Raw genomic sequence first — 57,671 nt, 5'->3', positions numbered from 1 at the left:
AGAGTCAGCTCAATACCCTGCCGCCTGCTGCGGCCATGGCTGGCATCTACACGATGGTCGATAATTCGCGGGGAGTGTGGAAAGCCCCGGCTAATGTCAGCCTGAGCAGTGTCGTATCGCCTACGGTTAACATTACCCATGATGATCAGGAAGACCTTAACGTTACTACACAGGGCAAGTCTATCAATGCTATCCGGCCTTTTATTGGTGAAGGCACCTTAGTTTGGGGAGCACGGACATTGGACGGCAACAGCTTGGACTGGCGATATATCAACGTGCGCCGCACTATGATCATGCTGGAGGAATCTATCCGCCTGGCTTCTAAAGCCTATGTGTTTGACAACAACGATGCCAATACCTGGGTGACTATGCGGAGCATGATCACCAGTTTCCTAACAGGTATCTGGAAACGCGGAGGCCTTGCAGGTGCAAGTCCTGCAGATGCCTTCAGTGTCTATATTGGTTTAGGTGAAACTATGACTCCTCAGGATATCCTTGAAGGGATTTTAAGGATCACGGTTTTGGTAGCCTTGATTCGTCCGGCTGAGTTCATTGAAATCACCTTCCAGCAGCAGATGCAGAAGTCATAAGCAGTGGTAAAAAAGCATCGGATGCATCGTCATCCAGCACGGATATAAATTGTTCGGTATCAAATCATGATGCCGAACTCTCAATAAAAATGTGGAGGAATCAATTATGGCAGATGACGGATCCAAACAGTCCACTAGTGTGTGGCCGTTGCCAAAATTCTATTTTCAAGTCAAATGGGATGCCAACGAGATGTCTTTTCAGGAAGTTTCTGGTCTTGATATTGAAGCCCAGATTATTGAGTACCGGAGCGGAAACAGTAAGGATTTCTCGACTGTCAAAATGCCTGGAATCAAGAAGTCTGGCAATGTGACGATGAAGAAGGGTGTCTTCTCAAAAGACAACAAGTTCTGGGATTGGTTCAATCAAATTAAATTGAACACTATCAAGAGAATACCTATCACTATTAGCCTGCTTGATGAAGCAGGTGCACCCACAATGGTATGGACTCTCAAAAACGCTTGGCCCACCAAGATAACTGGCACCGACCTGAAGGCTGATGGTAATGAAGTGGCTGTGGAAAGCATAGAGATCGCCCACGAGGGGATTATTATTGCCAATGCATAATTAACCATTGCTGGTACATTCTGTACAGCCGGGCTTTTTACGTATAAAGCCCGGTTTAACTTAAAGATATAAGCAGAATACATGTCATCATCGCCCCAGGTTATAGACGAATATCCTCCTGTCGCGTTTTATTTCAGTGTAGTGTTTGGGGCAGACTTAGGAAACTTATTTGATAATTCCTTCCAGGAAGTATCTGGGCTTGATGCCGAGCTTGAGACTGAAGATATAGCTGAGGGGGGGGAAAATAGGTTTGTGCATCGCCTACCTAAGGCTATCAAACATCCCAGGTTAATTTTAAAACGAGGGCTAGTCTCGTTAAATTCCTTATTGAGTCTTTGGTGTAAAGAGGTACTTGAAGGTGATTTTTCAAGCTCATTTACTAGTAAAAATATTCAGATTTTTTTACTAGGTGAGCAAACCACTCCTCTGCGTGCCTGGTTAGTGGAGAATGCGCTGCCAGTTAAATGGGAGATTGAACCATTCAATTCCACCAAAAACGATGTTGCAGTAGAAAAAATAGAATTTAATTACAACATACTGACAAGAGTGATGTGAAATGTCTATAGAAGTACGACAGCTAATAGTTAAAACTATTATAGAAAAAAATCAAGTACAGGACAGAGCAGATACGAGCCGCGACGATACAGAGCAGCTTAAAACAGAATTGTTTAATCAGTGTAGAGGTTTGATCGCTGAAATTATCCGTAGGGAAAAGGAACGTTAAGACATGGCAAAACTGGAAAAGATGACTATCATGCCCTGCTCTGTAGATAACAGTGGCAACATAAGCAAGATAACAGGTGAGTCTTTGCAAGTTATGATTAATCCTTCATTAGTAACACATGATCATTCAATAAGATACAGCAAGAGCGATGCGATAGCAAGAATCGGCAACGACGAAAAATTTAACGGTATTAATGCTGAAAAACTTTCTTTCAATATAAGATTTGACGGTACAGGTGTTATTAGTAATTCTACAGGAAAAACTGTTAAAGAAGAAGTGAGTAAATTTAAAAATATTGTATATATATACAAAGGTGACGAGCATCAGACTAGGCCGGTTTGCATATGTTGGGGAAGTTTTTTGTTTTATGGCAGACTCGAATCTCTTTCGTTGCAATATACTTTATTTAAACCAAGCGGCGAACCGTTACGCGCTTCAACCTCACTTTCTTTCAAAGGGTATATGAGCAAGGAAGAGGAGGCTCTGCGGGCCAATAAATCTTCCCCTGACCTCACCCATCTTGTTGAAGTACAGGCTGGTGACACCTTGCCATTGCTTTGTCATCGCATTTACCGCAATCCTGCTTATTATCCTGAAGTAGCCAGGATCAATGGCCTAAATAGCCCGCAAGCACTTCACCCAGGGCTTAAACTTAAATTTCCTCCTTTGAGCTGAACGTATGCCTGTATCTCCCAATATAGAGGGCGGCGGCGTAGTTCGGCTGTCTGTGTTCAGCGGCGGAGCGGAAGTGCCAGGTACAGTGCCAATCCTCAGCGTGGAAACCCGCAAAGCGGTCAACAGGATTGCCTCTGCCCGCATAGTGATTATTGACGGAGATGCTGCCGACCAAGTTTTTCCGATCAGCAGCAACGGATTGTTTAACCCTGGCAAAGAAGTCAAAATTGATGTTGGCTATGAAGACGAGAATAAAGAAACAATTTTTCAAGGGATAGTTGTCAGTCATGCAGTCAGTATCGGCAGTGATTTCTCTCTATTGATTGTTGAATGTCGCGACAAAGCGGCTGCTATGACAATTGAACGCAAGAATGCCAATTATATCGACAAGAGCGATAGCAATATCATTAAGAGTTTAATTGGCAATCACAGCGGACTACAAGCTAAAGTCGATGACAGCGGGGCAATTCATTCTGAATTAGTGCAGTATTACTGCACGGACTGGGATTTCATGCTCACCCGCGCCGAGGCTGTGGGGATGCTGGTTTTTGTTGATGATGCCGCAGTGACCGTCAAGGTGCCAGACACAAGTACGGCACCTGCACTGAAAGTTGAGTACGGCTTGGATTTGATCGAGTTTTTTTCTGAAATGGATGTGGCAAGTCAACTTGCCGCGTTCAAGAGCATTGCCTGGGATCCTGCAACTCAAAAAATTGTAGAACAGCAAGTGAATCCGCAAGCATTCAACCAGCAGGGCGATCTCCAGTCCGCTGTCCTGTCGCAAACTTTATCATCACCTGTTTCCCGGCTGCAAAGTGGAACCGTTTTGCAACCGGATTTTCTCAAAAAATGGGCTGAAGGGAGTAGGCTAAAATCTGGCCTGTCCAGAATTCGTGGCCGGATGAAGTTTCAAGGCAGCGGCAAGGCCAAGGTGGGCAGTTTGATTGAGGTGAAAGGCGTGGGTGATCATTTCAATGGTCAAGTTTTTGTCAGCGCAGTGCGCCATGAGATTAGGGACGGCAACTGGCTGACTGAAACCGAATTCGGCATCTCACCAGACTGGTTTGCCGACCGCCGCGATCTTAGCACACCTCAGGCCTCAGGCCTGTTGCCTGCGGTAGAAGGGCTGCAAGTGGGTGTGGTGACGAAGTTGGATGGTGATCCCTTGGGCCATCATCGAATCCAGGTTAAAGTTCCGGTGATGCAGGCAACGACAGAAGGAGTTTGGGCTAGACTTGCCTCATCTTATGCTTCAAGCGGTTTTGGCAGCTTCATCGTGCCGGAAATCAACGATGAAGTCATTCTTGGTTACTTTAATAATGACCCATCCCATCCAGTGATCTTGGGCAGCCTGCACAGCAGCAAAAGAGCACCGTTTTACACCCTTGCGGCTCCCAACAACATCAAGGCGTTAGTCACTCGTGAAAAGCTGACTTTGGAATTTGACGAAGAAAAAAAAGTGATCACTGTCAAAACTCCAGGCGGCAACAAGATGGTTATCAGTGACCAAGACAAGGGCATTCTGCTGCAAGATCAGAACGGCAACAAGATTGAGATGAATGATTCTGGTATCACCATGAGTAGCCCAAGAGATATCTCGATCAGCGCAACCGGCAAGATTGACATCAAAGCGACCGGCCCGCTGTCTTTGACCTCATCAGCGGATTTAAAAGCCAAAGGGTTAAATGTCTCCCAGACGGCGGACATTGCTTTCACCGCTAAAGGCAATGCGACGGCGGAGCTGTCCGCTTCTGCGCAGACCACGGTCAAAGGCGGCATTGTCATGATTAACTGATGGATGGAAGGTAGTAATCATGCCGCCCGCCGCCAGAATTACCTCCATGCACACCTGCCCCATGCAGACTCCTGCTGTGCCATCACCTATTCCGCATGTAGGCGGGCCGATAGTTGGCCCAGGTGTTCCCACGGTACTGATTGGCAAACTGCCTGCCGCTGTGTTAGGTGACGCCTGCACTTGCGTTGGCCCGCCTGATGCTGTGGTCAAGGGTTCCGCTACTGTCCTCATCGGCGGTAGACCAGCAGCCAGAATGGGTGATACTACAGCGCACGGCGGCACGATCACAGTCGGCTTTCCTACAGTGATGATCGGAGGATAACGGTTGGATATCTTAGATAAGTCCTTTCTCGGCACTGGCTGGAGCTTTCCACCCCGCTTCAGCCCGCTTGACCGGAATGTGGAAATGGTTTCCGAGGACAAAGATATCAGAGAAAGCCTGCGGATTATTTTTTCCACCGCACCTGGCGAGCGGTTGATGCACCCAACTTTCGGCTGTAGTCTAAAAAAAATGGTTTTTGAGCATATCAATGAAACCATAAGGACACAGATTAAAGATTTAATCGAACGGGCGGTTCTTTTTTTTGAACCTCGAATCACTCTGCTGCGGGTAGAGGTTGATGAGACGGAGATCAACCAAGGCCGCCTGCTGATTCAGCTTGAATATCTTATCAGAACTACGAACAGTAGAAGCAATATGGTCTATCCTTTTTACTTTCAGGAAGGAACTGACATCAGAGATTAGACTTCTTGCAGCAGAGAGCAAACTGGTTTCTTCTGGTGCAATACTCGTTTTCTGCTCGTTTGCAAAGGAGTTCTCCTCGGCCAAAGAGGAGTTCTAGCGACTTGGCAAGAAGTTGTACTCGGCAAGAAAGGAGTTTGGCCGAGTACCAAAGGAGTTCTGGTAAGCCGCAAAGGAATCTGTCCGACTAGAAAAGGAGTTTGAGTCGGCCAAACTCCTTTCTTACTCACCCGGAAAGCAGTTTGGCCAAGCCGAACTTCTCTTCTGCCGAGGAGAACTCCTTTCTGGCCGAGCCAAATTCCTTGGCAAACGAGCTGGATTTTTCTCTTGCTGATTGGAACTTCGCTTTTACCTGCTTGCGCCTTACTGTAAATCCTTCTTGTTGCCTTATGCAGGAGATCTGATGAAGCAGTCAAACAATGGCAGCCAGCGTTTTTCTGGCAATATCCTCTATGGGTTGCCTGTACGTCCTGGCACAGAGCAGACAGACAGGCTGTCGCCAGCGTTCGACACAGATTATTTCCGCATCGAGGAACGAAGCATGGACATGCTGCTGGCTATGTCTGTGCAATTCGCTTCCAGGCTTCGTTTCTACAATGAGAAAAACAAAGAGCATGGCGATTGGTCGCCGCTGTTCAATGATGAGACGGCTCTCATGGCCAGCATCCTCAGTTTTGACTCAGCGGCGGACAAAGAGTCGTTCTTGCGGCTGGTTGAAACGGACTTGGAGCAGGCCTCCGCAAAGATTTTAAAAATTGCGGAACAGATGGAAGCTTGGCTGGCAAAGGTCAACACCTTGAAAGGCGGTGGCGGTGAGACGCTGGCTGATCATATCCGAGGTGCATCTGGGCCGTTACTGGATAAGCTCAATAATTTTTTTGCTTGTCTCCAGGCGCAAATATCTCGACCGGGATATCTCGATGCAGAGCAGTTAGCCCAAAGCTTTCCTCTGCTTTTGAGGGCTGCCGCCGCCCAACAAAGAAGGCCTGACAACGACATTCCGACTGTTCCAAGCAGCTTGCTTGAAAAAAGAATTGTACTTGCTGACGCGCACGCCTCATTTCAGCAGGCGGTTGCTTACCTCAAGCCGCTGTTGCTCCCTTTGTGGAACGAATCCCTGCAAAGCGGACGACATGAACCAGGCCTAGGGCTTTTTCTCGCTTTTCTGAAGCTTTACCAAAAGACCGCTGAACGGATTAATCTGTTCACTCAGCGGCATCTTGATTTCTACTATTGGGAGATTTTGAAAGCTCAGGCCCGCCCTCCGCAGCCTGACTCGGTACATATCGTTTGCCGGGCAGCAGCAGGCAATACGACCTTCATTCCCAAGGGAAGTCTGTTTTCCGCAGGTAGTGCAGGCCAGGAGCGGCTGTACGGAGCTGATAATGATCTTCAGGTGACGGACGCACGGGTGGCCTCGTTGCTGACACTCTCCTTTGAGCGCAACGTGCTAGCCTCTCCAGCCAGGGAGCTAGGCTGCTTTACCCGTTGTCGGGTGAATGATCTGTCTTCAGCCGCAGAGCCGTTGAACGGAGCGGAGTTGCCTTTGCTGCCTCTTTTCGGAGAAGACGGCAAGATAACGGCCAGTTACAGTAGCAAAGATGCCCAACTCGGGCTGGCAGTAGCATCCCCCGAGCTACTGTTCAGCAAAGGGCGCAGACAGATTGAGCTAACCCTTTGTTGCTGTGAGAAGGCTGAAACTGAGGAACTGCTGAAAAAAATAGAAGCATCAGGCAGCGAAGAAGATTTTTTTTCCGCTTTCGGTCAACTATTGAGTAGGCATTTGCTCCAGCCTAAACAGAAAATACCTGTCTCTGTCTGCCGACGTATTCTGAAAGCGGCCCGCTACTGCAATATTGGCCGCTCATCCCGCCGGGTCATTTTTACTCTCTGCAAAGAAAGCACCAAAGGCAATGCCCTGTTTTTCAGATTTTTTAGAAATGTCTTTTGGATTGATCTGACAGGAGAGCAGGGTTGGCTGCCAGTTGAGCGGTATGAGGTGTTTCCTTCTGTGGAACCCGGCGATTTCGGCTTGCGGATTGCCTTTACTTTGAATGCGGACCGAGGCTCGACAGTTGGCTGCCGACCAGAACTGCACGGATTTGGCTATGATACTGATTTGCCTTTAATCCGCCTGCGCCTGAATCATCAAGCCAATTTTTTTGCCTATTCACTTCTGCAACACTTTTCCCTACGAAAAGTCATTCTGAAGACAAAAGCGCAGGGAATATCTGACCTACTGCTCTGGAATCAGCACGGACAGCTTGATGCAACGGTGCCGTTTCAGCCTTTTGGCCCGCTGGTCGGTCAGCATTCCTATCTTATTTTCGGTAGCTATGAGGCGGCACGTAAGCAGCTAACCAGCCTGACTTTCAATCTGGTCTGGAGTGGCCTGCCTGATGATCAGGACGGCTTTGGACAGTACTATCGAGACTATGACGGGCAATTCAGCAACAAAGCGTTCAATGTTGATTTATCTTATCTGCGGAATGGCGACTGGTACCCCGAAAACAAGGCGCATCGGCGCATTTTTCCTTTGTTCTCCTGGCTTGATGCGGATGGCCGTTTGCTTGCAAGACATCAGATTGAATTGAAGAATCTGAAGGGATTCCAGCCGCTGGATGCCAGAGTGGATCAGGAGCAGTTTGCCCTCGGTCCAAAGATCGGCAATGGTTTTCTTAAATGGGAATTTGTCGGCCCGCCGACCGTGTTTGGTCATGCCCAGTATCCCAGTCTGCTAACCAAGGTGCTAACGGCAAACGCCCGACGCAGAAAAAGACCCAATCCTCTGCCCAATCCTCCGTACACCCCCTTACTCAGTCAACTGACTGTAGATTACACCTCCCACTGTGAGATTGACCTAAGCAAGCATCCTGACAAAGGTCAGGAAGAAACAATTTTCCATATTCATCCGTTCGGCATTGAAACCATCTATCCCTGTTTGATCAAGAAACAGCACGCTCTGCTGCCTGTCCATGATCATGCGGGGAATTTGTTTATTGGCTTACGCGGCCAGAACCTTAGTGGAATCCAGACACTCTATTTTCAGCTCCACGAGGACAGTGAACATTCTACGATAGGAACACCAAACCGGATCGACTGGTATTACGCCGCTGCTGACGGCTGGCATCAGTTCAAGGCATTGGAAATTCAGGCCGACACCACAAACAATCTTCTCGTTTCTGGGATCGTGACCCTGAATATCCCTGATGATATCAGCGCAGACAACAAGGAAATGGGCCAGAAGGGGTACTGGCTGCGGGCTTCTACCAACAATGATCCGCAGAGATTTTCTTCCTTGCGGGGAGTTTATGCCCATGCTTTGAGGGCCACATGTAGCGAGGCCGGGGACACAGTGAAGATTGGAGCCAATGCGGTCAAAGGGCTGTTTTCCGCTGTTCCTGGTCTCACTGAAGTCTTACAGCCAGAAGAATCCTTTCATGGCCGCCCCCTCGAAAGCCGAGCGGCTGTGATCACGAGAACCAGCGAAAGATTGCGTCACAAAGATCGGGCCGTGACTCCTTGGGATTACGAGAGGCTTGTTCTGGAGCATTTTTCGTCGATTCATTTGGTGAAGTGCTTCCCGCACATGCAAACCCGACCGAAACCGGCTTATACACCAGGTCGCGTGTTGATTGTGGTGGTGCCGGATATCAAGGAAAAGAAGAAAATTGCAGCCACTGATTTGCAGTTACGGGCAAATGCCTCCTTGCTGGCTGAAATTCACGCATTCCTTGCGCAGCGTTCCTCGCAGTTCATCCAGCTTGAAGTCCGCAATCCTGAGTATGAATATATCCAAGTACGCTGCGCAGTCACCCGCAAAAGTCACTCCGTAGGCAGCGGAATTCTCCTGGACAGAATTAACCAGGAGATTATTGATTATATCTCACCTTGGAATGAGAGCGGCTGGAAGGTTTCCTTTGGCTGGAGTCTCCGGCTTGACGATCTTCTTGCCTATCTGTCTGGCTTGGATGAGGTTGAATATGTAACCGATCTGTCGGTTCTCCACATCACGGCCAATCATCAGAATGAATTCTATCTGGCGGACAGCGGGCGTGATCAGACCGAGTATAAAGGCAGCGGCAATCTCATTCTGCCTCGCTATCCTTGGAGCATCGCAATGCCGATGTCAAAGCATTTCCTCCAGACGATAGATAGAGCTGATGATATCGCGGCGGAACCCACAGGGGTTGACGAGCTGGAGATTGGGGCAACTTTTATTATCAACGAGTGACTATTCTCGATGTGTTAAAGCAGAGAGGAAACACTACTCATGCAGCCACAGAGAGCCGTCAGACGTTCGTACCTTGGCTGTTTACCGATTGCATCGCTCCAAAGTCAATTGAAATTAACCTGTTTCCAATCGGGATCGACCTAAAGTCAATTGGAATTGGGGTAATTCCTGTTGACATTGAACCAGTTCCAACAGGAATTAAGGCGATTCCAATCGGAAACGGCCTAAAGTTAATTGGAATTGGGGCAATTCCTGTTAACATTGAACCAGTTCCAACAGGAATTAAGGCGATTCCAATCGGAAACGGCCTAAAGTTAATTGGAATTGGGGCAATTCCTGTTAACATTGAACCAATTCCAACAGGAATTAAGGCGATTCCAATTTGAAACAGCCTGATGCACACTGGAATTATGGTAATTCCAGTGTGCATCAGGCCAATTACGGTGTGCTCTTCGGCAAGAAAATCTACAGCGGAGCGTATCTCGACCGCAGCCAGACAAAAAAAAACAGAAAAGGAACCAACTAACTTTTTTATAGCAGAAACATCATAAAATGATCCTAAATAGTCGCTTTTGAGCGAGGTTAGGTAGGGTGAACCTTAACAACAAAGAGGACAGGCTCATTTTATGCTGCTTCTACTTATAATAACCGGCTCCAGGTGACTCTACTTTATTTTGAGACAGATTCATGGCAAAACAAAACAGAAAGACCCTGAAAAATTTTTTTGGGAAAGGCAAGCTGCCCACAGAGAGTCAGTTCGGCGATCTGATTGACTCCAGCCTCAACTTGTTTGATGACTGTTTTGAACACACGCCAGAAAACGGCTTTCATATTAGTACGTCTGATGGTAATGAACGCCTCTTCAGCTTTTTCAGCAGCGATAATCCGCAGCAGCCGCTTTGGAACATCAGCCTGGAAAAGCACCGCGACAGTCTTGTTTTTCAGAAGAATGCCGAATCTGGCTTGGCAGAGAATACGTTGTGCTTGGTGCAGGGGCGTGTGGGTATTGGCAAGGAGCAACCCGAAACAGAGCTGGATGTCAGCGGAGTGCTCTCTGCTGCTGGACGGCGTGGCACCTATAGAGTAGGTTTGGCTCCAGCAGATGGCAAATGGCATTCCATCACCGGTGATCTGTACGGCTGCCAGGCCTTTGAAGTGATAGCCGGAGTGGGTAAAATAAAAACTGGCAAATATGCTCTCCTTCATGCCATCGCCCTAAACACCCATCATCCGTGTGGCTTTTTTTTCAACTTTCTGAATTTGAAACGCCGCATTAAATGCACCCACGCCTATTACCGATCTATCCGCGACAAAATCAAGCTGCGTTGGCAGACAGGAAAAGACACCCACCATTATCAACTGCAAATCAGAAGCGGCAGGGATTACGGTGCGGAAATTGGCATTCAATATTCACTCACCAAACTCTGGTTTGACGAGGACATGAGTGAATCCATTCTGCGGGAGAAACAGCAAGCTCAAGGCGATGAACTTACGCGGTCATGAAACCAGATCAAGAAAAGGTGCTGCGAGAAGAAAGCGTCACCATCCCTAGGAAAAAGAAAGGTGAGGGCGATGAATACGAATTTTCCGGGCTGCGGCGGCTTGGTCTTGAATATGTACAGCAACTGTCAGGTAAAATCTGGACAGACTACAACCTCCATGATCCTGGAGTCACTATCCTGGAGCATCTTTGCTATGCCCTCACCGACCTTATCTACCGGGCCGATTATACTGTCCCTGACCTGCTAACTGACAGCCAGGGTGAGCTTCACTACGAGTCACTCGCCCTGCATCCACCAGAGGAAATATTTCCCTCGCGGGCCGTTACGCTTGACGACTACCGCCGGGTGCTGTTTGACGAGCTGCCAGATATCAGTAATATCTGGCTTGAACCTTTGGCGAGAGCGGAAAATCTTTATTGCGGCCTGTACCGGATTCTTGCCGCCCCTGTTCTGACCGACGGAGATTGCGATCTTGATCAGCAACAACTGATTGAGAAAATTGCCAAGATCTTTGCCCGACACCGCAATCTCTGTGAAGACATCGGTGAGATTGTGATCCTTCAGCCCGTGCCCTGTCACTTAGAGGCTAGAGTCAGAATCAGCAGTGCTGTTCTTCCTGAAGAGATACTGGCTGAAATTTATTACCGCTGCGGTTTGGCAACAGCAGACTGGCTTAAGCTGGAACCGTATCTGACCGAGAAAGACGACAGACCGGAGGACATCTTTAACGGGCCGCTGGCCAGCAGAGGAAGGGTACGCGGCCTCCGAGACTCAAGAAAGCGCGGTCTGCCTTCACGGGTGCAACTTTTTTCTCTGCTCAAGGAAATTGACGGAGTGGAGGAGATTGAGCGGCTTGCTTTGCACGAGGACAAAGCGGAATTGGCCAAGGTGATGCACAGCGGCAGACTGCCGTGTTATCAACTGAGGATACCAGATACCAAGGAGACTGTCCGGGTGCTGCTCACCAGAAACGGACGCACAGCAGCCTTTTCCTACAAACGGTTCAAGGCTCGCCATGACGAGCTGACGTTCAAATACCGGATTCAGCGGCAGCAGAAACAGAATGTTGTCCTGCACGAGGCACCTCGCGGTATGTATCGCAATCCAGGCGGCTATTTCTCCGTCCAGAATCTCTTCCCGGCCATCTACGGGATCAATCGATACGGCGTGCCGGAGCATTATCCTGACAAAGCAAAGGCGGAAGCTGCCCAGCTCAAAGCCTATCTCCTGCCCTTTGAGCAAATCATGGCTGACTGTCTAGCCCAGCTGGAAAACATCCCCCGCCTCTTCTCAGCGCATAAAGACCTGCGCTGTTCCTATTACCGGCAGAACTTAGACAGCAGCATGGTGTCTGGCATTGACAAGGTGCTGAAGCCGGATGCAGCAGCGTATCTTGCTGATCTGAATAGCCGGTTTGACAACTACCGTGACCGCAAGAACCGTCTGCTTGATTATCTGCTCGCTTTGTATGGCGAACGCTTTACTGGTACCTCCCTGCGCAGCTTCAATTTCTATCAGCAGCCGGATGAGTTTGAGGATCATCTCATTGACTGCAAGGCCAGGCTCCTGCGCCACATTGTCCAAGTAAGCCGTGACCGGAGCGGAGCTTTCAATTATTCCGAGCCAGCGTGGAATACAACTAACACTTCCGGCTTGCAGCACAAGGTCTCTTTACTGCTTGGCTGGGAACATGCGACCTGCCGTCCGCTCACTCAGTTTCTCTTTGGCCAGAAGTTGAAGATGGTAACAATGGCGGATGAGCATGACTGCCAGCGGCTGTGCAAGGAAGCCTGTTCCCGCTGCCAGGAGGATGAGCCTGCTGGGCTGGAGTCAGTGCCGCTGCTCGACAGCCCCGATGATGAGACACTCTCCAGCCTACGGGAGCAACTTAAAGGCTTTCACCTGCTGGCCAGCAACCTGGTCTGCCCATCGCTGCTAATGGAAGGTGCGCATCTCAAGCAGTACAGGCTGTGCATCTTGTCCTCAGGCAGTGTTTCGGTGCTGTTTCAGCCGGACAAGGAAAAGCCGAAAAAGTTTATGGGATCGTTTGCTGACCGGGAAAAGGCAGTAGTAGCGGTCAATGCCCTGCGCCGCTTCCTGATCCGTCTGAACCAGGAAAGCGAGGGGATGCACCTTGTCGAACATATTCTGCTCCGACCTGCGGACATTGCGGAAGCCACCCGCAGAGCTGAGAGCAGCACCAGCGATTTCTATTCCCACCGGATCAGCGTGGTATTGCCGAACTGGACAGCTCGCTGCGGCCAGGAGCATTTCCGGCAGCTGTTGGAGGAAACGGTGCGGCTGTGTTGTCCAGCGCAGGTGATGCCAACCTTTTGCTGGCTGACCTTTGCCCAGATGTGCGAGTTTGAATGGCTCTATGCAGCTTGGCTGAAGAAGAAGCAGACCCTCCAAAGCGGTGACAGCGCACTGGAGCAGGCTGCCGCCAAACTGACAGATTTCCTACTGGCGCATCAGCCGCAGGAAGAGGAGTTGTGGTGAACAAGTTGTTTACATTTAACCAACAAGGAGGAGATCATGAGAGCAAGTGCGAATAGAACACAGGACAATGAAAGCCGGGCAGTTGCGAACAATGTTTCTTGCAAGCGGGAAGAGCGTCAGTCTGTTCAGTTTGTGGATAACAGCCCGCATACGAAGAGAATCGCGCAGTTTCAGGCGATGATGGACAAGAGCATGAATCCTCACCAGGTGCAGTTGCGGAAATTCCGGGAGATGATCGACAACAGCCCGCAGAGGAAAAAAATAGTGCTGCCGGGAGTAACGCAGAAGAAGGGGCCGTTGGATGAGGACGAGTTGCAGTTTAAGAGCAAAGAGACTGTGCAGAAGAAAGGCCCGCTGGATGAGGAGGAATTACAGTTCAAGGCCAAGGACACGGCGCAATTAGCCGGGCCGCTGGATGAGGACGAGTTGCAATTCAAGAGCAAGGAGGCGGTGCAGAAGAAAGGACCGTTAGACGAGGAGGAGCTGCAATTTAAGAAAGATGAGACCGTGCAATGCAAGGGGCCGCTTGATGAGGACGAGTTGCAATTTAAGGCGGAAGAGCCGGTGCAGAAGCAGGAGAACCGGACTGGTTTGCCGGATGATTTGAAGGCGGGAGTGGAGAATCTTTCCGGGATGGCGATGGATGATGTGCGGGTGCATTACAATTCCGGCAAGCCTGCGCAGCTGAATGCTTATGCCTACACGCAGGGAACGGAGATACATGTGGGGCCGGGACAAGAGAAGCACCTGCCGCATGAAGCGTGGCATGTGGTGCAGCAGAAGCAGGGGCGGGTGCAGCCGACGATGCAGATGGCGGGCGGGGTGGCGGTGAATGATGATAAGGGGCTGGAGAGGGAGGCGGGTGTTATAGGCGGGAAGGCTTTGCAGTTTGAAGACAACCAGCCTGATATTGTGGCGCAAAAAAAGGTTTTGGGTGAAGCAGGTGATCTACAAGGCTTGACGAGGAGACAATTGACTATCTCTAATGTATCTCAGCGAATTATCCAGAAAGTGATATTCGACGAAGCTGTAGCTGGCAACTATTATATGGTAAAGGGTGTAAGAAGAAAATTAAACAGAAAAAGTAATGGCTGGCTATATTTTGAAGGCCTAGAGGCGGCTATTCATGGTGGTGATTACATACAAGAAGATGCTGCAACGGATGATAGTGAATGCTCTTCTGATGAAGAAGCAGATGATAGTGAATGCTCTTCTGATGAAGAAGCAGATGATAGTGAATGCTCTTCTGATGAAGAAGCAGATGATAGTGAATGCTCTTCTGATGAAGAAGCAGCTTCACAGGAAATGGAATGGTCTTCTGACGAAGGGGAGTATTCACAGGTTATCGCTAACAACGCAGAACAGCTAGCAAACCAAGGAAAGTCTGGTAAAAAAAAACAGGAGGAAAGAATCAAACAGATGGACCGGCTTAGGCATTGCCACGGTCGAAGAGCCGTCGAACATGCGACATGTGTTGCGGTTGGGTCCAAAACGGCGTCCCAATCCACATTTGCTTTTGGATATCTGCGCGGTGGTGCAATGGTTCCCGTAGGAACGGCTTCTAGCGCGCCAATGAATCACTTCTCAACACAACATGATGGGTTACCATTATTGAATACTCGTTCAGTGTATGGAGATGGAAGTCATGTTCATGCTGAAGCCGCACTAATACGGAGGGCAGTACATGAAAAGCTTAATATTAAGCATGTTTCAGTTAACAAAGATTTTTGTCCTATATGCGCTAACGTACTGAGATCCTTTAAAATTAACTTCACAGAACGTTACGTGAGAGAAGATATGCCGTCAACATGGACGAACCCATTTAATAAAGAAACCGAAAAAGTGTATTGGCAAAGAGCATCCAACGCAGCGAAAGAGATTGCAGATGGAACTGAATTAATCAATTGTGATTAGCCCTGTAGGGTGCCACGCACACCCTTTATGTTTCATGGCCCGCATGAATTGGCGCGGGGGCCGCGCCCTACGGGCTGCTTGCTTGGCTGTTCGGAACACGTGACGCGCCCCATGTCACGCTTTACTTGCCTCAGGGAAAGCGTGACATGCCTCAGATGAAGCGTGCTTTGCCGCAGGTCAAGCGTGAAACGCCACAAGTCACGCTTTACTTGCCTCGCGTCAAGCGTGCTTTGCCTCAGGGAAAGCGTGACCTGCCCCATGTCACGCATGACTTGCCTCAGGTGAAGCGTGCTTTGTCTCATGTCACGCTTTACTTGCCTCAGAGGAAGCGTACTTTGTCTCAGATCACGCTTTACTTGCCTCATGTCAAGCGTGACCTGCCTTGGGGAAAGCGTGACGCGCCCCATGTCAAGCATGACTTGCCTCAGGTGAAGCGTGCTTTGTCGCATGTTGAACGATGAACAGCGTATTGTCAGCAGGAAAAAAGTCTGGTTTACTCAGCTGCTGCCTGTTGATTGCACTCTCGCCCCATTTTTAAATTTGCGCAGAGGCCGCGCCCTGCTGAAATGAAACTGAGTCAAATCTCATTCAATGTGAAGGACTATGGATCGCTATATCAACCTGTTCACCGACTACGGCTTCAAAAAAGTCTTTGGCGAAGAACCGAATAAAGACCTGCTCATCGCCTTTCTCAACGAGCTGCTCGGCAAAAGAGACCGCGTCCGCGACCTGACCTACCTGAACAGCGAGCACCTCGGCAGAACCGCCCGTGAACGGAGCGCGGTCTTTGACCTCTACTGCACCAACGAGCAGGGCGAGAAGTTCATTGTTGAAATCCAGCGGGTGAATCAGAAATTCTTCAAAGACCGCAGCGTCTATTACTCCACCTTTGCTGTGCAGGAACAGGCGGCCAAGGGCAGAGATTGGAAATACGAGCTGAAGAGCGTCTATACCATTGGCATCTTGGATTTCTGCTTCGATGATGCCAATCAAGAAAAACTCCATCATCGGGTCAAACTGATGGAAGAGGAGACCAAACAAGTCTTCTACGACAAGCTGACCTTCATCTATCTGGAAATCCCGAAATTCAAAAAAGACCTGAGCGAGCTGACCTCGGATTATGACCGCTGGCTCTTTGCCTTTAAGAACCTCCACCGCCTCAAAGATCATCCTAAAGAGCTGGAAGCGGGCATCTTCAAACGGCTGATCGAAATCGCCGAGCTTGCCACATTCGACGAAGCAGAGCAGCAGGATTATCGTGAGAGCCTCAAGGCGTATTGGGATTTGAAAAGCGCGCTGTCCACCTCGTATGAAGAGGGGAAAGCAGCTGGGAAAGAAGAAGGGAAGGCCGAAGGAAAAAAAGAAATTGTCCGCAACGGGCTGAAGCAGGGGCTGGATATCCAGCTCATTGCCGCCTTGACAGGTTTGTCAGAAGATGAAATTGAACAGATAAAAGACGGCAGATAGATAGACCGGCAGGACAGCATCTCTCAGTGAATGACGGCACGTATTTCATGTCTGCACTCAGGCGTACCCTGCTTCTAAACCCCGCTGATGAACGAACGCCATCTGATCGATACCCAGATCTTCGAGATCCGTTTTCCCAGCCAAGAACAGGCAGAAGCCGAGCAAGACAACGGCCTGACTGACTTCATCAAAGATCGCCTACTCCACATCGTTGACCAAGTTTTCACCCGGCTTTGCCCTGCGCAAACCTCGATCCGCATTGATGCCTTGGAATTGGACTTGGGCATTCTGCCGCACAACGGCTGGCGGGCGGAAATGGAGCAGCGATTAGAGCGCGAGCTAAGCAAGGTGCTGCGCGAGAAGATTGCTGCCTTGCCTAAAGGCACAGATGGCCCAGAACGGCTGCTCACCCCAGCGCAGAATCGCCTGGCTGTGCTGCGCTGCTTTTTAGAACACGGCTGCTTGCCCGCGAATGTGGGCGCAGAAAGCGATGATGAGTTAGAAAATCATCTGCGGGCCGCGCTGGCAGAGGACAGCGGCCAGCTCCTTGCTCTGCTCGCTCGTCTCCGCCAACCTGCGCTGGTTGTACAGCGGCTGAAGCAGCAGTTTTCCGCTGATCTGGTCAGCAGGATCAGCCAATTGGCTGTTGCCAACCACCCAGACTTAGCCCGGCTTCTTGCCAAGCAGAGCAGCAACGCCGCACTCACTGACGAGGAGCAATACCGCGAGCTGCTGCTGCGGGCCTTTTATGAAAATCGACTTGAACCGCTGCGGCAGCAGTGGCAGGAACTGTTCCGGCAGCAGGCGAACGTGCTCCGTCGGGAGCTGTTTCGGCATGGTCGGCAGGCAGCAGTGCGCCGCCGCATCGCTTGGAGCTTCCCGGACAGCATGTTCGCAGACCTCATCCGCCTGCTTGAGCCGACAGAGAACGAGTTCATAGAGGAAATCGTCTTTCGCCCTGCTTTGCCAAAAGAGGTAGTCCTTCAGTCTAACGAGCAAGAAGATCAGGGCAGAAAACGGCTGCGGGAATTCACCCTGGCCTATCTGCTTACTGAGCGCGGCAGCCGCTTCAATAAAAAAGAATATCTCGCCTCGTTGATCAGCAGAATGGCTGCCCATGCTAACCTTGCGGCGGCGACCCTCATCCATTCCTTACTAGACATTCTCGCCACTCTCAAGAATAAGGGCAAGGTGCAGCAGGACATGCTTCTCTTGCTCCAGGAGATTAACAGGGAGAGTGGTGTATCTCATCAAGAACAGCAAAGATCTCGGCAAGAGGAGGAGAAAAGTAGATCAGCCCAGCTTGAGGAATTGCTGCGCCAGGCTTTTCATCAACACCTACCTGATGAACTGCGGCGGCAGTGGCCAGTTTTTTTCAAAGACTATCCTGAGCTGATCCGCCAAAGTCTGTTCCGGTATGGCCAAAGCAGCAGCGCAGTGCGGCACCGCATTGCCCAGCACTTTCCAGACAGGATGTTCGCTGACCTCATCCGCCTGCTTGAGCCAACTGAGCAGGAGTTTATCGAGGAGCTGGTTTTCAGCTCTTCACTGCCAGAAGCTGGAGCACCGCATTCTGGTGCGGAACAGGGCAAGGGACAGGAACATCTGCGTGAATTTACCTTGGCCTATTTGCTCACGGAGCGCGGCAGCCGCTTCAACAAGAAGGCGTATCTGGCCTCGCTGATCAGCAGCATGGCAGCGCATGACAACGTGGCTGCTGCGGAGATGGCGCATTCTTTGCAGACCATGCTGGCCGCTGTCAGCAGCAGAAGCAGGGTGCAGCAGGAGATGCTGCTCATGCTGACAGAGATGCAGGCGGACAAGCCTGTGCTGCGGCCTCAGCAGCCAGCAGCATCGCTGACGCTTATGCAACTACTGGCTTTGCTCAAAGAACGAAGGGTGAGTGAGGAGTTGATCCAGGCTGTGCAGTCCTATGCCGGACAGATCAGCGACCATAAGCGGTATTGCCAGCTGATTATGGCCTGCTTAGATGAAGACCGGCCTCTTGATTTCGAGGAGCTGCTGGCGCAATGCCAAGAGCAGCTACCATCTCCCGCAGGAAAAGATAATCCAGCTGTACCTAAGCCCTCCAGCATCTTGTCACTTGCAGAACTACTCGCCCTGCTGAAAGAACGGCAGGTGGGTGCAGAGTTCATCCAGGCCGTGCAGCATTATGCGAGGCAAGTTGGCAACCAAGAGCGGTATTGCCAGCTGATTATAGCCTGCTTAGACGAAGACCGGCCTATTGATTTTGAGGAGTTGCTGACGCAGTGCCAAGAGCAGCTCCCTTCTACGCTAGGAAAAGATAACCCAGCTGCGCTCAAGCCATCCAGCAGCATCTTGTCGCTTGCAGAGCTACTCGTCCTGCTGAAAGAACGGCAGGTTGGTGCAGAGTTCATCCAGGCCGTGCAGCATTATGCGAGGAAAGTTGGCAACCAAGAGCGATACTGCCAGCTAATTAAGGCCTGCTTAGACGAAGATCGGCCTATTGATTTTGAGGAGCTGCTGGCTCTCTGCCAACAGCAGCCAACAGAACAGGCTGCGCCAAAGAAGTTACCCGCAGTTTCATCGCTTGCACAACTACTAGATCTGCTGCGCAAGATGGCCTTGAGCAAGGAGTTGATCGAGGCAGTGGAATGCCATGCGCAACAGGCAGGTGATCTGAAATGCTATTGCGAGCTGATTGCTGCTTGCCTGAATGAAGACCAGCCTATTGATCTGGAGGAGATCGTTGCCCAAAGCCAGAAAGGTTCGCCTGCGGATAAACGACATTCTGTGCCCTCAGTAGTGCCAGAGATGAGCTTACCGATCAGCTTGACTCAGTTCCGCCTTTCTGCCGCAGAAGAGGAGCTGGCAGCCTTGCTACTGCGCCCAGCTTCATTAAGCGCAACTGAACTTGCTGCTCTAGCGCATCTGCTTGAAAAAATGCTAATGACCAGCTCGGCCAGATTGCGTTATCTCTTTGAGGCGGTAGTAGGAGCCAGTGAAGACTTGGCAGCTCGGATTGGGCAGGCTGTGAACACCAGCACCCTCACCCGACTCTTTGCTTTGCTGCGCCCAGCTGAATGCTCTCGTTGTCAAGTACAGGCAGATTTAATCACCCTTGCTTGCTGTGCTGCCCCCTTTGGCGTGACCAGCGAGACAGTGCAGCGGCTGAAGCAGCTGTTCATTAGTCGCTGGCTCTTTGCCCCAGGTCGTCGTTTACGAGAGCAAAACTTTGCCCTGGCCTTTGCTGAGTTTCTGCACGAACAACTCCAGAAGCAGGATCGGCTCGGTTTCCTTGAGCAGTTACAGAGGCAGATCGTCAAGGAGAAGCAAGGTAGCAAGAAACAGGCGCGGCAGGCAGTAGCCACGCTGCTGAACACGGCCATCATCCGGCTTAAAAGTAATGCAAACAGCTCGGCAGTGCAGACAGCCGCAGCCAGCAGAAAACTTGAGGATGTACAGGAGGAAGATTTTGATGAGGAGGTGCATGTGGAGAATGCTGGCTTGGTGATCGCAGCCCTGTATCTGCCGCGTCTGTTCGCCATGCTCGGCTTGCTGGAGAAATCCATCTTCTGTGACCGAGAAGCAGCAGAACGGGCTGTGCATCTGCTGCAATACATGGCTGAGGAGCGCACAGACCGGCCTGAATATCAACTCGTGCTGAACAAGATACTGTGCGGCGTGCAGACTGGCTTGCCCATTGTTCGGGAGATTGAGGCAAGTGAAGAAGAAAAGCAGGCGATTGACGGTTTGCTGGCCGCTGTCATTCAGCATTGGGGCGCATTGGGCAGCACCTCGGTGGCTGGTTTGCGGGAGGCTTTCTTGCAGCGTTCTGGCCACTTGCGTTTGAAGGACGATGCGTGGTATCTTGAAGTGGAGCAAAAGGCTTACGACATGCTGCTGGATCGGCTGCCGTGGAGTTTTTCCCTTATCAAGCTGCCGTGGATGCAGCGGCTTGTGCATGTGAAGTGGCGGTAAGATGTTCTGGCAGAGAGAATAGAACTTGTTGCACAATTTCAACAAACTGAAAAGGAGGAGATCATGAAGGCAAGTGCGAACAGAACACAGGATAATGAAAGCCGGGCAGTTGCGAACAATTTTTCTTGCAAGCGGGAAGAGCGTGAGGCTGTTCGGTTTGTGGATAACAGCTCGCATACGAAGAGCATTGCGCAGTTGCAGGCGATAGCGGATAGAAGTGTGAATCCTCACGATGTACAGATGCGGAAGCTATTGGCGATAATCAACAACAGCCCGCAGAGGAAAACACCAGTGCTGCCAGGAGTGACGCAGAAGAAGGGGCCTTTGGATGAAGACGAGCTGCAATTCAAGAAAGATGAGACCGTGCAGTGCAAGGGAAAGGGGTTTGGGGATGAGGAAGAATTGCAGTTCAAGGCGGAAGAGCCGGTGCAGAAGCAGGAGAACAAGACTGGTTTGCCGGATGATTTGAAGGCGGGTGTGGAGAACCTATCCGGGATGGCGATGGATGATGTGCGGGTGCATTACAATTCCAGCCAGCCTGCGCAGCTGAATGCCTATGCCTACACGCAGGGGCAGGCGATATATGTTGCGCCGGGACAGGAGAAGCACCTGCCGCATGAGGCGTGGCATGTGGTGCAGCAAAAGCAGGGGCGGGTGCAGCCGACGATGCAGATGGCGGAAGGGGTGGCGGTGAATGATGATAAAGGGTTGGAGAAGGAGGCGGATGTGATGGGGCGAAAGGCTTTTCAACCTGTAGCTCCACAACCAGAGGCAGTTCAACTCAGAGAATTGCAGGATGACATTCGCGACAGCTCAAGCAACAAAAAAAGTGGTCTGTCCCCTATAAATACTCAACTTAGAGTTATTCAGAGCATAGCGAACAACAATCCAGAGGCAAACCAAGTCACTCAAATGCAAGCTGAATTTAATAATAGATCCACTAATCAACAATATTCGATTCAACGTAAAGTATATATCGGCAAAGGCTCAACAGAACCAATTGAAGAAAATGGTAAGGTAGCGAATGAACTTCGAGCGGAAGCGGATAACAACATATATCCTGTATATATGAAAAATGCAATTTTAAATCCTGCGATATCAACATGGGAAATACCAGTCCGAGTAGCGAAACAAAGTGACGTATTACCATTCTTAAAAAATCAACCTACCTTCGATAGAGAACTGAGTAGCTCGTTTAAAAAGGGAGACAAATTATATGGGATGGAAAAAGCAAGGAAAGAGCATACTGATCCCAGAAGAGGAGAAGGAAGAGGAGAAGGACTATCTAATAAATTTGATCACCCAACAGTAGATAGTATGAACAAAGCACTTGGTGTTGGTTTTGGAAAGATTGATTTGTTAAAGGCGGCGGATAAGGAAACTGCTAACTACGCTAAAGGACTCATAAAGAGAAATCCTGATTTGAGTTCAAAAGAAAGTAATGTGAATTTCAAAGAAGCTTGCAAAAAAGCTATTGAATACATTACAAAAGATACTGATGGATTTATACATTTTGAACTCGACAAAGTTGACCTTGCAGCAGTTGTAACAAAAAAATTTGATAGTATAACTGGAGCCGAACTGAGAAAAATATTCAGAGAAGTCGTTAGAGCTGAATGGGCAGAAAAAAATGGTCAAAAAAGAGCAAGTAGATTAGATTTGAACAAAATCAAATTCTATATGAAAGGCAAAGAAGTGGCAGCTCCATGGGATCAAGAACCAGAGTTATGGGCAGCTTATCGAAATCATAGAATAAAAGTTAGAGATCGGCATTATAAAATAGATTAAAGCCCTGTAGGATGCGTTCGCGCACCATTTTGTTTCATGGCACGCATGTATTGGCGCGGGGGCCGTGCCCTACCCTGTAGGCGAGCAAGGCGCGGCTTGCCGCTACATACGGGCTGCTTGCTTGGCTGTTTGGAACACGTGACGCGCCCCATGTCACGCATGACATGCCTCAGGTGAAGCGTGCTTTGTCACAGGTCACGCTTGACTTGCCTCAGAGGAAGCGTACTTTGCCGCAGGACAAACATGAAATGCCTTAAGTCACGCTTGACTTGCCTCACGTCACGCATGACTTGCCTCATGTCAAGCGTGCTTTGCCTCAGGGAGAGCGTGAAACGCCTCAAGTCACGCTTTACTTGCCTCAAGGCAAGCGTGATTTGTCTCAGGGAAAGCGTGACCTGCCCCATGTCAAGCGTGACATGCCTCAGAGGAAGCTTACTTTGCCGCAGGTCAAACATGAAACGCCTCAAATCACGCTTTACTTGCCACACGTCAAGCGTGACATGCCTTGGGGAAAGCTTGCTTTGCCTCATGTCAAGCGTGACTTACCTCAGAGGAAGCTTACTTTGCCGCATGGTAAACAATGAATAGCGCATTGTACGCAGGAAAAAAGTCTGGTTTACTGAGCTGCTGCCTGTTCTTGACCTTCAAACCACAATAAACATGTCCGCTGCCCTTTTCGCCTCTGATTCATCATTCCTGCACTCCAACGCTGCTGCTTTGGCGCAGGAAATCGCCTGGTTTCATGGTGTCCTGACAGCCGCACTCGATCTGCACTTTACGCAGGAAGGGCCGCAAAGCCTGTGCATAAGCGATATTCCCCCACCTGACCTGAGCACGGACTGTTCCCCCTATGCCTGCACCATCAGGGAGCACGGTTTTGGTTTGGCCGAGCGGCTGGTATTGATACTTGCCCTGCTGCCGCATATCAGTCCGCATGTACTCGATGTCTTTTTCGCCAACAATAAAGAGTTTAACCGGGGTTATACCCAATTCGGCGGACTCAACGGCAAATCCCACAGCGGTTTTCTGCCTACAGCGGAAACTGCTGCCTTCCTGCTTGCGGGCAACGATTTAGCCTGCCGCTTTGAGCTGCTGCGGCTCTTTGATCGGGAGCACTGCTTCTTTAAACACAACATCCTAAGGGTGACGCAGGAAGCAGGTCATGAGCCATTCTTCAGTGGTGCGCTGGTAATCTCGGAAGAGTATTTACGCAAATTCACCACCGGTGGCATCCATAAGCCAGAATACAGCCTCAATTTCCCAGCCAAGCTGGTCAGCACCAAGCTCGATTGGTCTGATCTGGTGCTGGCCCAAGAAGTAATGGAAGAGGTGGAGAACATCAGGACGTGGATAGAGCATTCAGCGTTTCTCATGGATGACTGGGGCTTGGGCAAGTCGTTGAAACCAGGGTTTCGCAGTCTCTTTCATGGGCCACCAGGTACTGGCAAGACGCTTACTGCCAGCTTGATTGGTAAATCAGTGGGTGCAGATGTATATAAGATTGACCTGTCTATGGTGGTGTCTAAGTACATTGGGGAGACGGAAAAGAATCTCGCGCATGTCTTTGATCAGGCGGAGAACCGGAACTGGATCCTCTTCTTTGATGAGGCAGATGCCTTATTCGGCAAGCGCACCCAGACCAGTAGCTCCAATGACCGCTATGCTAATCAGGAGATATCCTATCTGCTCCAGCGGGTGGAGGACTTTCCTGGCACCGTGATTCTTGCTACGAATATCAAGGCGAATATTGATGAGGCCTTTGCCCGGCGTTTCCAGTCGGTAATCTACTTTCCTATACCTGAAGCAGATTTGCGGCTACGTTTATGGCAAAATGCACTAGGAGATAAATGTCAGCTGGCGGCGGATGTTCACCTGGATGAGCTGGCAGAGAAATACCAGCTTGCAGGTGGCGCAATTCTCAATGTAGTGCGTTATGGGGCAATCAAAGCTATGCAAAAGAAAAGCGGCGAGATTGCGGCCAGCGATCTACGGAAAGGCATAGCTCGTGAGTTGATGAAAGAAGGAAAAACCATGTAGGCTGTTTGAGAAGTTATCACTGAGAGAAACTCCATGAATCTACTGCATACCTTAAATCAGGACCTGCGGCTTTGCCTCCTCCTCGTGTTCAGCTGTCTTTTGCTTACTGCTTTACCCTGTCAAGCAGAGGAGCAGAACAGCAGCCCGCCATCTGTCACTATCTCTGGTAGTGGTATTGCGTTGGATTATCCAACTGCTGGGGTGCCAACCAAGCCGGAGGAGCCACTTTCTTCCTTGGCAGATGACTTTTTTGATGTGCGCACCCTGAAGATCATCTTTGCGGAGACAGACACCAAAGCCACTTACCAGCTCACCGATGCCTCGCTGGCCGCAATCAAAAAGATGTATCCCTTCATTCCTGACAAGCAGTATGAGCAGCTGGCAGAAATGAAGGACAATAAGTACCGCGAAGATGATCTAGCTTGGGGCAAGGTAGAAGCCTTGCTGGCTCAGCTGGAACTCCACCGCAGCGGGGTGCTCATTCAATACATTGTCCAAGATACACTGTTAGAGGAGATGAAAAAGGCTGAACTGCCTCCCTTTATTATTGAAGGGATCCAGGATCTCAATGGCACTCGGTATCTCAATCTTACCATGCTGGAAAGCGGCTTGCAGGAGCAGATCCGAGAGAAGATACTGGCCTACAAGTCTGACATTATGGCCACGGCAAACTTCCTCAACATGGTGTACTTCCTGTCCAGCAATTCCCTCTTGATTCTCAAGGGCAAAGGTGTGCCTGCCCCTTTAGTGGATAAACTGGCCGTGCTAGAGGGCAAATATTATATAACCCGCTATAAACTCGCAGGTGAGGTGCAGAAAATCCTTGCCCAGTTTGCCCAAGACCCGACGCAGGAGTGGGTCAAAAAAACTGTGGAACTCGCCAAGAAGCACAGTCATCTCTATCTGCTCAAAGCCAATGCCCTCAGCCAGATGCTGATGAATCAGCCCCCAGATGTGGTGCGTGCGGTCAGATGGGAGAACCGTAACGGCTACAGCTTTGCAGAACTGACAGCCATGCTCAAAGCCAATGCTGTCCTGCTCCAAAATTACTTCCGGCAGAATCAACGCATACTTGCTGAAGCAGATATCGAAAAGACAGTAACCTATCAGCCGAACGAACCCAATGCCGAGCAGATGCGCAAACGCGGGGTGAAGCAGGAGGTAGAAAAGGCAGTTGCGCGTTTATATGGCAATGAATACCCAACGCAGCTGGCCTATGTGCAAGCCTTAATAAAAAACAGATATCCACCACTGCCTATAGATGACGATAAGCAGAATGTGCCGATCAAATTTCCGGTACTGGTTGTGCCACCCTTCCGTCCTGCCAGACCACCCATTGTTCTTGATATAGCAAATCTCCCTCAGCCAATCAAAGTCCTGATGGCAGATAAGCTCAGGCTTTCTGAACCGAAAGACTACACTTTGGCCCCGATTAACCTCAAAACAGGCAACTGCGGTTGTGTTGCGGTGCCAGAGAACACTGTTTATGGCCTATATCCTTATTGGTCAGCAGCAGGCAAGCCTAGCCAGGTTGACTTCAGTGCTGTATCCAGATTAGGCTATTTCTATCTGCGCATTGATAAAGACAATCAGATAAAGAACCTGTGGCATTGGCAGAAAGACTATAGTGCCTTTGTCAATCAAGCCAGACAGCATAAGGTGAAGGTAGATCTGGTGATCTACAAGGAAGACTGGGGCTGCCTGACCGAACATGACAATTGTCCAGCTGGGAAAAAGGCAGAAGAACTCACTGAGATCATTCTTGCGCAACTGAGCACGAAATTAGATAACGATCTGCTCAATACCATCAAACCCTATGCCAGTTTTGGTGATGTACCTATGGCCACGATGGGTGATGGAATCATGCTCTACCTGACAGACCTGCCTGACAATTACCCGTGCTTCCTCTCGTTTGTCAAGTTGTTGCGAGAAAGGTTGCTTGACCTGCCAGTTGGTGCCTTGAGCAGCAAATTGGCGCAGCAGCAACCTCTTCCTGACAAACGACTGAGTCTGCTGATTCCTGACGAGTTTATCTTAAGAGCAGTGGATGACCCTGATTTCCAGGATTTCTTTGTTCAGGTAGCAAAAGAGCCAGGAAACTTCTTTGATGATATCGTGGTTGCCCTGGAAAAAAAACCGGCAGAAACAGAAAAGCAAATTCGCTTAGTAGTTGAGCAGAAGTTTCCTGACCAGCAAGCTGTGCTCAACCAGAAGATTATTCCCTTATTGACAGACAGCTGCGGGGAAAAGCTGGAAGTAGGCGAACTGTATCAGACTTTGCAATATGCCAAGAATAACTTTGCAGGCATTGGCCTCTTTCCGCTACCGTTTATAGAGAAAGGAGGGGATAAGGCGGCGAAAAAGGAGGAAATGAAAGCACCAGTCTGTGGTGGAGGTGATATGTACCGCTTGGTCAAACAGCAGTTTCAGGTCAAGCATGAAGATCAGGCAGATACGGTGGGGCAGCTGATGAACCACTACGCCCCTTGGCTTTGCCAGTGGGCCTGTCCAATTAGATGGTGGATTAGGATAGCCTGGGACATCCTACTGATCTTCTTTGCCGTGTATATTGTTCTTGCCTTCTTTTATCCGGCTCTGGAAGATATTTGCCGCGCCTACAAATGGCTCTTCTGGTTGTTGGCGGTAATTACAGGCATCTTGATTTATATTAGCTTTGCCTGCGATCCGATCTATATAAACAAGGCCACAGATTTTCTGATCTTGCTTCTTGTTGCTCTGGTAGTTATCATCCGCTTTGCAGTCGTGAGGAAGGATTATCCGTGATAAAATTCAGGCCAATTCAGACTCAATGCAGTGCCCAACCCTATCCCAATCTTTATCAGGAGGAGAGAAAAATGACCCAGTATGCTGACAAATCCAACGAGCCGGAAAGACGTAATTCAGTGCAGCAGCAAGAGCAGCAGAAGAGCCGGGCTGCTGCCAATGAATCAGTGCAGAAGCGCAGCAACAGTGAATCCACGTTTGAGCTTATTGACAACCGGCCTAAAGCGGTTGCGCAGCGGAAGTTGATTGAAATGGCGAACAACAGTCCACGGTCAAAGCGGCTAGCGGCAATGCAGGATATGGCCAACAACAGCCCGCGTGCGAACAAGCTGGTGCAGTTGTTTGGCAAGAAGGAGAGCGAGGTTGAGCCGGTACAGAAGAAAGGCCCACTTGATGAAGACGAGTTGCAGTTTAAGGCTAAGGAGCCGATGGAGAACAACACTGGTCTGCCGGATAACTTAAAGGCAGGGGTGGAGAATCTATCCGGTATGGCGATGGATGATGTGCGGGTGCATTACAATTCCGGCAAGCCCGCGCAGCTGAATGCCTATGCCTACACCCAGGGCACGGCAATACATGTTGCGCCAGGGCAAGAGAAGCACCTGCCGCATGAGGCGTGGCATGTGGTGCAGCAAAAGCAAGGACGTGTGCAGCCAACAATGCAAATGGCTGGTGGGGTGGCGGTGAATGATGATAAGGGGTTGGAGAAGGAGGCGGATGGGATGGGGAGAGAAGCACTACAAATGAAAACATCCGAACATTGCGGGAAACCCGTCGTTCAAGGTAAACGGGATGTTATTCAGATGATGACACTATATAGATATGGAACATCCGGTAGAAAAGAGACTTTTAAGCCAAAAAATCCCGTATTAAATGGTGTCGATTTTTCGATTTTTTGTGAATTATGTTTAAAAAAAGCTGAAGAGGATATGTCATCTATAGAATCAGATATTCCTAAAAAAGAATTAATCATTCTGTTCGCAGCCGAACTCCATGCTCAAAACAATCTTGGTAATAACAATTGCCTTAGTCCTTTCTTGTCCTTATGCAAGGATTATCAAGCCGCAGCGGAAAGCGGCACAATAAAAGAAATTGTCGAGAATTCCAGCAATATCTTTGTATTTAACATTCCAGATGAAAGGATTGTAAAAGTAGGTAATGGCATTTCTTACGGTGAGACCGAAGTACTTGTTTGGTTGCGTCAGGGAGAGAGTCTTGAAAATTATCTAACAAATACTTTAGGCAACAGCTACAACTATAACCGAAAGTTGAGTGATATATTCAATATGTAACTGAAATGGCATTCATGTATTGGCGCGGGGGCCGCGCCCTACCTTTAAAAACACCCTCGCTGGGACAGGCACCCCTTGGGCAAGCTCTTCCCAGCGAACCATGAACTCACGCAAAAAAGGAAGAAACAATGAAGGAACTGAAGACCTCGTACTGCGCTGCTGCCCTGTGCTGCTCTCTCCTTGTCTCTGGTTGTGGCCTCCTGGATGATGGCCGCATGGCTGCTTGGGAGAATGTGCGCATGAAGGAAGAGGAAACCAAGCAAAAGATCTTGGCTTTGCGGGAGAAAGAGCTAGCAGGCATCCCTGGTGAGGATGTGCCAACCCTGACTGTGACAACCAGGGACAGCAATGGGCAACCAGTACAGGTCTCGATGAATATGATTCCGCTGCTTAGGACTATCGTCTCGGCGATGTCCCGCGATGATGCTTATGGCATCAAGATGAATGATGCCTCGCGGCCTTTGGGCCAAACCAGTGAGTCGTTGAGTGCTACGGCCAAGGTGATCCAAGAAATTGGCAGTGCGCCGTTGTCCATAGTCTTCGCCACAGGCGCGGTCATGGCCAAAGGAATTGATTCTGCTGGAGAGCGGATGACAGCCAATGAGATCACCGTTAACTCCCACAACACCGCTTTGCCTGCCAGCACGGAAAAGACCACAACCACCACAACCACGACGACAAACAACACCAAAACCACTACGAACAACACCACGAAGCCAAGCAGCCCAGCCAAATAGCCTTTCAAAGTACGCCTTTTCACAGAGGTATTCGGCTCGCAAGCACTTCTTTTCGGCTTGGCCGCAAAGGAGTTGGGCTAACTTGCAGAGGAGTTCTGCCGAGTAAGCAAGGAGTCTGGCCAAGCAGAACTCCTTTGTTGCCGAGCCGCACTCCTTTGCGGCTCAAGCAAACTCCTTGCCTACCGACTCTGAATACTGCGCCAACTGCCTCTTGCCGAGCCGCAGGCTCTAGCCAGAGACCTTCTCTGCCCCTAAATCATATTTATTAGCATAGCCCCTGGGTGTGACCATCTTATCTTGCCAGACAAAGGTGCTGCTGTTGCCAATAATGACCGTGGTCTGCATCCCAATCTCTTCCTGCAACATCTGCTCCAGGTTAGTAAGACGAACGCTTTCATGGGCACGGCCTGCGCCAGAGACGATGCCGACCGGCGTTGCGGGTGCTCGGTGTTCGAGCATGATCTCTTGTGCCCGGACGATTTGCTGGATGCGCCTGCCTGACTTGGGGTTATAAAGGACGGTGACAAAATCCGCTGCGGCTGCGGCTTGGAGCCGCTTTTCAATCAGCGGCCAGGGTGTCATCAGGTCAGAAAGACTGATGGCGGCAAAGTCGTGCATCAGGGGTGCGCCGAGCACAGCTGCGCAGGCATTTAGGGCGGCAATACCTGGGATGATGTCGATGTGACAGGTGCTGTTGCTCTCTTTAACTAACTCATACACCAGCCCAGCCATCGCGTAAATGCCGGGATCCCCGCCGCAGATCAGGGCCACGTTTCTGCCGTTCTCAGCCAGAGCCAAGGCCCCGCGACAGCGGTCAACTTCCTGCATCATCGAGGAGGCAAGGATCTCTTGTTCTGGGCGAAGAAGATCGGTGATTAAGTCCAGGTAGGTGCGATAGCCTGCGATGACCTCAGCTTGGACAATCGCAAGGCGGGCACGCGGAGTAATCAGGTCAGCTGCACCAGGGCCAATGCCGACCACAACCAGGGTGCCGGTTCGGGATGTATGCGTCTTCATCAATGGATATAAGGCGTAGAGGCGAGGGGATAATCGCCTAGTTATGGAAGGGCGAATCTAAGACTCGCCTGAACAGGAAAAGCAGTTGATTTCCGCAATGGCAACAGTCACGTTGGGATATTTCGTCTTCCGTACCAGCAAGGGGCCATTGCCAGAACTGAGGATGGCTGCGGGTTCGGCTACGGCCTTTGCCCCGGTTGCGCGCAAGACTGCGGCTGAGGTAGAGATGCCCTCCACGCTATTCAGTTCTTCTGCGGTATGAAACAACAATTCAAGGGCACAACCCTGGTCTTGAGTCAGAGCCAGTAAGCCTGGTTCATCCTTTTTCAAATCAATAGTCGCCAACCGGGCCACTGCTTGGTACGCAAGACCATTCTCCAAACATGTTTGCCGCAGAGCTTCAGCAATCTCTTGCCTTGAAGTATTCCGATTGCAGCCGATACCAACAACCAGAGATTGCGGATGCAGCAGCACCTTCTGCGCAGGCCAATTTGTCCGGCAGCTAATCAGGAGATCGGCAGCTTCTGGATCTGTGGTGCGCTGGATATCTTTGGGTAGTTCTGGGAGTGGGTATTCACTGTACAAGCGTACTGAGCCACTGTTGACCAGCTTGGCCATGACCTGAGTTAAACGGTCGCGGTCAGCAACCACTAAGCCTAGATCACGCGCCCAGAGATCCAAGGCCGTGTGGCCCAGCACATCAGAGGCTGTGGTGATCACTGCTTGCCCACCCAGTAGGGCCGCAACTTGGCGAGCCAGAGCATTGCCACCACCCAGATGCCCAGACAGCAACGAGACCGCAAACTGCCCTTGTTCATCACAGACAACAACTGCCGGATCAGTGGTTTTGTCGCAGAGCAATGGCGCAAGAGCGCGGACAACTATCCCCGCCGCCATGATACAGAGCAGCTGCTCGTAGTCCTGCCAAACGTGGGCCAGGGTCTTGCTGATACCAGCCTGATTGCTAACCACTTCGCTCTCAGGCAGCAGAGCGGCAAGCCGGGTTGCTAGCTCCTTGCCACCTTTGGTCAGGGCAAGGATGGCAATGGCTTTACCTTGACTCACGATAGGTCAAGCCTGCTTCTGACAAAAGAAGACCTTTCTGAAGTTTGTCGCAAGAGGATGGGTGGAACGTAGAGGTGGGCAAAGCACGTGGCGTGCTTGCAGAGCAAGTGGAAAAAGCGTGGCATCAACCGTGGTGACAACAAAGCCTTGTGCCTCAACAAGCTGAGGAAAGTCATCGCCAAAGATCCGCAGATGATCCCATTGGCCAAAATGCCTGGTTCTCTCTTCAGGAGCAACGATAGAGGGGTCTTCGTAGGTGTGTGGCAAGTGATCTTTCTGCGGCACCGTGAGGATGGCAACTCCTTGCGGGGAGAGGATTCTCCTGATCTCAACAAGGGCTGCAATATAGTTGGGCACATGCTCAAGCACATCAAAGGCCAGAACCGTATCAAAGCTACCGTCCTGTATCTCTGGCATATTGGACATGTCCAGTTTGAACTCACAGTTCTTGCGCAGGAAGTCCGCTGTTTTATAGGAGGCAGTAAGCTGCTGAATCCGAGAGCGTATGCTCCATTCCGGGGCAAAATGGAGTATGCTCTTATTCCGAATCAGGGCAGCGAAAGACAGGGTCTGATTGTGCTGGAGCACAGCGAAGAAGAGCCGGTGCCGAGTGTTCGAGCCGCATACTGGACACATGATATATTTATGCCATGAATCGCTCAAAAAGACTCGTCCTTGCCAGCCACAAAGATTGCATTCCACCGTCTTGGGATACGCGAGCCAAAGCAAGCGCAAGCTGGCTTGGAGTCTTTTCAAGACATGGCGGGCATGTTCTCTCGCAGCACTGATCATTGTTGTCTCCTTGGTATTATGTCAGCGGACACAGGCCTCTCTGCATCCATGACTGAAGCCCGCATCGTAGAGCTTAGAGGCAGCAGCTGGTGTGTCTGCTAGGGCTGCGCCAACTAGAATCATGGCAGTCTTACGGATATCTGCCTCTCTGACCTGCTGGGCAATCTCAGCCAGCTTGCCTCGGACTATGCGCTGCTCTGGCCAGGAGGCCTTTTCCACCACCGCAGCAGCGGTATCTTCTGGGTAGCCACCACTGAGCAACTCGGCAACCACCTGCTCAATCATTGACACAGATAGGAAGATACAGAGTGAGGCCCTGATAGCCGCCAAGTTGCGCAGCGACTCCTGTTCAGGCACTGGCGTTCTGCCACCGATGCGGGTAAAGATGACGGTCTGCGTCAGCTCAGGCACTGTTAGTTCCACTTGCAGGGCCGCAGCCGCAGCAAAGGCCGAGCTGACCCCAGGCACCACCTCGCAGGGAATGCCCTCTTGGGCAAGCCGCTGGATCTGCTCGCGGATGGCCCCGTACAGCGAGGGATCACCAGTGTGCAGACGCACCACCTTCTTCCCAGCTTGCCAAGCAGTGATCAGCACAGTAAGTACCTCGTCTAAGGTCATGGCGGCAGAATCATGGATCTCTGCTTGCACGCCTTGCAGCAAGGCAGGATTAACCAAGCTGCCAGCATAGACGATGAGATCTGCCTCGTCTAAGAGACGGCGACCCTTGAGGGTGATCAACTCTGGATCACCTGGCCCAGCCCCAAGAAAGATAAGAGGATGCTTCATGGCTTAGTGACTGATCTGCTTCTTCCGCACGATCAGAGTAGAGAAGTAATGCAGCTCACGCCCGAGTGCTAGCCGGATATCGGTATAGATGTGCTGATCATCCAGGCCGCAGCGTTCCACCAGCACCGCCTTGTCTGTCAAGCCCAGCTCGTCCAGCAGGCTGATGAGCCGGGGCAGTTGCCGGAACATCTTCATCAAGACCACAGCATCAGCGGTAAGGAGGATATCGCGCAGTCGCTCATCATCAAAGGCAGCAGGCACCACCGTAACCACATCATCGCCCAGGCCCAATGGACTGATCACCTGGGCTGCACAGGCAGACATGGCCGTAATGCCTGGCACGACGGTCACTGGCAGGCTGGGCTGGAGTTCGCGCAGGGTATGCAGCAGGTAGAAGGCAGTGGAGTAAATAGCCGGATCACCCAGGGTTGGGAAGGCCACATCCTGGCCTTGCTCCAGGTGCGCAAGCACGGCCTGCGCTGCCTCTTGCCAGCCCTGCGCCACGTCAGGAGCAGGCTGCTGGCCTAGGCGGATCTTCTTCATAGGGAAGCAGAGTTCCAGTACAGTCTTCCCATCAGTAGCAACCATAGCCCGCGCAATCTGTAAGGCACTGCTCATGCCTTCCTCCTTGGCCTTAGGTACAGCCCAGACCCTGGCCTGCTCTAAGATTCGCACGGCCTTGCAGGTCATCAGTTCAGGATCTCCTGGCCCGATGCCGACTATATAGAGACGGCCCATCTGTGCTGCGGTCATTCTCATTCATTGCTCCTGCACATCGCGTCAATCATGGCGCAGTGATGGCAAACTCTCAATTCGGTTCCGCCCGTTATTCTTTGCCTCATACAACGCCTTATCAGCAAGGTCAATCAGATCATGGCAACTGCATTTGGCCGCAGCTTGAACAGAGGCAGCTGCACCGATAGACAGCGTTACGACCTTGGCGCAATCGGATGAACTGTGGGGAATAGCAAGCTGCTCCACAGCCTGCCTTGCCCGCTCTGCAACAGCCATTGCCGGGCTGAGATCAGTGCCGGGTAGCAGCATAACAAACTCCTCGCCACCGAAACGGGCGATCAAGTCACCAGGCCGGGTGGCTATCTTCTGGAGTGCCTCGGCAACAGCTCGCAGGCAGCTATCGCCCATCAGATGTCCGTAGGTGTCATTATAGCGTTTGAAGAAATCAATATCCGCAAGCAGCACGGAAAAGACGGTGCTCTTCCGCTGCCACTGCTGCCATTCCTCGCAGAGTCGCTGATTGAAGGCTCTGCGGTTATACACTTGCGTCAGCTCATCATGCCGTGCCTGGCGTGAGAGCACCGCGTTCAGCCGCTCCAGTTCTGCCTCTGTGTTATCCTGCCGAAGCGTCTGGCGGCGGGCAAAGCGGTTGACAACCAAGACACCGCTCGCGCCGAGCAACCACAGCAGGCCATAGGAACACATTAGCAGCCTGCTGGTGTGCCGTTCCAGGCTCAGGTATGGCTCCAAGGGAACGGAAATGCCGATACCACCCCGTACATTGCCTTTCTTCCAGACCTGCTGCTGGAAGTGGCAACTCAGGCAGCTGTCTTCCGCATAAACGACCTGCATGTAGCGGAGATACGGCTTGCCACCGATCTCAGCCACCTCAGAGACCTCTTGCTGCACTCCACCTGCAAACTGCTTGAGGACGGCGGTCTCCCACCCATCAGGAGCATTGTCCGGGTTGAGAGGGGTCAGACTGGTGATGCGGCCTCTAATCCCGTAGAGTGCCGAGAACTCGTTCATGGTCTGCCGCAGCATGTAGGTAGCGTTCATCAAGGTGAGCTGTTTCCCTGAAGCAGTCTGTATGTCCCGTTCTGACATATGCGCCAGGTACGGGTTAGGCGGCGTGTCCTTTGACACCGGGACATAGATGCCACCGCGCTTGGAGATCCAGTTCCGCAGGGACATGTCCTTATTGAAGTTGGCCCGAGCCTCTAGCCGCGCATAGTGCAGGGCATGATCTTCCTCATTAGCAATTGCCCACCAGAGCAGACAGCTCAAGGTACCGCTCCAGAAGAGCAGCACGGCCAGGGAGATGCGGTTAAGCAGTCTCAGCTTTGCGGCTGTCGCTGTCACTTCTTCCCAGTAATGATGGTGATTGGATTCAACCGCAGGCCAGAGGGCTGCCCGTCGTCGCCGTACTCTTTCTGCTCCCGCGTGACCGAGATGGTGCGGGCATCGGTCTCTAAGCCGTTGGATGCCATCAAGCGGGGAGCCTGCTCGGCTGTGTTCTGGAGCACAGCACTGACCACCAGCCTGCCGCCCTGGCTGAGACGATGGGCACACGGCGCAATGATCTCAGCCAGCAGGCCCCGGCTGCCGCCAATAAAGATCCGGTCGGGATTAGGCAGGCGCGCACAGACCTCTGGGGCAGAGCCGCAGACTAAGGTGATATTATAGAGGCCGTAGCGGACGATGTTCGCCCGAATGTTGTGCTGGCCCTCCTCCTTCTGCTCGATCACATAGATAGCCAGCTCCGGGCAAAGCCGGGCAGCCTCCACCGAGATCGAGCCAGAGCCGCCGCCGATATCCCAGAAGACCCCGTGCGGTGGCAAGCGCAAACGGTGTAGGATCACCGCACGCACCTCGTCCTTGGTGATCAGGCCCCGCGAATGCTTAATCTCCTCTTCCTGGAGACCAAAGACACAGGCTGGCTCGGTTGGTTCTTCTTCCTCTACAGCCTCCTGCTCCAGCAGCATCATGTTGAGCGGGGCAAACTGATGCTGGGTAGCTTCTGCCAAGCTGCCTGCCCAGAGCCGCTCCTCTGGCCAACCCAGGTTCTCAGCCACCCGGACGCGCAGTCGCGCCATGCGCTCAGTATCGCCATGCGCTTGCAGCAGGGCCAGCAGATCAGCAGCCAGCCGGTTCGGGCTATGGTGCTGGTCAGTGAAAATCATCACCCTGGGCTGCGCAAGAATCTTGCCAGCCAGCACCTCAGGTGCACGGCCATGTAAGCTGATCAAGGGCAGATCATCCCAGGGCAGTTTGAAGCGGGCGCAAGCCAGCTGGACTGCGGACAGGGCTGGGAAGACCTGGACTCGCTCGGCGCCAAAGCGCTCAATCAGGGTGCGGGCAATACCAAAGAAGAGCGGGTCGCCAGAAGCCAGCACGGCCACATCGCCGCTCTGCAAGGCCACGGCCAGCTCGAAAATCATGCCTTCCACCGGACTAATGGCAATCCGATGGATGTCCAACCCAGACAGCAGCTGGTGATGCCGCTGGGCAGCCACCACTGCGCCGCAGTGCTTGATGCGCTGCCGCTGCTTTGGCTCTAAGCGGCCTCCGCTAATGCCAATGAGCAGAATTTCAAACATGTTCAACAATCCTCAGAGGTCACTCACCAGCCTACCAGAACACGGCCCGGCTCGCGCTTGCCACAGCTGCTCCAGATGGCCCCGAACAGCTGAAGAGCAGCGCACTGCGGCGAACATCAGGAGCAGTACAGGGAATATGAGGGCACAGTATAGAAGAACAGCGCAGTTTTGTCATTAACTTCTCGCGCCAGCACCGGCTATCCAGCGTCGCTCGTAGTTCTCAGAGATCATCGGCGATGATCGGGGGAGAAGATCGCCGTACATCCTAAAGATCATCGAGCGTAGGTCCCTCAGACTATCGAGCGATGATCTCTGGGACTATCGCTCGTACATCCCAAGGATCATCGGCGTACATCCCAGGGATCTACGCCGATGATCGAAAGAGAAGACCGCCGATGATCTCTTGGCGGATCGACTGATGCAAGGAAATAGGATGGCACGGTTGGCTTGTCCACAAAACCGCTTGTTTTCTCAGAAGGATGGTGGCAAAGTTACGTTGCAATACGTCTCCGCCTGCTACCCAGGCACATCGTATCATTCTTGCATGGAGGACAGAATGAGAGCACTGATGAAGCATGTACTTTTCTTGATTGCGCTGCTGGTGGCTGTAGGCACGGCGCAGGCTGACTGGGAGCAGGTGGGAGAGGCGGACTTCTCAGCTGGTGAGGCCTTGGATATCAGCCTTGCCTTGGATAGTAGCGGTACACCCTATGTCGCCTATACGGACTGGGGAGACGGCTGCATGGCCCAGGCCAGCGTGATGCGGTTCAACGGGACAAACTGGGAGCAAGTGGGTGCACCATGCTTCTCGGCACCCTGGGCCTGGTATACCAGCCTTGCCATAGACAGCAGCGGCAGGCCCTATATTGCTTATACGAACGGTAGGGCTAATGTGATGCGGTTCAACGGCACTGCTTGGGAGCAGGTCGGAGAGGCGGACTTCTCAGCTGGTGAGGCCTGGCATCTTAGCCTTGCCTTAGATCGCAGTGGCAGGCCCTATGTTGCTTATAGTGATCGATGGGACGGCAAAGGCAAGGCTAGCGTAATGCGATTCAATGGCACAACCTGGGAGCAAGTGGGAAAAAAGGCCTTCTCTATATGCGAGTACTGGTACTGTGGTATCAGCCTTGCCTTAGATAGCAGCGACACACCATACATTGCCTATACTGCCAAGGCCAATCGCGGCAAGGCCAGCGTGATGCGGTTCAACGGCACTGCTTGGGAGTATGTAGGAAAGAAGGCACTCCCCGCCTGGTATACCACCCTTGCCCTAGATAGCAGCGACAGACCTTATGTTGTCTACTCTATGTATGGTGGCAAGTTCAGCGTAATGCGCTTCAACGGTACTGCCTGGAAGAATGTGGGAAAGAAGGGCTTCTCCATAGTAGGCGGTGCCCAGGAGAGCAGTCTTGTCCTAGATAGCAATGGTACGCCCTATTTCGCCTATATGGACTGGGGCAACGGTGGCAAGGCCAGCGTGATACGCTTCAATGGTACAAGCTGGGAGCAGGTGGGCAAAAGCCTCTCCGCAGTTACGGCCTGGTATAACAGCTTTGCCCTAGACAGCAGCGGCACGCCATACATCGCCTATATGAATGAAGCCAACGGCGGCAAGGCCAGCGTGATGCGATTTGTGGCCGATAATCCTGGCCCATGTCCATCCTGCCCGTATCCTGGGGAGATGTAGTTGTGCGCAGCACGAGCAGGCAGGCAAACAACGCACCCCTCTTTCACCAAACACCATAGGAACGCATGAAGCACGAGGAAGAGCTGACTGGCAAGCGGATCGTTGAAGGTCGCAAACTGGCAGATGAGGTAGCCCCAGAAGTCAGTTTGCGACCGCAGCGGCTCGCTGAATACATTGGCCAGGAGCAGGTGAAGAGCAGCCTGCGGGTCTTCATCGAGGCAGCCCGGCGGCGCAACGAGGCCCTGGATCATGTCCTCTTTCATGGCTTCCCTGGCCTGGGCAAGACGACCTTGGCCTACATCATCGCCAACGAGATGGGCGCAGGCATCAAGACCACCTCTGGCCCAGTGATTGAGCGGGCAGGTGATCTGGCCGCCATCCTTACCAGCCTGCAAGCTGGCGACGTGCTCTTCATTGACGAGATCCACCGCCTCAACCATACTATTGAGGAGATTCTCTATCCAGCCATGGAGGACTACCAGCTCGATCTGGTCATTGGTCAGGGGCCAGGTGCCCGCTCGGTGAAGATTGACCTGCCGCCCTTCACGCTCGTGGGCGCAACCACCCGCACCGGCCTGCTCACCCCGCCTCTGCGCGACCGCTTTGGTGTGCTGCTGCGCTTGGAGTTCTACGCACCTGAAGAGCTGGTGACGATAGTCACGCGCACAGCACGGCTCTTGGGTATTGGCATCAGCGAAGACGGTGCGCTGGAGATAGGTCGTCGCTCGCGGGGAACGCCGCGTATTGCCAACCGTCTGCTGCGCCGGGTGCGGGACTGCGCTGAGGTAGCAGGCAACGTGGTAATCAACGCAGAGGTGGCGGACAAGGCCTTGAACATGCTGGCGGTTGACCGCCATGGTCTAGACGAAATGGATCGCCGCATCCTTCTTACCCTGATTGACCGCTTCCAGGGTGGCCCGATTGGCCTGGAGACCCTGGCCACAGCGGTCTGCGAGGAGAAGAACACCCTCGAAGATGTCTATGAACCCTTCCTGATCCAGTCTGGCTTCCTGATGCGCACTCCGAGAGGGAGAATGGCCACAGCTGCTGCGTATCAGCACTTTGGCAGGGAGGAGCAGCAGCAGGCTTGAGCGGCTAAAAGCAGGTTCATCCGCAATGAACTGTTTAAGCCAGTGCGCGAGCAGGGTATAATGGCTGCCGACCAGAAGCAGGCAGCCAGAACCATCCAAAGGAGGACACAACCGATGAAGATAGAGCTAAACAAGGCAGAGCTGGAGCAGTTTGACGGTGATTTGCTGGTGTATTTCCTGAAAGAGACTGGGGGCAACGCAGTGCTCTGTCCCTGCAAGGTACTCCGGCGGAACATCAAATACGCCTGGAAGAGTGGCGACTTCTCTGGCAAGAAGGGCGAGACCTTCCTCTTCTATCCCTCTGCTGCCAGCAAAGATATCAAACATAACTTGGCAGCTGGCCGGGTACTGGCAGTTGGGCTGGGTAAGATCAGCGAGCAGGCGGATGCCCTGCGTGAACAGCTTCGCTTGGCAGCGGGGACAGCGGCGCAGCAGGCCGCAAGCCTGAAGGTGAAGAGCCTGCTGGCGGTTTTGCCGGAAAACACCGGCCTCTCTGATGCGGACGTGGCAGAGTGTATCAGCGAGGGCCTGCTGCTCGGCAGCTACCGCTTTGACCGTCATAAAAGTAAGAAGAAGGACGACGAGCCAGTCACCAAGATCGAGGCAATGGCTCTTCATGCTGCTGACCTTGATCAGGATGCAGTCAAGCAGGGACTGCACCGGGGCGAGCGGGCAGCCAAGGCGGTCTGCGCGGCCAGGGATATGGCCAACGAGCCGGGCAATGTCTGGACACCTAAACGCTTTGCCGAGTTCGGTGAGAAGCTGGCCAAAGAGCATGGCCTCGAATGCACGGTCATCAATAAGCCAGAGATGCGCAAGCTCGGCATGGGTGGCCTGCTCGGAGTGAGTCAAGGCTCGGCCCAACAGCCGAAACTGGTGGTTCTCCGCTATCAAGGCAGTGAAGAAAAGAAAGCTCCCACCCTGATGCTGGTTGGCAAGGGCCTGACCTTTGATTCTGGTGGCATTAGCCTGAAGTCACCGCTCCACATGGAGGAGATGAAGTACGACATGTGCGGCGGGGCCGCTGTCATCTGCGCTCTCCAGGCCATTGCTGAGGAGAAGCTGAAAGGCATCAACGTGGTGGCCTTGATTCCTGCTGCTGAGAACCTGCCGTCCGCTACTGCCCTGAAGCCTGGCGACATCATCACCCACTTTGGCGGCCTTACCTCGGAGATTGTCAACACGGACGCGGAAGGGCGACTGATTCTCGCGGATGCCCTGGCCTATGGCATCGCCACTTATAAGCCTACGGCTGTGGTTGATCTCGCCACCTTGACTGGTGCGGTGATCATCGGCCTGGGCCATCATCGCAGCGGCCTGCTTGCCACCCATGAGGAGCTGGCTAGCCAGCTTACTGCTGCTGCTGAACGCGCTGGCGAGCCGGTTTGGAGGCTACCACTGGGGCCAGAATACTCCAAGCAGATCAAATCAACGGTTGCAGACATCAAGAACAGCGGTGGTAAGGAGGCAGGCACGATCACTGCGGCAGCCTATTTGCAGGAGTTTGTCGGCGACACGCCTTGGGCGCATCTCGACATCGCAGGCACGGCCTGGAGCTTCACCGAGAAAAGCTACGTGCCCAAAGGACCGTCCGGGATTGGCGTGCGCACCCTGCTCAATCTGGTGCGTGCCTGGCAGCCTATCGCCACCAAGCAGCCTTGAATCTCAAATCACTCTGAACATACCGCAAGGAGAGCGCAATGCCAAAACGGAAGGGCATTACCGTCAGTCGCCAGATCATGGACAGCCAGCACAGCCACCCAGAAGCCACGGGCGAGCTGACCGGCCTGCTCAACGACCTGATTGTGGCGGCCAAGATCATCAGTGCAGAGGTTAACATGGCGGGTCTGGCCGGTATCCTGGGGCAGTCAGGCCAGATTAACGTCCAAGGCGAGCAGGTGCAGAAGTTAGACGACTTTGCTAATCTGACCATTAAGCGGCGGATGGAGCAGTGCGGCTATGTCTGCATCATGGCTTCGGAAGAGGATGAAGGCGCAATTCCCGTGCTGGACGGCTACGCGGGCAAATACACGGTGGCCTTTGATCCGCTGGATGGTTCGTCCAACATTGACGTGAATGTCAGCATTGGTACCATCTTTTCCATTCACCGCCGCAAGAGCGAGGGCGTGCAGGGACAGGTTGCTGACCTCCTCCAGACAGGCCGCGAGCAGGTGGCAGCAGGCTACATTATCTACGGCTCCAGCACCATGCTGGTTTATACGGTCGGCGAGGGTGTGCAAGGCTTCACCCTTGATCCCAGCGTGGGCGAGTTCTTCCTCTCGCATCCTGACATCAAGATCCCGCCGAAGGCCAAGTATTACAGCATCAATGAAGCCTATTCCCGCTACTGGCACGACAATACCCGCGCCTATATCGAGCAGCTGAAAGAGCTGGATGAGCGCGGCGAACGCTCCTACAGCCTGCGCTACATCGGCTCGCTGGTGGCGGACTTCCACCGCAACCTAATCAAAGGCGGGGTCTTTGTTTATCCCAGAGACCGAAAGAGTGGCAAAGGCAAGCTGCGCCTGCTTTACGAGGCTGCACCGCTGGCCTTGTTGGTTGAACAGGCAGGTGGCCGAGCGATTGACGATGAGGGCCGCAATATCCTTGATCTTCAGCCGCTGGACCTGCATCAGCGGGTGCCGCTGATCATCGGCTCCAAGGAAGAAGTGGATTTGGCGGCGCAGTATTTTAAAAAGCCCTCGGCCTAAGAGGAGTACGGCTCGTTGGCCAAGGAGTTTGGCTCGGTCAGCAAGGAGTTATAGTCGGCCAGAGAGGAGTTCTGCCGACTTGCAAAGGAGTGTTACTCGGTAAGAAAGAAGTTGGAGTCGGCAACAAAGGAGTTCGGCTTGGCCAAACTCCTTTCCTATCAAGCCGCAAAGGAGTCTTGCCGACCTGGAAAGGAGTTGTACTCGGCAGAAGAGGAATTTTGCCGAGTACCAAAGGAGTTTGGCCGACTATAACTCCTTTATAAACGAGTAAGAAAGCAGTCTCAAGAGCGAAGATTAGCCGCGCACACAGCTCCACAGGCTGCCTAGCCATTCATACATGACTTGCTGGGATAATTGCAGATTAAAGCACGAGGGCAACAGGTTACTGGAAGAGAGCCGCTGCTGGTCTTTTAAAATAAAATCAGTGGGTGCGGCGAGTGGCTTCAGGCCTGCATCTTGAAAGACCTGCATGGCCCGGCGCATGTGCGCTGCTGAAGTGACCAGGACAAACGGCGCATCCTTGAGCAAGGGTTTGAGGAAGCGCGCCTCTTCGACGGTATCGCGGGGCCGGTCTTCAATCACCAGTCTGCCGCCGTCAACGCCGAGCTGACGGGCTGTTCGGCCCACTACTACCGCATTGGCCAGGGAATCTTCCTGATTTACCCCGCCGCTGACCACCAGCCAAGACTCTGGCAGCTCGCGATGCAGGCGGATCCCCTCAAAGAGGCGGTAGAGCGAGGCTGTACCCAGCTGGCCGGTTTCTGGTACCCCTGGATCACTGATGTGTGAGCTACCCAAGACCACTACAAACTTGATCTGCTGCCGCTGTTGTTCAGAGATTTTCTCGACATGCAAAGGTGGATACTGTCGTTCGAGCGCGTACAGCCTGCTGCGGGCAGGCAGGCCGTAGCCAAAGAGGCAAAAGATGCCAAGGCTAGCCAGCAAGGCGATAATGGCCAGTCTCCGCAGCTTGAGCAGGACAAAGATTAGGCCGAGCAGGAGGAATAGCAGGCCCAAAGGCAGCGGCATAAGAAAGGGGGTCAAGAAGCGAGCCAGGGTGATCATGGGGAGTTAGAGTCTGCGGTAGCCTTCTCAGGTGCTACCCAGCCTTGGCCGCCACTGTGCCAAAGAAATTTCCGGCATACCCCCCTGATCAAGCTGGCTTCCTTCTTCTTAATCCGGGTGCGGCTGAGAAACTGGCGGATGTTGCGCATCCAGTAGCTGCGGTTGGTGTCACGGATAAAGCTGATCCTGGTTAGAGCTTGCTCGATATGCTCGTACATGCCCTCTAACTCATGGGAATTAGCGTAACCACTGCTGCTCGTCGTTTGGCCAGGGTTTCCTGCGGCCATAAACAGCTCATAGCAGCAGATAGCCACAGCCTGAGCCAAGTTGAGTGAGGAAAAATCGGCGGTAGGGATAGTCGAAGTGAACTGACAGAGGTCAAGGTCTTCGTTGGCCAGGCCACTGCTTTCTGGGCCAAACATCAAGGCCACTCGATTGCCTGCGGTAAGCAGTGGCACGAGCTGGCTCATCACTTCACGCGGTGGCTTGTCTTCTACGGTTCGGTATTTGCCTTGGCGAGCTGTAGTCGCGACCAGAAAATGATAGGGCGCAGCCGCTGTCCGGCTGTCCGGGACAAGCTGAAGCTGCTCAATCAGATGGGCGGCCTTGTGGGTAGCCATCTTCAGCATTCGCTCCTGATCAGGCGGCTCGTCAGCGACCACGGTCAGGTGTTCAATACCAAAGTTACAGGCAATGCGAGCTGCTGCGCCAATGTTCTCTGGATACTTAGGCCGCACCAAAATCAATCCACTACCGGGCAGCATCGCCACCAGTTGTTCAGACAAGATGTTGCTTGCTCCTTAGAGATTGGCCGGGTCGTCTAGCTCAAGACGATGCTTGCCATGCGGCTGCGTCTTCTGCTCGGAAGAGTGCGTGGCAACCGGAGTGCTGGAGGTGATCCGCTTAAAGAAGGGGATGATGCCCTTCTCGGCATTGCGCATCTCTTCTTCAGCTTCACGGAGCGTGATCTGCCAAACCGGGGCAAAGCCAGGCGACTTCTCAAACATTATCTCTGCGGCCTTTTGATAGACCTGGGCTTGGCGGAGTTCCTGCTTATTCGGCTTTTGGTTCAACACCTGAATCATGTTGCGGAGGTTATCGCGTTCTTGGCGAAGCAAGTTCATTTCCTCCTTGCGCCGCTCATTCTCTGCGGATTCAATCTCAAATTTAGTCTGGAGATGTTCCCGCAGCTTGCGCAGGTCCTTATGCAGTACCCGCACCTTGACCATTGACCGGATCCAGAAAGCCAGAGCAACCAGCAAACCAACCAGCAGCCCCCGCACAAAGAGATTGGCAAACAGTTCAGCAATCCAACTTGTTTCTTCCATGACAGACCTCGCAAATGTGAGTTGGGTAACAAGGGGCGGCAATGTTCTGCCTGTCCAAGGAGCAGAGTATGAGAAAGGAAGAACTGGCGGAGGGACAGGGATTCGAACCCTGGGCGGGGTTGCCCCCGCAACGGTTTTCGAGACCGTCCCGTTCAGCCGCTCCGGCATCCCTCCCGTTCCCTGCTATTTACCCAGAAAAAGCCTATCCGTCAAGCAGGACAAGCAGTTGACAAGCACTTAAAATACATTTACTCTTTTATGAAGCGCATTCAGGGTTTGCCAGATGCTCTTCTCTGCTTGCCCTTTCGAGAACAACCTCACCGCCGCCCTATATGAAAACACGCTGCCGTTCCACCGTTATTCTGCTCCTTGCCCTCTCTCTACTCCAGTTGCTCACCGGCTGCAGTTCCCTGTTCTGGAAGAAAAAGACTGCCATGCCAACAGTCTCCCTAGCCAACATGGAACTGCAAGGCATTAAGGGCTTGGAAACCATCTTCCGCCTACAGCTGCGGGTCTTTAATCCTGATGATGAGCCACTGGAGGTACGGGGCTTGACCTGCACCCTGAAAGTCAATGACAAATCCTTTGCTACGGGTATCAGTGATGAGCACGTCACCGTACCTGCCTCTGGCACCGCTACTGTACCTGTGCTGGTCTATGCGGGCATGTTTGAACTCGTAGGCCCTGTGATCGAACTGCTCCAGGATCATGTACAAGCAGGGGGCAAGAAGGAAGTCAAGCCGCTGGCCTATGAGATGACCGGCATGGTCCGCCTTGGGGAAACTGGTGAAGAAAGAATACCTTTCTCACTGAAAGGCAGTTTACCTCCTGAGAAGTAATCATCTTGCAAGGGCAGAGCCATCAGAATAGCTCTACCGACCTATCCAGAGTACCTTCCACAGAAGAGGAGAACGGAGTATGCGCGTGCTGCTGACTTTACCACCTGAGCTGGCTGCGAAGCTGGCTGCAATCTACCAGAAACTCAAAGAGGAGTACAACTGCATTGCTGGGCAAATCTCCCTCACCTGCCAAGACTGCCCTGACAACTGTTGCGATTCCTGGTTCTTTCATCATACCTATAGTGAATGGGCCTGGCTCTGGCAGGGACTCAACCAGCTCGACGAAGCGAGCCTGGCTCGGATTACCGCCCGCGCTGAAGACTATCTTCAACAGAGCGAGGAGCAGCTCGCTGCTGGCCAGACCCCTCGGATTATGTGCCCGCTCAATGAGGAAGGTCGGTGCTGCATCTACGAGCACCGGCTGCTCATCTGCCGAATGCACGGTATTCCTGTGGCCCTAACTCGCCCACAGGACAAGCAGGTACTTCGCTTTCCTGGTTGCTTTCGCTGTCAGAAGATCGTGAAGGAGAAATACTCGAAGCCGGACGAGGCCCCTTTCATGGACCGCACCCATCTCTTTAGCCAACTCGCTGCCCTGGAAGCAGAGTTTCTGGGTGGCAGCGGCCAGCTTTATCCTAAGATCAAAAAGACCATTGCCGAGCTGATCGTACAAGGGCCACCAGCCATCCACTTGTAGAAACGCTGTCCCAGCTGAATACCCATTCCTTACTCAGAGGGATTCTAATCCCTTTGGGTAAGGAATTAGAATAGGAGGGGCCAAGGTATTCTAATACCTCCCACCCTGCTGCTTCTATAGCAAGGGCGGCTCTATCGCCGATGCTCCTTTCCTCGCAAGACACTGCCTCTGCTCCTGTCCACCTCTTTCCCACCTTCTTCGGATTAAGGTAGCGGCCTGTCAGACTGCCGGTTACAATTATTTTTTTATATATACATAGACCTTGTTACTATTGGTTCTGTCAGTTTGTTGATAACTGACGCAACTGCCTTGTTTCGTAGGTTATCTGTTCTTGAATACGGTGTTGATAACTTGTTGAACACTAGGGTGGGCGCATTGCCCGGAACAAGTTATCAACAGGTTGTGAACAAGTTATCAACAGGTTTTCAACAACGCAGCATGGAAAAGCTCCTCAAGCAACTGATCGAGCAGGGCATCAGCGAACAGGTCTTTCCCGGAGCAGCAGCAGCAATAGCGTGCGGCACGGGTACGGCCCGCCGGACCTGGCTGGCCGTGGCAGGCTGGCAAGATCAACGCGATCAGTCTGCTGTAACCGAAGCAACCCTGTTCGATCTTGCTTCTCTTAGTAAGGCCCTGGCCACAGCTCTGCTCTGCTATCACTTCTTTGCCGAAGGCCACCTCCATCCTGACGACACCCTGGCCAAACTCTGGCCAGGCACGCTTCCACCCGATAAACAGCAGATCAGCCTGCGTCGTCTCTTGTCCCATTCTTCTGGCTTGGCAGCCTATCACCCGTGGTTTAAGGAACTTGCACCGGTACCCTGTCAGGACAACAAAGGCCAGCTCTTGCAACGGATTCTCGCTGACCCGTTGGCGTATCCGCCGCAAAGCCGTTGCTTGTATAGTGACTTTGGCTATATCATCCTGGGCCATTTACTGGAAGAGCTAACCGGCAACGATCTTGCCACCAATTTCCGCACCCACATTGCTGGGCCGCTGGGATTAGCGAACGAGCTGGTCTATCACCTTCGACCAGAGGATCGCGCGCGCTGTGCTGCCACTGAGGACTGTAGCTGGCGCGGCAGAATGCTGCGCGGCGAAGTCCATGATGAGCATTGCTGGTTGCTGGGTGGCGTGGCTGGTCATGCGGGCTTGTTTGGCACGATCACGGGCGTACTCCGCCTCTGTGGAGCCATCTTAGATGGCTGGCATAGTCCGAGTGCAGGCTGTAGTTGGGCGGCCTTTCTTCCCAACGGCTTACAACGCCAGCTGCATCAACAGACCTGGTGCCTTGGCTTTGATACACCGACCGCAGGTGCCTCAAGTAGTGGTCGATACTTCTCTATACTGAGCATCGGTCATTTGGGTTATACAGGCACCTCTTTCTGGATAGATAGAGTCAAGGAGGTGGTTGTCGTGTTGTTGACCAACCGGGTACATCCTAGTCGGGACAATGGCAAGATACGCCCGTTTAGGCCGTACTTCCATGACGCGGTGATGGAGAAGCTGCTGAGGGATGAACGCGACAAAAGGCGGGCGGGCAAAAGTCACATCTAGCTGACGTACCCGCCTTCCTGCTTTTCCTTCAACCTTTGCGTCGTAGGGGCAGGCCCCTGTGCCTGCCCTCCTTATTTCAGGGCGAACACAGGGGTTCGCCCCTACAAGATGGATAACCTGGCGCAGGGTAAGGGAATCATTTTATGATGCTCCAGCTGTAGCTGAAGTACCAGTCTTCCTGTTTTTCCAGGAAGAGCATCGAGAATGCTTTTATAAAAAGCATTCTCGATGCGTTGGTACGAGCACTCTAGTGCCTTTGGTACGAGCACTCTAGTGCCTTTGGTACGAGCACTCTAGTGCCTTTGGTACGAGCACTCTGGTGCCTTTGGTACGAGCACCCTGGTGCCTTTGGTACGAGCACCCTGGTGCCTTTGGTACGAGCACCCTCGATGTTTTTTCCTGAGCAGCATCAGCTCACAGGCCAGGCAAGGAGGAAGTTTACCTCTGCCTTTGCCCTTGACAGACCTGGCAGAAGATCGCATAGTTAAGGCAATGCAAACAGCTCTAACCTACACGGAGAAGCGCAATGAAACGAATTATCCTGTTCTTACTCACCAATATCGCAGTCATGTTGGTGCTGTCCGTCAGTGCCCGTATCTTGGGGATTGACAGGTATTTGACTGCTAACGGCCTTAACATGGGGATGCTGCTGGCTTTTGCCGCGTTGATCGGCTTTGGTGGCTCCTTTATCTCCTTGCTGATGTCCAAGATGATGGCTAAGTGGAGCACTGGTGCCAAGGTCATCGAGCAGCCTAGTAATCAAGAAGAAGCCTGGTTGATCGAGACTGTAGCCCGACTGGCCAACAAGGCAGGTTTGCCCATGCCTGAGGTAGCCATCTATGAAGGTGCGGCCAATGCCTTTGCCACTGGGCCGAGCAAGTCAAACTCCTTGGTGGCGGTCTCTACCGGCCTCCTTCAGAGCATGAACCGGCGGCAGGTAGAAGCTGTCCTGGCCCATGAGATGGCCCACGTTGCCAATGGGGATATGGTCACGCTGACCTTAGTGCAGGGCGTGGTTAATACCTTTGTGATCTTCCTTTCGCGTGCTGCTGCCTATGCGGTAGATAACTTCCTGCGCAGCGACGAGGAGGAGTCCAGCGGCCCAGGCCTAACCTATATGCTGATCAGCATAGTCTTTGAGCTGCTCTTTGGCGTGCTCGCCAGCATCGTTGTCCTGTACTTCTCGCGTCAGCGTGAGTATAAGGCAGATGCAGGTGCCGCCGAGCTGATGGGGGACAGACGACCTATGGTTGAAGCCTTACGCGCCTTGGGGGGAATGCAGGCAGGTGAATTGCCCAAAGAGATGGCAGCCAGCGGCATCTCTGGGAACTCGATGAAGGCGATCTTCAGCAGTCACCCGCCGCTGGCAGACAGGATTGCAGCCCTGGAGGCAGGACACTGAGGCTGCGCTTGTCCTTATGCTCTCTTGTTGAAGAAGAGGATGATGCCGGTGAGGGTCACTGTGAGGAGGCCAACAGCTAAGACCATGCCAACATAAGGAGCAAGTATCTCCCAGGTGTGCAGGCTGATAACTAAGTCCTTGATCTCCTTTTCGTAGAGTCCAGCCTTCCTGAACAGGAGCAGGCCGCCACTGCTGGCTGCAAACAGGAACAGGGGTGAAAAGATGATGGCACAGGTACGGTGAAACGTTCTAATCTTCATGTTCTCTCCTAAAAGATACCAGAGGGGCCAGCTTGCCCCGATCATGCCCAAGGCAGGCACAGAGACCTACCATGTCTGCTTGTATGTATCATGCGTGAATTCAGAAGTAAACAGGAAAGGCCAAGGCAGCAGCAATGAGCAGTGCTAGGCAGTATTTTACCTTTGCTGAACCACCCAACCTGATGCCAGTGGAGTGTGGTGCAGAGCTTGGCCCGATTACTTTGGCTTACGAGACCTATGGCACGCTGAGTCCCCAGCAGGATAATGTGGTGCTCGTGCTGCACGCCTTTTCCGGTGACTCCCATGTCGCCAGTCATGAGGACGGAGACAGTAAGGCCAGGGAACCTGGCTGGTGGGAGTTCATGGTCGGGCCAGGCAAGGGCATCGACACCCGCAAATACTTCATCCTCTGCATAAACGTCCTTGGCGGTTGCATGGGCAGCACTGGACCATCATCCCTTAACCCAGCTACTGGCTTGCCTTATGGCATGGACTTCCCGGTGGTCACAGTTAAGGATATGGTGCGGGCACAGAAGATGCTGCTCGATCACCTTGGCATTAGCAGGTTAGTGGCAGTGATTGGTGGCTCTATGGGCGGAATGCAGGCTCTCCAGTGGTGCGCCAGCTACCCAGAGATGGTAGCCTCAGCCGTGCTGCTCGCCACTACCATGCGCCATTCAGCCTTGTCCATTGCCTTTAATGAGATTGCTCGCCAGGCTATCATGGCTGATCCCAAGTGGCAGCAGGGTAGCTACTACGGTGGGGAAGGTCCGGAGCTGGGCTTGGCTGTAGCAAGGATGATCGGTCACGTTACCTATCTCTCAGACGAAGCTATGCGCCGTAAGTTCGGTAGGCGGCTGCAAGATGGCTGCGATCTTGCCTTTGACTTCAACGCCAACTTCCAAGTGGAGAGCTACCTGCACCATCAGGGCGAGAAGTTTGTTCGCCGCTTTGATGCCAACTCCCTGCTCTATATCACCAAGGCGGCTGACTACTTTGACTTCACCACCGTAGAGAGCGACACGCTGACCAACATGGCAGGTATTCGCTTCTTGGTGACTTCCTTCTCTTCTGACTGGCTGTATCCTACCTACCAAGCCAAAGAGCTGGTACGTCTCCTAAAGAAGAACAGTATCGACGTGAGCTTCTGTGAGATTAAGGCAGACAGTGGTCACGACGGCTTTCTTATCCCCAACAGCCGCCTGACCGGGTTGATTGCAGGCTTTCTCAAGAGGGTACAGCTATGAGTGAGATCGCTGAGATGCGCTTTGATCTGCAGGTGATCTCCTCTTGGATCAGTCCAGGCAGCCGCGTACTCGACTTAGGCTGTGGCAGGGGGGATCTGCTCTTCTACCTGCAACACCAGAAGCAGGTGCGCGGCGTAGGCATTGAGCTGGATGAGGATAATGCTGCCTTCTGTATTGCCCGTGGCTTGTCAGTACTGCACGGTGACTTAATCGAGGAGGTGGCTGACTACCCAGAGAACCACTTTGATTACATCGTGCTTAGTCAGACCCTCCAACAGGTCTATGCCCCAGAAAAGCTGTTGACCGTGCTGCTCTCAGTAGGTAGCCGAGTGATCGTCAGCTTCCCTAACTTCAGTCACTGGCGAGTGCGGCTGCAACTGCTTCTCACTGGCGCAGCTCCCCGCAACGAGCAGTTTCCCTATGAGTGGTACAACACGCCTAACATCCGCATCATTACGCTGAAAGACTTCCGCATCTTTGTCCGTAAGATTCATGGTACCATCCTTAAGAAGGTGGCAATCAGTAGCCATCACCACGAGACCCAGGGCAAGGTTGTCCGCAGTCTTCCCAACTGGCGCAGTACCTACGGCATATTTATGATCGCGGGCGGGACGCGGCCCTTGGTTGGCAGAGACCAGCGCAGCGAAGCAGCAGCAGATATCACGGTCTAGCCTCCACCGCCCTAATATCTCCCACCTCCTTAGGTAGCCAACGCAGACCACCTTTGAAGCCCCAGCAGCGAACCAGATATAACGTGCGTACCGCCTCTCTGCCAAACCAGGGGGAGTGACGGTACAGGACTATCTTTTGTTCCGGTGCTACCCGCTTGAAGACCTGCCGTAGGATGGCATCCATCCCCTTGTATTCATGCACACCAACCGCGTCCATACCAAGCAGCATCTGGTCATCAAACCAGAAGTCATAGACATTAGGCCGCGACCAGCGGTTGACCGACACGGTGCGTGGCTGGCCTTGCATATAGAACGCCAGCTCGCTGGCAACCTGGTAGCGCAGGCCAAAGACAAAGGTCTGCTCAGGCCGCTGCATGGTGCGGAGAGCCTGGTCAACCGTCTGAGCAAGCTCGTCCCAACCCTTAGTCTCCTGCGCGGTTCGATCCCATTGCACAGGCACCGGTAGTACCGGCGACCAGAGCTGGAGCATGACTCCAGCGGAGATCAGCATAGCAAGACCAACAGCGCAGTACCAGAGGCGCGAGCCTGCGCTGTTGGCTAGGCTATCCAAGGCGGCAATTAGAATCAGGGCAGTCAGATAAGCAGGCGCAGGCCAGTTGCCATAGATCCGTACATGCAGGGCCAGCAGGCAGAAGACAAGGAAGCCTGGTAGAGATAGCCAGAGCAGGAATCTAATCCGTTCTTCAGGGTGCTGCACTTGCTGCCAAGCAGTCAGCCAACGAGCCAGCAGCAAGAGGAAGATCAGGGGTGAAAGCAACCCTGCCTGGCTGCCGAAGAACTCAGGCAGATAGGCCAGGGTGAAGAACGCGCTGGTGGTATTGGCCCCACCTTGAAACAGGGTATGCCGGAACGTCACCCAGTTATGCTGGGCATTCCAGATGATGACTGGGGTGAAGAGCGATAGCCCAGCGAGCAGGCCCAGCCAAGGCTGCCAGGTCAGCAGCTTGCCCCGCTGTGTCTTGCTGAAGATCAGGCAGCAGAAGAGCGAGGGCAGAAAGAGCAGCATCGTGTATTTGGATAACAATCCAAGGCCGAAGCACAGCCCAGTGCGCAGCCAGTCACGTAACCGGTCGTGCTCCAGGGCAAGGCTAGCGTAATAGCAGGCCGCAGCCCAACAGGGCAAGAGCAGACCGTCTGGTGTGGCGATCAGGGCAGAACCGTTGAGGAGGAGGAGCGACTGGCTGACCAAGGCTACTTGTAAAGCAGTGCGCCAGGAGAACCAACGGGAGGCGAGCAGGCAGAGATAGACCGAGGCGACGCTGATGCCCAGCACGGTTGGCAGGCGGACAGCAAACTCGGTCTGGCCAAAGAGCTGAGTTGCTAGCCAGATCGTCCAGGCAATCATCGGCGGGTGGTCATAATACCCGATGTCGAGATAGCGGCTCCACTGCCAGTAATTGGCCTCGTCTGGCGTGAGCAGGAACTGGCCGCTGATCAGCAGCCGCAGCGCAAGGCCAAGCGCAAGAACCAGCCAGGTCAGGCGGTGAGAAGAAGGTTCAGTCATTGGTGCGTGCTGCATTCAGGTTGGTTCAATATGTTGCCCGGATGTGCTGCGATACATTGCCGCACCCTAGTGCGGCGGAGAGTCCCATTAGTATGCAACGCTCTGTTCCATTAGTATGGAACACTCTGCCCCATTACTATGGGACGATGCATTCCATTACTATGAGACGGATGGTTACACTAGGGTGCGGCGGATGGCCTCAGCAGGCTGTGACCAAAGGCTTGCGTGCGCTGCTAGTTCAAAGCCGACCCATCTTTTTCAGATGGACTTGCAATACTGAGATCGCTGCTGGGGTTATGCCGGAAATCCTCGACGCTTGCCCTAGGGACAGTGGCCTGATCCGGTTTAACTTCTCCACTACCTCATTGGATAAGCCGGACAAGCCCTTGTACTGGAGGTCATCGGGTAAGCGGGTGCGCTCCAGCTTGCGGAAGCGGTCAACCTGCTCTTGCTGACGCTTAATGTAGCCGGAGTATTTAACTTGTAGCTCGATTTCCTCGAGCACACTGCAATCATCTTCACTAAAAGGCAGTTCGGTACCGCTGGCGTGCACAAGCTGGTGCAGAGTAACCATGCTGATTTCAGGCCGCCGCAACAGCTCGGCCAAGGTCATGGTCTGATTGAGCGGGGTGCTGTGTACTGCGCTCAGGCAGTCGTTCACTGCGGCGGATGGCTTGAGGCGAAGCTGCTCTAACTGGGCCAGCCCATCCGCAATGGCCTGTTTGCGGGCAAGAAACTCTGGCTTTTCCTCTGAGGGAGCAAGGCCAATCGCAAAGCCTATGTCGCGGAGGCGCAAATCAGCGTTATCTTCACGCAAGAGCAAGCGGTATTCGGCCCTGGAAGTAAAGAGACGGTACGGCTCTTTGGTGCCAAGTGTGACCAGATCGTCGATCAGTACGCCAATATAGGCCTGAGAGCGGTCGAGGATCAGCGGCTCCTGACTACGTACGAGATGCACCGCATTAATGCCCGCCATCAGCCCCTGGGCTGCGGCCTCCTCATAGCCTGAGGTGCCGTTGATCTGCCCAGCATGGAAGAGGCCACTGACACGCTTGGTTTCCAGTGAGGGCTTCAGCTCCAGCGGGTCAACATAATCATACTCGATGGCGTAGCCGGGCCGAATGATTCGCGCCTGCTCAAGGCCTGATATGGACCGCACCAGAGCAACCTGGGCCTCGATGGGCAAACTGGTCGGTATGCCGTTGGGATAGACCTCAGAGGTCTCCACGCCTTCTGGTTCGAGGAAGATCTGGTGTCGTCCTTTTTCTGGGAAGCGCATCACCTTGTCTTCAATCGAAGGGCAATACCGGGCACCCACCCCTTCAATGATGCCAGCATAGAGCGGCGACTGGTTAATGAAGCTGCGGATGATAGCGTGTGTGCGCTCATTGGTGTAAGTGATGTGGCAGGGCAGTTGCGGTAAGGCTGGGGTCTGCTGCCTGCGGTGGTTGGCAAAGGAGAACAGCACAGGTGGGTCGTCGCTGTATTGTGGCTCTAAGCCGGAGTAGTCGATGGTTTTGCTGTCGAGGCGCGGCACCGTGCCGGTTTTCATCCTACCGACGTTGAAGCCCTGGTGGCGATACCATTGGGCCAGCTTGGTAGAAGGGCTATCGCCCATGCGTCCAGCTGGGAAGTTCTTCAGACCGATATGAATCAGCCCATTGAGAAACGTACCCGTAGCCACCACCACCGCCCGCACTGGAATAATCTCGTCTAACGAGGTGCGAATGCCCGTGACTCGGCCCTGCTCGGTGAGGATTTCATCAATCACCGCCTGGCGGATGACCAGATTCTGCTGACGTTCCAGCACAGTCTTCATGCGCTGCTGATAGAGCCGTCGATCTGCCTGTGCTCTGGATGAACGCACCGCTGGCCCCTTGCTGGTGTTCAGCCGCCGGAACTGGATACCAGTGGCATCGATGTTCTTCGCCATCTCGCCGCCCAGCGCGTCGATCTCGCGGACTAAATGGCCCTTGGCCAGCCCGCCAATGGCCGGATTACAGGACATGGCCCCGATGGTATCGGCGTTGATCACGCAGACTAAGGTTGTACAGCCCATGCGGGCGGCGGCAAGTGCGGCCTCACAGCCTGCATGGCCCGCGCCAATGACGGCAATGTCGAAATCAATCATAGTGTGTTAGAAAAAAAAGATACTGACAGGAGAGAACTCCTGTCAGCATATCTGAGGAAGCAGGTAGAAGAGTTTACTGACAAACACTAACTGTCTTGCCGTTTATTGCGACGTAATGACACGTTTTCTTGCGAAGGAGAACTTCGTAAACCTGCGTTAGGTTTGGATTATCTTGTAGAGCAGCATCAATATTTGTGCTGTTCACCGAAACTGAATCAGCAGAGCTTATGTTGCGCTTGTCGTTGTAAAACTCACTGATCCCAACACCAGAATAGCTAGTATTCTTTTCATGAAAATGAACTTTATAAGTTCCTGGGGAAGGTAAGCCTTGGACAGTGTACACACCATCCGCATCAGTTATCGCAAAGCCGCGCCAAGTTGGACTACTGCTGTTACAAACAGTAATGGTGCTGTCATCACATACATCAACCCATGCGCCTGCAATGGCTGCCCCTGTTTCTTTATACGTAACCTTGCCGGAAATAGTGCCACCAAGGGCAAGTTGCGCATTAGTGGGCGTATCAGCAAGAGCTACAACAGGCACAGGATTGGCTTCATTCTGAGCTAATTTGTCATCATACCATTCACTCGTGTATGGTGTATAAAATGCGCCAAAATAGACGGTATAATTTCCTGGTAGTAGACCTGTAATCTTATAGGTGCCATCACTTACAGTTGTCGCTACTCCTGCAACGCCAGTACTGTCATACGCATAGACAATAACATTTGCAATGTTGCTATTATCAACAGCACTTGTCACTACGCCAGAGATACTGCCGTTCTCAGCTGGAGTGAGAGCTATATCTTGTAACTGAACAATCTGCTCATTACTTACAGGTACACAATCGGCAGTTCCAAGAGGTATGTCTTTGTCATACCAATTATCAAGATAACCTGTATTAGCCAGATGCAAAGAAGCTATTTTGTAACTGCCTGGGGTTGGCACATTAATTGTATAATTACCATTGCTATCTGTAGAATCACCAGCTATCCAGCCATTGGTATAGCTCGGATTAGGCGAAGTACAGTCAAAAACATCCACCCAAAGGTTGGCAATACCTGTAGTAGGACTTGATGCCTCAACTACCCGCCCGGTGAAGCCGGTCGCTGATTGAGCTGTTACTGGAAAGAAACTTATAGAAAAGAAGAAAAGGAGAAAACACGCTACGGTATGTTTCGTTGTCATGATCGTTTTCCTTGAGCTTATCTTGGTTCTGCTGACATGCAGAAAGCATTTTTGAAAACTATTTTCTCCTTAAATTATAAGGTATTTCGCGGAAGAGAGGCAAGTGTTTATTTAGTAAGCCAACAATCAAGCTGAAGCGGAGAACGAACCGGTTTCTTCTGTTGTGGTGTTTTTCACGTAACTTTGAGTTAATATTCCTTTCTTGCTCGCTGGCAAAGGAGTTTAGCTTGGCAAGAAAGGAGGTTGGCCGACTTGGAGAGGAGTTTTACTCGGCAGCAGAGGAGTCCGGCTTAGTTACAAAGGAGTTTGGCTAAGCCGCAAAGGAGTTCTGCCGAGTAGGAAAGGAGTTTTAGTCGGCCAAACTCCTTTGTGGCTAACCAGGAAAGAAGTTCGGCCAAGCCGAACTCCTCTGCTGCCGAGTACAACTCCTTTGTTGCCGAGCCAAACTCCTTGGCAAACGAGCCGTACTCTTCCCTTGCTTATTTGAACATATCTTCTGCAAGTTGCGAAAGATGCCGCCGAATAGGAGGAGGAAGATCGGGAAAAAATGGTTCATTTTTCACTTCAACCTACTTGCTACTTACTGTAAACCCTTCTTGTTGATTATACAGGATATCTAATCGATATTCCGGCGAGATGAGGATTATCTCAACAGAGTGCAGAGGCAAGCCGTTCGACAGCCTGCACTGCTGTCTGGTCAGGTCGAAAAGCCAGTTCAAACATAGGGATAGTCTGAATTAACGATTCGCAGACAGCTAGCCCTTTATGAGTCCATTCTGGACTATACCAGGGAATAGACACCACTTGCAGCAAGCGACGGAGACCTACAGATGGAGAAAGGCGGGTAACTTTGGTCTCGTTGGCTTGGCTAAGAAAAACTAAGGCAGAAAGAGGGGCATGTTCATTGCAGGCAATGGTACCGCTTCCCAGCCACGGCGTTCCCCAAACCTGCCATGTTGTATTGACTGAGCGAATAATCAAACGATCTTCACTAAAAAGACGATTCTGTGGGGATAAAAGGAATAGGCGACTGAGAGTAGATTTGCCGGTTTGCGATGGGGCGGCAAAGGCTATTCCTTTACCATAAATTGAACCTCCAGCAGCGTGAATAATTAATCCTTGATGATTGATAAAACTGTGCTGAAGCAGGAAGATATTGGATGCTAGTTTGCATGGATCAAATTCTTCTTTTGCATCGTCGTGAATATAATAATTAAATTTGGAAAAATTAAAATCTACGGAAATTCCACAAGATGGCGCAAGAGTATCTTCTGTCGAGAAAAACAGTTGAACATAACCATCTTCTGTACGACAGAAGGCCATGCGTTGCTGAGTAAAAATTTTTCTGGTAAAGTCTCGACAAAGATGTTCTTCTCGACAAGGCGCAATATTAATATCTACATGCCCCATCTCATCGTGAGATGCGATAAATTTTTTATCAGCATCCGGTAAACTTCTATTAAAAATAGGATTATTTTCTGAAACGACAGAGAGTATTAATCCAGCCAGCGAAAAAAACAAGCTGTCCTTCTCAATAAATGGCAATAAATTATTGTTATCCCCTTGTTGGGGACAGATAGATGAATGTGAATTGATCAAGATCTAATTGGGAGTAGTGTAGTACATGGTGGTCCGATCCTACAGTTCCCTAGCACCTGATCAGCAAACAGACTAACAGACCCAAGCTGCGGTCTTTTGTAGGGCAATTTTTTAGAACCGCCTTTTTGTTCAGCTTCTAATGGCTTGGTAACGCTGTTGTCTTTGATTTTCATTTTTTCAATTTTGCTGCTTCCTATTCGCTACCGTTTTGACATGATAAGAGCCGGATCGCCGAGCAGGTTGTAGATGTCGAGGGTGTAGTGACTTTTCGCGCCCTCTGGGCTTTCTGCGTAATGCCGCTTGGCCTGGACCACTGCGTCGCCGAGCCGCTCTGTCGCTGGCTCTGCGAGGCTGGTGTAGAAGCCCTCGGTC

General features: G+C 52.3%; 51 protein-coding genes and 1 tRNA gene (1 of these 52 running past the window's edge). 34 read left to right on the top strand and 18 right to left on the bottom strand.

The genetic code is table 11. From position 1 onward, the window contains the following. The 22 genes from ACNKIB_RS08840 to ACNKIB_RS08735 all read left to right on the top strand — a co-directional run. A protein-coding gene (locus ACNKIB_RS08840) for a phage tail sheath family protein (protein WP_417910179.1) crosses the window boundary here: on the top strand, positions 1-590 show its final stretch. It extends 1,042 nt beyond the left edge of the window; 590 of the gene's 1,632 nt are visible here — the last part of the coding sequence; its start codon lies off the left edge, out of view; it ends in the stop codon at positions 588-590. Between the two features lie 106 nt (positions 591-696). Further along, a complete protein-coding gene (locus ACNKIB_RS08835; protein ID WP_417910178.1) occupies positions 697-1,155 on the top strand; it encodes a phage tail protein in 459 nt (152 codons plus the stop codon). 81 nt (positions 1,156-1,236) lie between these two features. Then, positions 1,237-1,710 (top strand): phage tail protein, encoded by a 474-nt coding sequence (locus ACNKIB_RS08830; RefSeq protein ID WP_417910177.1) that lies wholly within the window; start codon positions 1,237-1,239, stop codon positions 1,708-1,710. Between the two features lies 1 nt (position 1,711). Further along, positions 1,712-1,879 (top strand): DUF5908 family protein, encoded by a 168-nt coding sequence (locus tag ACNKIB_RS08825; protein WP_417910176.1) that lies wholly within the window; start codon positions 1,712-1,714, stop codon positions 1,877-1,879. Between the two features lie 3 nt (positions 1,880-1,882). Continuing rightward, a complete protein-coding gene (locus ACNKIB_RS08820) occupies positions 1,883-2,554 on the top strand; it encodes a CIS tube protein (RefSeq protein ID WP_417910175.1) in 672 nt (223 codons plus the stop codon). Positions 2,555-2,558: 4 nt separating this feature from the next. Beyond that, positions 2,559-4,349, top strand: coding sequence for a type VI secretion system tip protein VgrG (vgrG, locus tag ACNKIB_RS08815; protein ID WP_417910174.1), 1,791 nt, complete (start codon positions 2,559-2,561; stop codon positions 4,347-4,349). Between the two features lie 19 nt (positions 4,350-4,368). Next, complete coding sequence (locus ACNKIB_RS08810) at positions 4,369-4,671, top strand: PAAR domain-containing protein (RefSeq protein WP_417910173.1); 303 nt, start codon at positions 4,369-4,371, stop codon at positions 4,669-4,671. Between the two features lie 3 nt (positions 4,672-4,674). After that, positions 4,675-5,094, top strand: coding sequence for a GPW/gp25 family protein (locus ACNKIB_RS08805; protein WP_417910172.1), 420 nt, complete (start codon positions 4,675-4,677; stop codon positions 5,092-5,094). 400 nt (positions 5,095-5,494) lie between these two features. Next, positions 5,495-9,325, top strand: a complete 3,831-nt coding sequence (locus tag ACNKIB_RS08800) for a hypothetical protein (protein ID WP_417910171.1) — start codon at positions 5,495-5,497, stop codon at positions 9,323-9,325. After that, positions 9,322-9,711: a hypothetical protein gene (locus tag ACNKIB_RS08795; RefSeq protein WP_417910170.1), complete on the top strand. Its 390-nt coding sequence runs from the start codon at positions 9,322-9,324 to the stop codon at positions 9,709-9,711. The genes ACNKIB_RS08800 and ACNKIB_RS08795 overlap by 4 nt, the downstream gene beginning before the upstream one ends. Beyond that, positions 9,708-9,851 carry a hypothetical protein gene (locus ACNKIB_RS08790; RefSeq protein ID WP_417910169.1) on the top strand — a complete coding sequence of 48 codons (144 nt, stop codon included), beginning with the start codon at positions 9,708-9,710 and terminating at the stop codon, positions 9,849-9,851. The genes ACNKIB_RS08795 and ACNKIB_RS08790 overlap by 4 nt, the downstream gene beginning before the upstream one ends. A gap of 161 nt (positions 9,852-10,012) precedes the next feature. Further along, positions 10,013-10,828, top strand: coding sequence for a hypothetical protein (locus tag ACNKIB_RS08785; RefSeq protein WP_417910168.1), 816 nt, complete (start codon positions 10,013-10,015; stop codon positions 10,826-10,828). Beyond that, positions 10,825-13,326: a hypothetical protein gene (locus ACNKIB_RS08780; RefSeq protein ID WP_417910167.1), complete on the top strand. Its 2,502-nt coding sequence runs from the start codon at positions 10,825-10,827 to the stop codon at positions 13,324-13,326. The genes ACNKIB_RS08785 and ACNKIB_RS08780 overlap by 4 nt, the downstream gene beginning before the upstream one ends. A 36-nt stretch (positions 13,327-13,362) precedes the next feature. Beyond that, entirely contained in the window at positions 13,363-15,240 is a 1,878-nt protein-coding gene (locus tag ACNKIB_RS08775; RefSeq protein WP_417910166.1) for an eCIS core domain-containing protein, read from the top strand. A 146-nt stretch (positions 15,241-15,386) separates the two neighbouring features. Then, positions 15,387-15,701 carry a hypothetical protein gene (locus tag ACNKIB_RS08770; RefSeq protein ID WP_417910165.1) on the top strand — a complete coding sequence of 105 codons (315 nt, stop codon included), beginning with the start codon at positions 15,387-15,389 and terminating at the stop codon, positions 15,699-15,701. 142 nt (positions 15,702-15,843) lie between these two features. Continuing rightward, positions 15,844-16,707: an Rpn family recombination-promoting nuclease/putative transposase gene (locus ACNKIB_RS08765; RefSeq protein ID WP_417910164.1), complete on the top strand. Its 864-nt coding sequence runs from the start codon at positions 15,844-15,846 to the stop codon at positions 16,705-16,707. 87 nt (positions 16,708-16,794) lie between these two features. Further along, entirely contained in the window at positions 16,795-20,670 is a 3,876-nt protein-coding gene (locus ACNKIB_RS08760; protein WP_417910163.1) for a contractile injection system tape measure protein, read from the top strand. A gap of 63 nt (positions 20,671-20,733) precedes the next feature. Next, on the top strand, positions 20,734-22,458 hold the full coding sequence (locus ACNKIB_RS08755) for a DUF4157 domain-containing protein (protein WP_417910162.1): 1,725 nt from the start codon (positions 20,734-20,736) through the stop codon (positions 22,456-22,458). A 660-nt stretch (positions 22,459-23,118) separates the two neighbouring features. Then, complete coding sequence (locus tag ACNKIB_RS08750; protein WP_417910161.1) at positions 23,119-24,495, top strand: ATP-binding protein; 1,377 nt, start codon at positions 23,119-23,121, stop codon at positions 24,493-24,495. 33 nt (positions 24,496-24,528) lie between these two features. Continuing rightward, positions 24,529-27,279, top strand: coding sequence for a hypothetical protein (locus ACNKIB_RS08745; RefSeq protein WP_417910160.1), 2,751 nt, complete (start codon positions 24,529-24,531; stop codon positions 27,277-27,279). Between the two features lie 71 nt (positions 27,280-27,350). Further along, positions 27,351-28,571, top strand: coding sequence for a DUF4157 domain-containing protein (locus ACNKIB_RS08740; RefSeq protein WP_417910159.1), 1,221 nt, complete (start codon positions 27,351-27,353; stop codon positions 28,569-28,571). Between the two features lie 128 nt (positions 28,572-28,699). Next, the gene (locus tag ACNKIB_RS08735; RefSeq protein ID WP_417910158.1) at positions 28,700-29,308 is read left to right on the top strand and encodes a hypothetical protein; all 609 of its coding nucleotides are present in this window, start codon (positions 28,700-28,702) and stop codon (positions 29,306-29,308) included. Positions 29,309-29,536: 228 nt separating this feature from the next. On the opposite strand, the gene cobJ is transcribed toward ACNKIB_RS08735, so the two are convergent. The 7 genes from cobJ to cbiE are packed head-to-tail and all read right to left on the bottom strand — an operon-like array spanning position 29,537 to position 36,303. Beyond that, positions 29,537-30,325, bottom strand: coding sequence for a precorrin-3B C(17)-methyltransferase (gene cobJ / locus ACNKIB_RS08730; RefSeq protein ID WP_417910157.1), 789 nt, complete (start codon positions 30,323-30,325; stop codon positions 29,537-29,539). A 57-nt stretch (positions 30,326-30,382) separates the two neighbouring features. Continuing rightward, positions 30,383-31,390 (bottom strand): cobalt-precorrin 5A hydrolase, encoded by a 1,008-nt coding sequence (locus ACNKIB_RS08725; RefSeq protein WP_417910156.1) that lies wholly within the window; start codon positions 31,388-31,390, stop codon positions 30,383-30,385. 6 nt (positions 31,391-31,396) lie between these two features. Further along, a complete protein-coding gene (locus ACNKIB_RS08720; protein WP_417910155.1) occupies positions 31,397-32,182 on the bottom strand; it encodes a class I SAM-dependent methyltransferase in 786 nt (261 codons plus the stop codon). A 21-nt stretch (positions 32,183-32,203) separates the two neighbouring features. Further along, entirely contained in the window at positions 32,204-32,968 is a 765-nt protein-coding gene (cobM, locus tag ACNKIB_RS08715) for a precorrin-4 C(11)-methyltransferase (RefSeq protein WP_417910154.1), read from the bottom strand. A gap of 3 nt (positions 32,969-32,971) precedes the next feature. Next, positions 32,972-33,727 (bottom strand): precorrin-2 C(20)-methyltransferase, encoded by a 756-nt coding sequence (gene cobI / locus ACNKIB_RS08710; RefSeq protein WP_417910153.1) that lies wholly within the window; start codon positions 33,725-33,727, stop codon positions 32,972-32,974. A 21-nt stretch (positions 33,728-33,748) separates the two neighbouring features. Beyond that, positions 33,749-35,065: a diguanylate cyclase gene (locus ACNKIB_RS08705; protein WP_417910152.1), complete on the bottom strand. Its 1,317-nt coding sequence runs from the start codon at positions 35,063-35,065 to the stop codon at positions 33,749-33,751. Then, a complete protein-coding gene (gene cbiE, locus ACNKIB_RS08700) occupies positions 35,062-36,303 on the bottom strand; it encodes a precorrin-6y C5,15-methyltransferase (decarboxylating) subunit CbiE (protein ID WP_417910151.1) in 1,242 nt (413 codons plus the stop codon). Before cbiE ends, ACNKIB_RS08705 begins: the two co-directional genes overlap by 4 nt. A gap of 568 nt (positions 36,304-36,871) precedes the next feature. On the opposite strand from cbiE, the gene ACNKIB_RS08695 reads away from it, so the two are divergent. From ACNKIB_RS08695 to ACNKIB_RS08675, 5 genes are all read left to right on the top strand, one after another. Continuing rightward, complete coding sequence (locus ACNKIB_RS08695) at positions 36,872-37,990, top strand: hypothetical protein (RefSeq protein ID WP_417910150.1); 1,119 nt, start codon at positions 36,872-36,874, stop codon at positions 37,988-37,990. Positions 37,991-38,055: 65 nt separating this feature from the next. After that, entirely contained in the window at positions 38,056-39,081 is a 1,026-nt protein-coding gene (ruvB, locus tag ACNKIB_RS08690; RefSeq protein WP_417910149.1) for a Holliday junction branch migration DNA helicase RuvB, read from the top strand. Between the two features lie 60 nt (positions 39,082-39,141). Then, complete coding sequence (locus ACNKIB_RS08685) at positions 39,142-40,743, top strand: leucyl aminopeptidase (RefSeq protein WP_417910148.1); 1,602 nt, start codon at positions 39,142-39,144, stop codon at positions 40,741-40,743. Between the two features lie 38 nt (positions 40,744-40,781). Beyond that, positions 40,782-41,792: a class 1 fructose-bisphosphatase gene (gene fbp / locus ACNKIB_RS08680; RefSeq protein ID WP_417910147.1), complete on the top strand. Its 1,011-nt coding sequence runs from the start codon at positions 40,782-40,784 to the stop codon at positions 41,790-41,792. Between the two features lie 111 nt (positions 41,793-41,903). Then, positions 41,904-42,044 (top strand): hypothetical protein, encoded by a 141-nt coding sequence (locus ACNKIB_RS08675; protein ID WP_417910146.1) that lies wholly within the window; start codon positions 41,904-41,906, stop codon positions 42,042-42,044. A gap of 42 nt (positions 42,045-42,086) precedes the next feature. On the opposite strand, the gene ACNKIB_RS08670 is transcribed toward ACNKIB_RS08675, so the two are convergent. From ACNKIB_RS08670 to ACNKIB_RS08655, 4 genes are all read right to left on the bottom strand, one after another. Further along, positions 42,087-42,857 carry a YdcF family protein gene (locus tag ACNKIB_RS08670; RefSeq protein ID WP_417910145.1) on the bottom strand — a complete coding sequence of 257 codons (771 nt, stop codon included), beginning with the start codon at positions 42,855-42,857 and terminating at the stop codon, positions 42,087-42,089. Continuing rightward, positions 42,854-43,642 carry an RNA methyltransferase gene (locus tag ACNKIB_RS08665; RefSeq protein ID WP_417910144.1) on the bottom strand — a complete coding sequence of 263 codons (789 nt, stop codon included), beginning with the start codon at positions 43,640-43,642 and terminating at the stop codon, positions 42,854-42,856. The genes ACNKIB_RS08670 and ACNKIB_RS08665 overlap by 4 nt, the downstream gene beginning before the upstream one ends. Before the next feature lie 15 nt (positions 43,643-43,657). Then, positions 43,658-44,185, bottom strand: coding sequence for a hypothetical protein (locus ACNKIB_RS08660; protein ID WP_417910143.1), 528 nt, complete (start codon positions 44,183-44,185; stop codon positions 43,658-43,660). Positions 44,186-44,269: 84 nt separating this feature from the next. Continuing rightward, a tRNA-Ser gene (locus ACNKIB_RS08655) sits at positions 44,270-44,359 on the bottom strand. Between the two features lie 260 nt (positions 44,360-44,619). Between ACNKIB_RS08655 and ACNKIB_RS08650 the strand changes: the two genes are divergently transcribed. The 4 genes from ACNKIB_RS08650 (at position 44,620) to htpX (ending at position 48,680) form a co-directional block, all read left to right on the top strand. Continuing rightward, positions 44,620-45,024, top strand: a complete 405-nt coding sequence (locus tag ACNKIB_RS08650) for an LEA type 2 family protein (protein WP_417910142.1) — start codon at positions 44,620-44,622, stop codon at positions 45,022-45,024. Between the two features lie 79 nt (positions 45,025-45,103). Then, on the top strand, positions 45,104-45,721 hold the full coding sequence (locus tag ACNKIB_RS08645) for a hypothetical protein (protein ID WP_417910141.1): 618 nt from the start codon (positions 45,104-45,106) through the stop codon (positions 45,719-45,721). Positions 45,722-46,159: 438 nt separating this feature from the next. Then, positions 46,160-47,278, top strand: a complete 1,119-nt coding sequence (locus tag ACNKIB_RS08640; RefSeq protein ID WP_417910140.1) for a serine hydrolase domain-containing protein — start codon at positions 46,160-46,162, stop codon at positions 47,276-47,278. 526 nt (positions 47,279-47,804) lie between these two features. Beyond that, positions 47,805-48,680 (top strand): protease HtpX, encoded by an 876-nt coding sequence (htpX, locus tag ACNKIB_RS08635; RefSeq protein WP_417910139.1) that lies wholly within the window; start codon positions 47,805-47,807, stop codon positions 48,678-48,680. Between the two features lie 14 nt (positions 48,681-48,694). Here htpX and ACNKIB_RS08630 read toward each other — a convergent pair whose 3' ends face one another. Beyond that, positions 48,695-48,940 (bottom strand): hypothetical protein, encoded by a 246-nt coding sequence (locus ACNKIB_RS08630; RefSeq protein ID WP_417910138.1) that lies wholly within the window; start codon positions 48,938-48,940, stop codon positions 48,695-48,697. Between the two features lie 134 nt (positions 48,941-49,074). Here ACNKIB_RS08630 and metX point away from each other — a divergent pair, with 134 nt between their 5' ends. After that, complete coding sequence (gene metX / locus ACNKIB_RS08625; RefSeq protein WP_417910137.1) at positions 49,075-50,187, top strand: homoserine O-acetyltransferase MetX; 1,113 nt, start codon at positions 49,075-49,077, stop codon at positions 50,185-50,187. Further along, complete coding sequence (gene metW, locus ACNKIB_RS08620) at positions 50,184-50,858, top strand: methionine biosynthesis protein MetW (protein WP_417910136.1); 675 nt, start codon at positions 50,184-50,186, stop codon at positions 50,856-50,858. The genes metX and metW overlap by 4 nt, the downstream gene beginning before the upstream one ends. Here the strand turns inward: metW and ACNKIB_RS08615 are convergent. The 3 genes from ACNKIB_RS08615 to ACNKIB_RS08605 form a co-directional block, all read right to left on the bottom strand. After that, positions 50,848-52,383 (bottom strand): glycosyltransferase family 39 protein, encoded by a 1,536-nt coding sequence (locus ACNKIB_RS08615; protein WP_417910135.1) that lies wholly within the window; start codon positions 52,381-52,383, stop codon positions 50,848-50,850. The genes metW and ACNKIB_RS08615 overlap by 11 nt on opposite strands. A 238-nt stretch (positions 52,384-52,621) precedes the next feature. Next, positions 52,622-54,514 (bottom strand): tRNA uridine-5-carboxymethylaminomethyl(34) synthesis enzyme MnmG, encoded by a 1,893-nt coding sequence (gene mnmG, locus ACNKIB_RS08610; protein WP_417910134.1) that lies wholly within the window; start codon positions 54,512-54,514, stop codon positions 52,622-52,624. A 73-nt stretch (positions 54,515-54,587) separates the two neighbouring features. Beyond that, positions 54,588-55,700: a carboxypeptidase regulatory-like domain-containing protein gene (locus tag ACNKIB_RS08605; RefSeq protein ID WP_417910133.1), complete on the bottom strand. Its 1,113-nt coding sequence runs from the start codon at positions 55,698-55,700 to the stop codon at positions 54,588-54,590. 161 nt (positions 55,701-55,861) lie between these two features. Here ACNKIB_RS08605 and ACNKIB_RS08600 point away from each other — a divergent pair, with 161 nt between their 5' ends. Next, positions 55,862-56,014 carry a hypothetical protein gene (locus ACNKIB_RS08600; RefSeq protein ID WP_417910132.1) on the top strand — a complete coding sequence of 51 codons (153 nt, stop codon included), beginning with the start codon at positions 55,862-55,864 and terminating at the stop codon, positions 56,012-56,014. Here the strand turns inward: ACNKIB_RS08600 and ACNKIB_RS08595 are convergent. The 3 genes from ACNKIB_RS08595 to ACNKIB_RS08585 form a co-directional block, all read right to left on the bottom strand. Then, the gene (locus ACNKIB_RS08595) at positions 55,991-56,125 is read right to left on the bottom strand and encodes a hypothetical protein (protein ID WP_417910131.1); all 135 of its coding nucleotides are present in this window, start codon (positions 56,123-56,125) and stop codon (positions 55,991-55,993) included. The genes ACNKIB_RS08600 and ACNKIB_RS08595 overlap by 24 nt on opposite strands. A 223-nt stretch (positions 56,126-56,348) precedes the next feature. Continuing rightward, positions 56,349-57,299, bottom strand: coding sequence for a hypothetical protein (locus ACNKIB_RS08590; protein WP_417910130.1), 951 nt, complete (start codon positions 57,297-57,299; stop codon positions 56,349-56,351). A 200-nt stretch (positions 57,300-57,499) separates the two neighbouring features. After that, positions 57,500-57,671: C25 family cysteine peptidase (locus ACNKIB_RS08585; RefSeq protein ID WP_417910185.1), on the bottom strand; the 172-nt coding region annotated here is incomplete at its 5' end.

This window comes from Candidatus Electronema sp. PJ, assembly GCF_048287395.1.
GTDB lineage: Bacteria > Desulfobacterota > Desulfobulbia > Desulfobulbales > Desulfobulbaceae > Electronema.
The sequence above is the reverse complement of the archived record's forward strand: the minus strand, read 5'-3'. Positions and strand labels throughout refer to the sequence as shown.

Bases quoted from the DNA above. Each gene is read 5' to 3' on its own strand.
- ACNKIB_RS08835 (WP_417910178.1), top strand. From the start codon at position 697: ATGGCAGATGACGGATCCAAACAGTCCACTAGTGTGTGGCCGTTGCCA.
- ACNKIB_RS08830 (WP_417910177.1), top strand. From the start codon at position 1,237: ATGTCATCATCGCCCCAGGTTATAGACGAATATCCTCCTGTCGCGTTT.
- ACNKIB_RS08825 (WP_417910176.1), top strand. From the start codon at position 1,712: ATGTCTATAGAAGTACGACAGCTAATAGTTAAAACTATTATAGAAAAA.
- ACNKIB_RS08820 (WP_417910175.1), top strand. From the start codon at position 1,883: ATGGCAAAACTGGAAAAGATGACTATCATGCCCTGCTCTGTAGATAAC.
- vgrG (WP_417910174.1), top strand. From the start codon at position 2,559: ATGCCTGTATCTCCCAATATAGAGGGCGGCGGCGTAGTTCGGCTGTCT.
- ACNKIB_RS08810 (WP_417910173.1), top strand. From the start codon at position 4,369: ATGCCGCCCGCCGCCAGAATTACCTCCATGCACACCTGCCCCATGCAG.
- ACNKIB_RS08800 (WP_417910171.1), top strand. From the start codon at position 5,495: ATGAAGCAGTCAAACAATGGCAGCCAGCGTTTTTCTGGCAATATCCTC.
- ACNKIB_RS08785 (WP_417910168.1), top strand. From the start codon at position 10,013: ATGGCAAAACAAAACAGAAAGACCCTGAAAAATTTTTTTGGGAAAGGC.
- ACNKIB_RS08780 (WP_417910167.1), top strand. From the start codon at position 10,825: ATGAAACCAGATCAAGAAAAGGTGCTGCGAGAAGAAAGCGTCACCATC.
- ACNKIB_RS08775 (WP_417910166.1), top strand. From the start codon at position 13,363: ATGAGAGCAAGTGCGAATAGAACACAGGACAATGAAAGCCGGGCAGTT.
- ACNKIB_RS08770 (WP_417910165.1), top strand. From the start codon at position 15,387: ATGCCTCAGATGAAGCGTGCTTTGCCGCAGGTCAAGCGTGAAACGCCA.
- ACNKIB_RS08765 (WP_417910164.1), top strand. From the start codon at position 15,844: ATGGATCGCTATATCAACCTGTTCACCGACTACGGCTTCAAAAAAGTC.
- ACNKIB_RS08760 (WP_417910163.1), top strand. From the start codon at position 16,795: ATGAACGAACGCCATCTGATCGATACCCAGATCTTCGAGATCCGTTTT.
- ACNKIB_RS08755 (WP_417910162.1), top strand. From the start codon at position 20,734: ATGAAGGCAAGTGCGAACAGAACACAGGATAATGAAAGCCGGGCAGTT.
- ACNKIB_RS08750 (WP_417910161.1), top strand. From the start codon at position 23,119: ATGTCCGCTGCCCTTTTCGCCTCTGATTCATCATTCCTGCACTCCAAC.
- ACNKIB_RS08745 (WP_417910160.1), top strand. From the start codon at position 24,529: ATGAATCTACTGCATACCTTAAATCAGGACCTGCGGCTTTGCCTCCTC.
- ACNKIB_RS08740 (WP_417910159.1), top strand. From the start codon at position 27,351: ATGACCCAGTATGCTGACAAATCCAACGAGCCGGAAAGACGTAATTCA.
- ACNKIB_RS08735 (WP_417910158.1), top strand. From the start codon at position 28,700: ATGAAGGAACTGAAGACCTCGTACTGCGCTGCTGCCCTGTGCTGCTCT.
- cobJ (WP_417910157.1), bottom strand. From the start codon at position 30,325: ATGAAGACGCATACATCCCGAACCGGCACCCTGGTTGTGGTCGGCATT.
- ACNKIB_RS08720 (WP_417910155.1), bottom strand. From the start codon at position 32,182: ATGATCAGTGCTGCGAGAGAACATGCCCGCCATGTCTTGAAAAGACTC.
- cobM (WP_417910154.1), bottom strand. From the start codon at position 32,968: ATGAAGCATCCTCTTATCTTTCTTGGGGCTGGGCCAGGTGATCCAGAG.
- cobI (WP_417910153.1), bottom strand. From the start codon at position 33,727: ATGAGAATGACCGCAGCACAGATGGGCCGTCTCTATATAGTCGGCATC.
- cbiE (WP_417910151.1), bottom strand. From the start codon at position 36,303: ATGTTTGAAATTCTGCTCATTGGCATTAGCGGAGGCCGCTTAGAGCCA.
- ACNKIB_RS08695 (WP_417910150.1), top strand. From the start codon at position 36,872: ATGAAGCATGTACTTTTCTTGATTGCGCTGCTGGTGGCTGTAGGCACG.
- ruvB (WP_417910149.1), top strand. From the start codon at position 38,056: ATGAAGCACGAGGAAGAGCTGACTGGCAAGCGGATCGTTGAAGGTCGC.
- ACNKIB_RS08685 (WP_417910148.1), top strand. From the start codon at position 39,142: ATGGCTGCCGACCAGAAGCAGGCAGCCAGAACCATCCAAAGGAGGACA.
- fbp (WP_417910147.1), top strand. From the start codon at position 40,782: ATGCCAAAACGGAAGGGCATTACCGTCAGTCGCCAGATCATGGACAGC.
- ACNKIB_RS08670 (WP_417910145.1), bottom strand. From the start codon at position 42,857: ATGATCACCCTGGCTCGCTTCTTGACCCCCTTTCTTATGCCGCTGCCT.
- ACNKIB_RS08660 (WP_417910143.1), bottom strand. From the start codon at position 44,185: ATGGAAGAAACAAGTTGGATTGCTGAACTGTTTGCCAATCTCTTTGTG.
- ACNKIB_RS08650 (WP_417910142.1), top strand. From the start codon at position 44,620: ATGCCAACAGTCTCCCTAGCCAACATGGAACTGCAAGGCATTAAGGGC.
- ACNKIB_RS08645 (WP_417910141.1), top strand. From the start codon at position 45,104: ATGCGCGTGCTGCTGACTTTACCACCTGAGCTGGCTGCGAAGCTGGCT.
- ACNKIB_RS08640 (WP_417910140.1), top strand. From the start codon at position 46,160: ATGGAAAAGCTCCTCAAGCAACTGATCGAGCAGGGCATCAGCGAACAG.
- htpX (WP_417910139.1), top strand. From the start codon at position 47,805: ATGAAACGAATTATCCTGTTCTTACTCACCAATATCGCAGTCATGTTG.
- ACNKIB_RS08630 (WP_417910138.1), bottom strand. From the start codon at position 48,940: ATGAAGATTAGAACGTTTCACCGTACCTGTGCCATCATCTTTTCACCC.
- metX (WP_417910137.1), top strand. From the start codon at position 49,075: ATGAGCAGTGCTAGGCAGTATTTTACCTTTGCTGAACCACCCAACCTG.
- metW (WP_417910136.1), top strand. From the start codon at position 50,184: ATGAGTGAGATCGCTGAGATGCGCTTTGATCTGCAGGTGATCTCCTCT.
- ACNKIB_RS08615 (WP_417910135.1), bottom strand. From the start codon at position 52,383: ATGACTGAACCTTCTTCTCACCGCCTGACCTGGCTGGTTCTTGCGCTT.
- mnmG (WP_417910134.1), bottom strand. From the start codon at position 54,514: ATGATTGATTTCGACATTGCCGTCATTGGCGCGGGCCATGCAGGCTGT.
- ACNKIB_RS08605 (WP_417910133.1), bottom strand. From the start codon at position 55,700: ATGACAACGAAACATACCGTAGCGTGTTTTCTCCTTTTCTTCTTTTCT.